The 57,069-nt window shown below is 74.3% G+C and carries 53 protein-coding genes, 2 tRNA genes and 1 pseudogene (1 of these 56 only partly in view); 23 read left to right on the forward strand and 33 right to left on the reverse strand.

Annotation, left to right across the window (positions count from 1 at the left end):
* Positions 1–36: 36 nt before the first annotated feature.
* The 3 genes and pseudogenes from ACI79K_RS07870 to ACI79K_RS07880 form a co-directional block, all read right to left on the reverse strand.
* Positions 37–606, reverse strand: coding sequence for a hypothetical protein (locus ACI79K_RS07870; protein ID WP_456599417.1), 570 nt, complete (start codon positions 604–606; stop codon positions 37–39).
* A 106-nt stretch (positions 607–712) separates the two neighbouring features.
* Positions 713–1,615, reverse strand: a pseudogene (locus ACI79K_RS07875) (MFS transporter); the annotation flags it as partial.
* Positions 1,616–1,687: 72 nt separating this feature from the next.
* Positions 1,688–3,448, reverse strand: a complete 1,761-nt coding sequence (locus ACI79K_RS07880) for an ABC transporter ATP-binding protein (RefSeq protein ID WP_456599418.1) — start codon at positions 3,446–3,448, stop codon at positions 1,688–1,690.
* Between the two features lie 250 nt (positions 3,449–3,698).
* Between ACI79K_RS07880 and ACI79K_RS07885 the strand changes: the two genes are divergently transcribed.
* Positions 3,699–5,039, forward strand: coding sequence for a TrkH family potassium uptake protein (locus tag ACI79K_RS07885; RefSeq protein WP_456587734.1), 1,341 nt, complete (start codon positions 3,699–3,701; stop codon positions 5,037–5,039).
* The gene (locus ACI79K_RS07890) at positions 5,032–5,694 is read left to right on the forward strand and encodes a potassium channel family protein (protein WP_456587733.1); all 663 of its coding nucleotides are present in this window, start codon (positions 5,032–5,034) and stop codon (positions 5,692–5,694) included. The genes ACI79K_RS07885 and ACI79K_RS07890 overlap by 8 nt, the downstream gene beginning before the upstream one ends.
* 255 nt (positions 5,695–5,949) lie before the next feature.
* On the opposite strand, the gene ACI79K_RS07895 is transcribed toward ACI79K_RS07890, so the two are convergent.
* Positions 5,950–6,025, reverse strand: a tRNA-His gene (locus tag ACI79K_RS07895).
* An 87-nt stretch (positions 6,026–6,112) separates the two neighbouring features.
* The gene (gene orn, locus ACI79K_RS07900) at positions 6,113–6,760 is read right to left on the reverse strand and encodes an oligoribonuclease (RefSeq protein WP_456599419.1); all 648 of its coding nucleotides are present in this window, start codon (positions 6,758–6,760) and stop codon (positions 6,113–6,115) included.
* A gap of 187 nt (positions 6,761–6,947) precedes the next feature.
* Here orn and ACI79K_RS07905 point away from each other — a divergent pair, with 187 nt between their 5' ends.
* On the forward strand, positions 6,948–8,096 hold the full coding sequence (locus ACI79K_RS07905; protein ID WP_456587731.1) for a hypothetical protein: 1,149 nt from the start codon (positions 6,948–6,950) through the stop codon (positions 8,094–8,096).
* A gap of 151 nt (positions 8,097–8,247) precedes the next feature.
* On the forward strand, positions 8,248–10,053 hold the full coding sequence (locus ACI79K_RS07910; protein ID WP_456599420.1) for a hypothetical protein: 1,806 nt from the start codon (positions 8,248–8,250) through the stop codon (positions 10,051–10,053).
* Positions 10,054–10,075: 22 nt separating this feature from the next.
* Here ACI79K_RS07910 and ACI79K_RS07915 read toward each other — a convergent pair whose 3' ends face one another.
* Positions 10,076–10,702, reverse strand: coding sequence for an SACE_7040 family transcriptional regulator (locus ACI79K_RS07915; RefSeq protein WP_456599421.1), 627 nt, complete (start codon positions 10,700–10,702; stop codon positions 10,076–10,078).
* A 90-nt stretch (positions 10,703–10,792) separates the two neighbouring features.
* Here ACI79K_RS07915 and ACI79K_RS07920 point away from each other — a divergent pair, with 90 nt between their 5' ends.
* The 3 genes from ACI79K_RS07920 (at position 10,793) to ACI79K_RS07930 (ending at position 15,664) form a co-directional block, all read left to right on the forward strand.
* Positions 10,793–12,406 (forward strand): carboxyl transferase domain-containing protein, encoded by a 1,614-nt coding sequence (locus ACI79K_RS07920; RefSeq protein WP_456599422.1) that lies wholly within the window; start codon positions 10,793–10,795, stop codon positions 12,404–12,406.
* 106 nt (positions 12,407–12,512) lie between these two features.
* Positions 12,513–14,510 carry an ATP-binding protein gene (locus ACI79K_RS07925; RefSeq protein WP_456599423.1) on the forward strand — a complete coding sequence of 666 codons (1,998 nt, stop codon included), beginning with the start codon at positions 12,513–12,515 and terminating at the stop codon, positions 14,508–14,510.
* A complete protein-coding gene (locus ACI79K_RS07930) occupies positions 14,510–15,664 on the forward strand; it encodes an acyl-CoA dehydrogenase family protein (RefSeq protein WP_456587726.1) in 1,155 nt (384 codons plus the stop codon). Before ACI79K_RS07925 ends, ACI79K_RS07930 begins: the two co-directional genes overlap by 1 nt.
* 94 nt (positions 15,665–15,758) lie before the next feature.
* Here ACI79K_RS07930 and ACI79K_RS07935 read toward each other — a convergent pair whose 3' ends face one another.
* The 3 genes from ACI79K_RS07935 to ACI79K_RS07945 form a co-directional block, all read right to left on the reverse strand.
* Positions 15,759–17,447: a DUF885 domain-containing protein gene (locus tag ACI79K_RS07935; RefSeq protein WP_456599424.1), complete on the reverse strand. Its 1,689-nt coding sequence runs from the start codon at positions 17,445–17,447 to the stop codon at positions 15,759–15,761.
* A 44-nt stretch (positions 17,448–17,491) separates the two neighbouring features.
* A complete protein-coding gene (locus ACI79K_RS07940; protein ID WP_456599425.1) occupies positions 17,492–18,505 on the reverse strand; it encodes an NADPH:quinone reductase in 1,014 nt (337 codons plus the stop codon).
* Between the two features lie 64 nt (positions 18,506–18,569).
* Positions 18,570–18,986 carry a hypothetical protein gene (locus ACI79K_RS07945; protein WP_456587723.1) on the reverse strand — a complete coding sequence of 139 codons (417 nt, stop codon included), beginning with the start codon at positions 18,984–18,986 and terminating at the stop codon, positions 18,570–18,572.
* Between the two features lie 115 nt (positions 18,987–19,101).
* Here ACI79K_RS07945 and ACI79K_RS07950 point away from each other — a divergent pair, with 115 nt between their 5' ends.
* Positions 19,102–19,893, forward strand: a complete 792-nt coding sequence (locus ACI79K_RS07950) for an SRPBCC family protein (RefSeq protein WP_456599426.1) — start codon at positions 19,102–19,104, stop codon at positions 19,891–19,893.
* 34 nt (positions 19,894–19,927) lie between these two features.
* On the opposite strand, the gene ACI79K_RS07955 is transcribed toward ACI79K_RS07950, so the two are convergent.
* Both ACI79K_RS07955 and ACI79K_RS07960 read right to left on the reverse strand, forming a co-directional pair.
* Complete coding sequence (locus tag ACI79K_RS07955; protein ID WP_456599427.1) at positions 19,928–20,434, reverse strand: hypothetical protein; 507 nt, start codon at positions 20,432–20,434, stop codon at positions 19,928–19,930.
* Between the two features lie 125 nt (positions 20,435–20,559).
* Positions 20,560–21,297, reverse strand: coding sequence for a metallophosphoesterase family protein (locus tag ACI79K_RS07960; protein WP_456599428.1), 738 nt, complete (start codon positions 21,295–21,297; stop codon positions 20,560–20,562).
* A 188-nt stretch (positions 21,298–21,485) separates the two neighbouring features.
* Between ACI79K_RS07960 and ACI79K_RS07965 the strand changes: the two genes are divergently transcribed.
* A complete protein-coding gene (locus ACI79K_RS07965; protein ID WP_456599429.1) occupies positions 21,486–22,133 on the forward strand; it encodes a DUF981 family protein in 648 nt (215 codons plus the stop codon).
* Between the two features lie 42 nt (positions 22,134–22,175).
* On the opposite strand, the gene ACI79K_RS07970 is transcribed toward ACI79K_RS07965, so the two are convergent.
* From ACI79K_RS07970 to ACI79K_RS07995, 6 genes are all read right to left on the reverse strand, one after another.
* A complete protein-coding gene (locus ACI79K_RS07970) occupies positions 22,176–24,779 on the reverse strand; it encodes a bifunctional FO biosynthesis protein CofGH (protein WP_456599430.1) in 2,604 nt (867 codons plus the stop codon).
* Positions 24,780–24,924: 145 nt separating this feature from the next.
* On the reverse strand, positions 24,925–25,770 hold the full coding sequence (locus ACI79K_RS07975) for an ABC transporter permease (protein ID WP_456587717.1): 846 nt from the start codon (positions 25,768–25,770) through the stop codon (positions 24,925–24,927).
* Positions 25,767–26,741: an ABC transporter ATP-binding protein gene (locus ACI79K_RS07980; RefSeq protein ID WP_456599431.1), complete on the reverse strand. Its 975-nt coding sequence runs from the start codon at positions 26,739–26,741 to the stop codon at positions 25,767–25,769. Before ACI79K_RS07980 ends, ACI79K_RS07975 begins: the two co-directional genes overlap by 4 nt.
* A gap of 19 nt (positions 26,742–26,760) precedes the next feature.
* A complete protein-coding gene (locus ACI79K_RS07985) occupies positions 26,761–27,858 on the reverse strand; it encodes a hypothetical protein (protein WP_456599432.1) in 1,098 nt (365 codons plus the stop codon).
* Positions 27,842–28,363, reverse strand: coding sequence for a sigma-70 family RNA polymerase sigma factor (locus tag ACI79K_RS07990; RefSeq protein WP_456599433.1), 522 nt, complete (start codon positions 28,361–28,363; stop codon positions 27,842–27,844). The genes ACI79K_RS07985 and ACI79K_RS07990 overlap by 17 nt, the downstream gene beginning before the upstream one ends.
* A gap of 151 nt (positions 28,364–28,514) precedes the next feature.
* Positions 28,515–29,027 (reverse strand): flavin reductase family protein, encoded by a 513-nt coding sequence (locus ACI79K_RS07995; RefSeq protein ID WP_456599434.1) that lies wholly within the window; start codon positions 29,025–29,027, stop codon positions 28,515–28,517.
* Positions 29,028–29,061: 34 nt separating this feature from the next.
* On the opposite strand from ACI79K_RS07995, the gene ACI79K_RS08000 reads away from it, so the two are divergent.
* The 4 genes from ACI79K_RS08000 (at position 29,062) to ACI79K_RS08015 (ending at position 32,182) form a co-directional block, all read left to right on the forward strand.
* A complete protein-coding gene (locus tag ACI79K_RS08000; RefSeq protein WP_456599435.1) occupies positions 29,062–30,486 on the forward strand; it encodes a dihydrolipoyl dehydrogenase family protein in 1,425 nt (474 codons plus the stop codon).
* Between the two features lie 136 nt (positions 30,487–30,622).
* Positions 30,623–31,429, forward strand: coding sequence for an SGNH/GDSL hydrolase family protein (locus ACI79K_RS08005; RefSeq protein WP_456599436.1), 807 nt, complete (start codon positions 30,623–30,625; stop codon positions 31,427–31,429).
* 67 nt (positions 31,430–31,496) lie between these two features.
* Positions 31,497–31,793, forward strand: coding sequence for an ArsR/SmtB family transcription factor (locus ACI79K_RS08010; protein ID WP_456587710.1), 297 nt, complete (start codon positions 31,497–31,499; stop codon positions 31,791–31,793).
* On the forward strand, positions 31,793–32,182 hold the full coding sequence (locus ACI79K_RS08015; protein ID WP_456599437.1) for a VOC family protein: 390 nt from the start codon (positions 31,793–31,795) through the stop codon (positions 32,180–32,182). The genes ACI79K_RS08010 and ACI79K_RS08015 overlap by 1 nt, the downstream gene beginning before the upstream one ends.
* A 4-nt stretch (positions 32,183–32,186) precedes the next feature.
* On the opposite strand, the gene ACI79K_RS08020 is transcribed toward ACI79K_RS08015, so the two are convergent.
* Complete coding sequence (locus tag ACI79K_RS08020; RefSeq protein WP_456599438.1) at positions 32,187–34,118, reverse strand: putative bifunctional diguanylate cyclase/phosphodiesterase; 1,932 nt, start codon at positions 34,116–34,118, stop codon at positions 32,187–32,189.
* Positions 34,119–34,315: 197 nt separating this feature from the next.
* Here ACI79K_RS08020 and ACI79K_RS08025 point away from each other — a divergent pair, with 197 nt between their 5' ends.
* Together ACI79K_RS08025 and ACI79K_RS08030 are read left to right on the forward strand one after the other, a co-directional pair.
* Positions 34,316–35,350, forward strand: coding sequence for an LLM class flavin-dependent oxidoreductase (locus ACI79K_RS08025; RefSeq protein ID WP_456599439.1), 1,035 nt, complete (start codon positions 34,316–34,318; stop codon positions 35,348–35,350).
* Between the two features lie 162 nt (positions 35,351–35,512).
* Positions 35,513–36,145, forward strand: coding sequence for a hypothetical protein (locus ACI79K_RS08030; RefSeq protein ID WP_456599440.1), 633 nt, complete (start codon positions 35,513–35,515; stop codon positions 36,143–36,145).
* Positions 36,146–36,226: 81 nt separating this feature from the next.
* Here ACI79K_RS08030 and nadC read toward each other — a convergent pair whose 3' ends face one another.
* From nadC to nadA, 3 genes are read right to left on the reverse strand one after another with little or no spacing between them, the layout of a single operon-like run.
* Positions 36,227–37,126: a carboxylating nicotinate-nucleotide diphosphorylase gene (gene nadC, locus ACI79K_RS08035; RefSeq protein WP_456599441.1), complete on the reverse strand. Its 900-nt coding sequence runs from the start codon at positions 37,124–37,126 to the stop codon at positions 36,227–36,229.
* Positions 37,123–38,823: an L-aspartate oxidase gene (locus tag ACI79K_RS08040; protein WP_456599442.1), complete on the reverse strand. Its 1,701-nt coding sequence runs from the start codon at positions 38,821–38,823 to the stop codon at positions 37,123–37,125. The genes nadC and ACI79K_RS08040 overlap by 4 nt, the downstream gene beginning before the upstream one ends.
* A complete protein-coding gene (gene nadA / locus ACI79K_RS08045; RefSeq protein ID WP_456599443.1) occupies positions 38,820–39,833 on the reverse strand; it encodes a quinolinate synthase NadA in 1,014 nt (337 codons plus the stop codon). Before nadA ends, ACI79K_RS08040 begins: the two co-directional genes overlap by 4 nt.
* Positions 39,834–39,906: 73 nt before the next feature.
* Between nadA and ACI79K_RS08050 the strand changes: the two genes are divergently transcribed.
* Entirely contained in the window at positions 39,907–40,611 is a 705-nt protein-coding gene (locus ACI79K_RS08050; RefSeq protein WP_456599444.1) for an NUDIX hydrolase, read from the forward strand.
* Between the two features lie 9 nt (positions 40,612–40,620).
* Here the strand turns inward: ACI79K_RS08050 and ACI79K_RS08055 are convergent, their stop codons facing one another.
* From ACI79K_RS08055 to ACI79K_RS08065, 3 genes are all read right to left on the reverse strand, one after another.
* Positions 40,621–40,863 (reverse strand): hypothetical protein, encoded by a 243-nt coding sequence (locus tag ACI79K_RS08055; RefSeq protein ID WP_456596134.1) that lies wholly within the window; start codon positions 40,861–40,863, stop codon positions 40,621–40,623.
* An 80-nt stretch (positions 40,864–40,943) separates the two neighbouring features.
* Complete coding sequence (locus ACI79K_RS08060; protein ID WP_456599445.1) at positions 40,944–41,492, reverse strand: DinB family protein; 549 nt, start codon at positions 41,490–41,492, stop codon at positions 40,944–40,946.
* Between the two features lie 63 nt (positions 41,493–41,555).
* Positions 41,556–41,628, reverse strand: a tRNA-Arg gene (locus ACI79K_RS08065).
* 188 nt (positions 41,629–41,816) lie between these two features.
* On the opposite strand from ACI79K_RS08065, the gene ACI79K_RS08070 reads away from it, so the two are divergent.
* The 3 genes from ACI79K_RS08070 (at position 41,817) to ACI79K_RS08080 (ending at position 45,044) form a co-directional block, all read left to right on the forward strand.
* Positions 41,817–42,362, forward strand: coding sequence for a single-stranded DNA-binding protein (locus ACI79K_RS08070; protein ID WP_456599446.1), 546 nt, complete (start codon positions 41,817–41,819; stop codon positions 42,360–42,362).
* Between the two features lie 100 nt (positions 42,363–42,462).
* Entirely contained in the window at positions 42,463–44,133 is a 1,671-nt protein-coding gene (ettA, locus tag ACI79K_RS08075; protein ID WP_456587693.1) for an energy-dependent translational throttle protein EttA, read from the forward strand.
* 287 nt (positions 44,134–44,420) lie between these two features.
* Complete coding sequence (locus tag ACI79K_RS08080) at positions 44,421–45,044, forward strand: maleylpyruvate isomerase family mycothiol-dependent enzyme (protein ID WP_456599447.1); 624 nt, start codon at positions 44,421–44,423, stop codon at positions 45,042–45,044.
* Positions 45,045–45,075: 31 nt separating this feature from the next.
* Here ACI79K_RS08080 and ACI79K_RS08085 read toward each other — a convergent pair whose 3' ends face one another.
* Entirely contained in the window at positions 45,076–45,414 is a 339-nt protein-coding gene (locus ACI79K_RS08085; protein ID WP_456599448.1) for a protein-tyrosine phosphatase family protein, read from the reverse strand.
* Between the two features lie 163 nt (positions 45,415–45,577).
* Here ACI79K_RS08085 and ACI79K_RS08090 point away from each other — a divergent pair, with 163 nt between their 5' ends.
* A complete protein-coding gene (locus ACI79K_RS08090; protein WP_456587690.1) occupies positions 45,578–45,994 on the forward strand; it encodes an acyl-CoA thioesterase in 417 nt (138 codons plus the stop codon).
* Positions 45,995–46,104: 110 nt separating this feature from the next.
* On the opposite strand, the gene ACI79K_RS08095 is transcribed toward ACI79K_RS08090, so the two are convergent.
* The 8 genes from ACI79K_RS08095 to ACI79K_RS08130 all read right to left on the reverse strand — a co-directional run bounded on the left by ACI79K_RS08095 (position 46,105) and on the right by ACI79K_RS08130 (position 54,403).
* On the reverse strand, positions 46,105–46,641 hold the full coding sequence (locus ACI79K_RS08095) for an MOSC domain-containing protein (protein WP_456599449.1): 537 nt from the start codon (positions 46,639–46,641) through the stop codon (positions 46,105–46,107).
* A 16-nt stretch (positions 46,642–46,657) separates the two neighbouring features.
* A complete protein-coding gene (locus ACI79K_RS08100; protein WP_456599450.1) occupies positions 46,658–47,314 on the reverse strand; it encodes an energy-coupling factor transporter transmembrane component T family protein in 657 nt (218 codons plus the stop codon).
* A complete protein-coding gene (locus ACI79K_RS08105; RefSeq protein ID WP_456587687.1) occupies positions 47,311–48,045 on the reverse strand; it encodes an energy-coupling factor ABC transporter ATP-binding protein in 735 nt (244 codons plus the stop codon). Before ACI79K_RS08105 ends, ACI79K_RS08100 begins: the two co-directional genes overlap by 4 nt.
* On the reverse strand, positions 48,042–48,605 hold the full coding sequence (locus ACI79K_RS08110) for a biotin transporter BioY (RefSeq protein ID WP_456599451.1): 564 nt from the start codon (positions 48,603–48,605) through the stop codon (positions 48,042–48,044). The genes ACI79K_RS08105 and ACI79K_RS08110 overlap by 4 nt, the downstream gene beginning before the upstream one ends.
* A gap of 102 nt (positions 48,606–48,707) precedes the next feature.
* Positions 48,708–50,348, reverse strand: coding sequence for a glycoside hydrolase family 13 protein (locus ACI79K_RS08115; protein ID WP_456599452.1), 1,641 nt, complete (start codon positions 50,346–50,348; stop codon positions 48,708–48,710).
* Positions 50,349–50,424: 76 nt separating this feature from the next.
* The gene (locus ACI79K_RS08120; protein ID WP_456587684.1) at positions 50,425–50,844 is read right to left on the reverse strand and encodes a globin; all 420 of its coding nucleotides are present in this window, start codon (positions 50,842–50,844) and stop codon (positions 50,425–50,427) included.
* Positions 50,841–52,175, reverse strand: a complete 1,335-nt coding sequence (locus ACI79K_RS08125; RefSeq protein WP_456587683.1) for an MFS transporter — start codon at positions 52,173–52,175, stop codon at positions 50,841–50,843. Before ACI79K_RS08125 ends, ACI79K_RS08120 begins: the two co-directional genes overlap by 4 nt.
* Before the next feature lie 128 nt (positions 52,176–52,303).
* On the reverse strand, positions 52,304–54,403 hold the full coding sequence (locus ACI79K_RS08130; protein WP_456599453.1) for a prolyl oligopeptidase family serine peptidase: 2,100 nt from the start codon (positions 54,401–54,403) through the stop codon (positions 52,304–52,306).
* Between the two features lie 141 nt (positions 54,404–54,544).
* On the opposite strand from ACI79K_RS08130, the gene ACI79K_RS08135 reads away from it, so the two are divergent.
* The 3 genes in view from ACI79K_RS08135 to ACI79K_RS08145 are tightly spaced (at most 11 nt apart) and all read left to right on the forward strand, a layout consistent with a single transcriptional unit that may run on beyond the window.
* On the forward strand, positions 54,545–55,150 hold the full coding sequence (locus ACI79K_RS08135; protein WP_456587681.1) for an HNH endonuclease: 606 nt from the start codon (positions 54,545–54,547) through the stop codon (positions 55,148–55,150).
* Entirely contained in the window at positions 55,147–56,004 is an 858-nt protein-coding gene (locus ACI79K_RS08140; protein WP_456599454.1) for an SCO6745 family protein, read from the forward strand. The genes ACI79K_RS08135 and ACI79K_RS08140 overlap by 4 nt, the downstream gene beginning before the upstream one ends.
* Before the next feature lie 11 nt (positions 56,005–56,015).
* Positions 56,016–57,069: the 5' portion of an amidase gene (locus ACI79K_RS08145; protein WP_456599455.1), read on the forward strand. The gene runs 380 nt beyond the window's last position; 1,054 of the gene's 1,434 nt are visible here — the first part of the coding sequence; it begins with the start codon at positions 56,016–56,018; its stop codon lies beyond the right edge, outside the window.

Below are 57,069 nucleotides of genomic sequence, written 5' to 3' on the forward strand. Positions count from 1 at the left end.
CGTCCGTCATGCGGGTCGCATGACGGACGCCGACCCTCAGCTGTCGTCGGTGAGCTGGGTCTGCGACGCCGGCACCACCTTCCACGCCACCGCGCCGGCGACGACGAGCAGCACGGCTGCGATCACTGACGTGATCTGCATCGAGTGGCTGAAGGCGTCCTGGGCCGCGGTGAGCAGTCGGTTGTCGCCGCCATTCATGAGAGCGGAGGTGCCGAACGCCAGGGATTCGCTGACTGCGTCCCGTGCGGACGCGGTGAGGCCGGAGAGGTCCGGCAGGAAAGCGCGATACACGATGGTGTGCAGCGTGCCCAGCAGGGCGATGCCCAGGGCGATGCCCAACTCGTAGGACATTTCCGAGATGGCCGACGCCGCACCGGAGCGCTGCGGTGGGACGGCCCCGAGGACGGCGTCGGTCGCGGTGGTGAAGGTGACCCCGAAGCCCAGCCCGACGATGACCAGGCCGAGTGCCAGGCCTGCGTAGCTCGTTCCGCCCTCGGCCACGGCCAGCACAACCAGGCCGGAAGCGGCCACGAACAGGGACGCGCCCAGCGTGCGGCCCAAGCCCAGACGGCTCACCAGTGGCGCGATGATCACGATCACCACCACCGCTGCGATGGTGAGCGGGAGCTCGCGGATGCCGGCCTGGAGGGGGGGAGTAGCCCTTGACCAGCTGGAGGTACTGGGAGAAGAAGAACAGCAGGCCGCTGAACGCGAAGACGGCGAGGAGGCTCGCCACGACAGTGCCGGTGAATGCCGGACGGGCGAAGAGGCTGACGTCGACCAGTGGCGAGGGGTGTCGCCGCTGACGGCGGACGAACAGCGTGAGGACGACCGCTCCCAGGATCGCCGAGGCGATGCCGAGGACATCAATGCCGTCCTGAGCGGTGTGCTTGACCGCCCACACCAGTGACACGATCCCCACGAGCGACATCACGGCGCCGCCCAGATCGAAGGTTCCTGGGCGGGGGTTGCGGGACTCGGGGACGAAGAGCGCGACCACGACCAGCACGGCGGCCATCACCGGCAGGTTGATGAGGAAGACCGAGCCCCACCAGAAGTGCTCCAGCAGGACGCCGCCGACCAGCGGGCCCAGCGCGGCTCCGCCGGTGCCACCGGCCGCCCAGATGGCGATGGCACGGGTACGGAGACGGGGCTCGGGAAACAGGTTGCGGACCAGGGAAAGGGTCGAGGGCATCAGGGTGGCGCCGGCGACCCCGAGCAGGACGCGGGCGACGATCAGCCAGCCGGCGCCCGGGGCGAAGGCAGCGAGGAGTGAGGCCAGGCCGAAGCCGGTGGCCCCGATGAGCAGCAGCTTCTTGCGGCCGATGCGGTCGGCCAGTGTGCCCATGGTGATCAGCAGGCCGGCCAGCGCGAAGGAGTAGGCGTCGCCGATCCACAGCAGCTGCGTCGACGTCACGTTGAGATCGGCCGTGAGTGCGGGTGCGGCCAGGGCCAGAACGGTTCCGTCGACGGCCAGCAGGGTGACGGCCAGGGTCAGCCCGGCCAAGGCGGCCCAGCGCCGGGCCCCTCCGCCTGCGGTCGGATCGGCCGCCTGCCCGCTAGGGATGGAGGCGGGGGTCGAGGAAGGGGAGCTGCTCACGCTCCGACTGTACATACCAAACGGTACGCACAGCCAACCATGTGGACGGAGTCACACGCGAGTCAGGTCGCGGCGGACTGTCGTGGGTTAGCCGGCGATGCGGAGCGCCTCGACCAGGCCTCGGTACATCTCATCGGCGCCCAAGAGTTCTTGGTGCGTGCCGGTCGCGCGGATCCGACCGTCCTCCATGAGGTGGATCTGGTCGGCGTCGAGCACCGTGGAGAGCCGGTGCGCGATGGTGACGACAGCTCCGTGCCGGGCCACCTGACGGATGACCTCCTGGATCGCTGCCTCGGTCAACCCGTCCAGCTGAGCGGTGGCCTCGTCGAGGAGCAGGATCGCCGGTGGGCGGACGATGGCACGGGCCAGTGCGAGGCGCTGACGTTCCCCGCCGGACAGCGTGGTGTCGCTCACCGGGTGGTCGAGCCCGCGGTCCAGTCGCGCGACGGTGTCGCTGAGCTGGACCGCCGACAGCGCCGCCCAGGCTTCGTCGTCGGCGGCGTCGGGGTGGCGGAACAGCACGTTGTCCCGCACGGTCCCGGTCAGCAGCGGGGACTCCTGCTCCACGTAGGCGATCCGGGAACGGACGGCGCCGATGCTCAGCTGGTCGAACGGGACTCCCTCCATGGTCAAGGAGCCGCGGTCCGGTGCGATGAAGCGCAGCATCAGTGACATGACGGTGCTCTTGCCGGCGCCGGACGGTCCGACGAGAGCGATGTGCCCGGTCCGGGGCACGGTGAGGGAAAGGTCGTGGACGGCGGTGCGCGACCGGCCGGGGTAGGTCACGCTCGCGCCGTCGAGTGTCAGGATCGGCCCGTTGTCAGCGGTGGTGCCCGTTCGCGCCGGCACGTCGTCGCCCGCCGTCACGTCCTCGATCCGGATGTCCTCCACCTCGCGGATCCGCGCAGCGGCGGCCATTCCGGCCTGCAGCTGCGTGACGTTCATGGTGAGTTCGCTGATCGGGTCGACGGTCTGGAAGGCGTACAGGAGCAGGGCTACGAGGGTGGAGACGGCCAGCGCGCCGGTGCTCACCCGCCAGGCGCCGAGGGTGAGGATGCCGATGATCACCAACTGGATGCCGCTTCCGGCAATCGTCCAGGCGATGGCCGAAATGCGGACGCCTCGGATGCTGTGCTCCGCCGATGCGCGGGCCTCGGTGATGACCCGCTCGCTCTCCCGCGTCTCTGCACCGCTGGACTTGACGGTCCGCAACGCTCGGAGCCCGGTTTCCAGCACGCCGCCCAGGCGACCCACCGACGCCTGCGCGCTCCGCTCCGCCTCGGTGATGCGTGGCATGAGTAGCGCGACGACGATCCCGATGACCAGGACCCCGACGGCGACGGCCGACAGCAGCACGAGGTCCAGGACGCCCATGAGGACCACCGCACCGATCAGGGTGACGGCGCTGTTGGCGATGCCGACGAGGCTCCCCGAGGCAGCCTCGCGCAACAGGACCGTGTCACTGGTCACCCTGGTGACGAGCTCGCCGGCGGACCGTTCGCGCAAGGTTGGGACGACGGCGCTGAAGAAGCGGCGCACCAGCGACGTCCGGGCATCCAGCACGATCTGCTCGGCGACGCGTCCGAGGAGCATCCACTGGGACAGGCCGAGGAGTGAGCCGACGAGCAGAAGCCCGAGAAGGAGGGCGATGGGTGGGAGCAGGTCCTGCGGCGCGCCGAGGTTGTCCAGCACTTGCTTGGTGACCAGTGGCGTGGCGAGGGCGGCAGCCGAAGCGCCGAAACCCAGTACGAGGGCGCCGAGCAGCGTCCGTCGGTGAGGCCTGACGAACGTCCACAGGACGCGGGCATTCTCCCAGCGGTACGGCTGGTCGGTGGTGGGCGCAGACATCGAGCGGCTCTCAGTCGTGGTGCGGTCAGAGGGGCGGGCGGCGGGGCTCACAACCGGGAGGCCGCATGGCGGACGGGCCGGCCGAGGGCGGAGCGGGTGACATTCCGAACGATACTTAGAGCCTACCGATCGTACTGCTATCCTCTTCGTGGATCATTCGCGCTCGGGCAGAGGTGGGGGAGATGCGGGGCCGCGTCAGCGGGTCGGTCGGTCGGCGTAGCCGCCGGTTGCCGCTGCCGTGGTGTCGTTCGTGAGCGTGCGCACCGTCGGCCGACGCCATCCGGGCCGCATGATCGCCTTCGGATTCGCCGTGGCCGTCGCTGCCGGCACCGGGCTGCTCTCCTTGCCTGTCGCCACCGCCGGGCCGGGGCGGGCTGATGTCCTCGCCGCCCTCTTCCAGGCCACCTCGGCGGTGAGCCTCACCGGTCTGGTCACCGTGGACACCGGCACCTACTGGTCAGGCTTCGGTCAGGCAGTGCTCCTCCTCCTGATCCAGGCCGGTGGGCTCGGCATCATGACGGTGGCCAGCCTGCTCGTGCTGCTCCTGTCCCAGCGCCTGGGACTGCGGGCCCGATTGGTCGCCCAGGCCGAGACGAAATCGCTCTCCGCGTCCGAGGTCCGACGCGTCATCCGCAACGTGGTTCTCTTCAGCCTCGCCTCCGAGGTACTGGTGGCCGTCGTGCTGGCGGTCCGCTTCGCGACCGAGTACGCCGAACCACTCCCGTCCGCTGCCTACTCCGGCGTGTTCCACGCCATCTCGTCGTTCAACAACGCCGGATTCGCTCTCAACGCCGACAGCATCGTGCAGTACGTGGCCGACCCGTGGATCAGCCTGACCATGGCCGTCGCGGTCATCGTCGGCGGGCTGGGCTTCCCGGTGGTGTTCGAGCTGGCCCGCTCGTGGCGTCGGCCGGGCACGTGGTCGGTGCTGACCCGCGTCACCGTGGTCGTGACGGTCGCCCTGCTCGTGATCGGGACGCTCGGCTACCTGGCCGCCGAGGCGCGCAACCCCGCCACGCTGGGTCCGCTGTGCCCGGGCGCCACGGTGATGGCCGCATTCGTCGCCGCGGTGGTGCCGCGCAGTGCGGGGTTCAACAACGTCGACATCGCCGCGCTGCAGCCGGAGACGCTGCTCCTCACGGACACGCTGATGTTCATCGGCGGCGGGTCTGCCGGCACGGCGGGCGGGATCAAGGTGACCACGTTCGGGCTCCTGGCGTACGTGCTCTGGGCCGAACTGCGTGGTGACGCTGATGTCGAGGTCGGTCGACGCCGGGTCCCGGGCACCAACCAACGACAGGCTCTGGCCGTGGCTCTGCTCGGCATGGGGCTGGTGATCCTGGCTGCCCTGACGCTGGAGGCGCTCACGCACGTCGCCCTCGACCGGGCGCTGTTCGAGGCGGTGTCTGCGGTCGCCACCGTCGGCCTGTCGACCGGCATCACCGCCGACCTGCCACCTGCCGCGCAACTCGTGGTGGTGCTGCTCATGTTCATCGGCCGGATCGGCCCGCTCACCCTGGCCTCGGCCCTCGCCCTCCGCGAGCGCGGCCGCCGCTTCCAGCTGCCCGAGGAGAGGATCATCGTTGGCTAGTCGCAAGGACCCGGTCGCCGTCATCGGGCTGGGCCGCTTCGGCACCGCCATAGCGCTGGAGCTGACCCGCAGCGGCACCGAGGTGCTGGCCGTCGACAGCCGCCCGCACGTCGTGCAGCGACTGTCCGGGCAGCTGAGCCACGCCGTCGTCGCCGACGCCACCGATCTGGAGACCCTCAACGAGCTGGGCCTCGGCGAGTTCCGCCGCGTCGTGGTCGCCATCGGCACCGGCGTGGAGGCCAGCATCCTCGCCACCTCGCTGTTGGCGGAACTCGGCGTCCCGCACATCTGGGCCAAGGCGCTCAGCGCCCAGCACGGCAAGATCCTCGAGCGCATCGGTGCCCGCCACGTCGTCTTCCCGGAGCACGAGATGGGGGAACGGGTGGCCCACGTGGTCTCCGGTCGCCTGCTGGACTGGGTCTGGCTGGACGAGGAGTGGGCGCTCGCCACCACCAAACCGCCGCGCGAGCTGGTGGGAGTGCCGCTGGGGCAGTCCGGGTTGCGCAAGAAGCACCGCGTCACCGTTGTCTCGGTCAAGCCCGAGCTCGGCGGTGGTTACACCCACGCGGCCACCGACACCGTGCTCACCTACGGCTGCGAAATCGTCGTCGCCGGCCGTCCGACCGACGTCGAGCGGTTCGTGGACCTGCAGTGAGGTCGGCCCCGGCACGGGCACCGTCACGGCCGGTCCGCGGGGCCCGCCGGCGGCAGCGAGAAGGTCGACGCCGGCCCTGGCCGTGGCGGCTGCGGGCATCGATTCCTTCGATCGGGATCTGACCACCGGAACCCTGATCGTGGACGCGCGGCTGATCGACGTGTTCGGCTACGACGCGGCCACGCTCGACCGCAGCATCGAGGCGCCGGTACGGACGAAGGCCCTGGTCAGTCGCCTGACCAGGGCCTCCACCGCTGGGGTGAGTGACGGGGCTCGAACCCGCGACACCCAGGATCACAACCTGGTGCTCTACCAGCTGAGCTACACCCACCGTGCGTCCGTCCGGGCGCGACGGCCCGGGGGAACGCGCCAACGATACCGGAGCCCCCGCGGCGGCCCGCCGGGGGAGTCGCCGTCGTCAGGCGGCGCCGGCGTCTCCCGCCGACAGCAGCTCGGCGAACGAGTCGATGACCTCGTCGGCGGCCTGCTTGGCCTGCTCGCCGCTGGGCCCGGGTGCGGCCACGAACAGCGTCCGCCGGTAGTACGCCAGCTCCCGCACCGACTCGATGATGTCGGCCAGTGCCCGGTGGGCCAGCCCCTTGGGCGGCTGCGCGAAGTAGACGCGGGGGAACCAGCGGCGGGCCAGCTCCTTCACCGAGGAGACGTCGACCATCCGGTAGTGCAGGTGGTCGTCGAGCTCGGGCATGTCCCGGGCGAGGAAACCACGGTCGGTCCCGATCGAGTTGCCGCACAGCGGGGCGGTGCGCCGGTCGGGGACGAACCGCTTCACGTAGGTCAGGATCTGCTGCTCGGCCTCGGCGAGGGAGAGCGTGGCGGCGCGGACGGCGTCGGTCAGCCCCGACTTCGCATGCATCTCGGCCACGAAGTCGGTCATGCCGTCGAGGTCGGCGTCGTCGGCGGCGATGATGAGGTCCAGGCCCGGGTCGAGGACGTTCAGCTCGGAGTCGGTGATCAGCACCGCGACCTCGATCAGCTTGTCCTTGGTGAGGTCCAGCCCGGTCATCTCGCAGTCGATCCAGACCAGGTGCCCGCCGTTCTCCGCCACGTCGTCCGACAGTACGCACCGCGCGCCCCGGCCGCCCCGATCACCCCTCGTGTCCACGCGCATCCCAGCCGCCGCGGACGCGCGATCGGAAGGCTCGGAAACGGCGCTGATCACCGTTAGGGTCGCCCGAACGCCCGCCGTCAGAAAGATCCCCGTGTCCTCTGCACCCGCTCCCGTCGCCACGCCCGTGCCACAGGCGCCGGGCACGTTCCGCGCCGGCCTGGCCCACCCGATCGCCCTGCTCCGGTGGTTGTGGACGGCGTACGTGACCCCCGGTCGGCCCGGGCGGCCCACCACCCAGACCGAGCTGCGCTGGGTCTACACCGCGTGGCTGGCGGCCTTCCTGCTGAAGATGCTGGGGTCGTCCTGGGACGTCTCCTGGCACTTCATGTGGCTGCGTGACGACCTGGCTCCGCCGCACCTGCTCAACACGGTGGGCACCGTCGTCGTCGTCGTGCTGGTGCTGTTCCACAGCTACAGCGGGTACGGCGTGGACCGGCGTGCGCTGCGGCTGATGCAGGTGGGCACCGCCACGTTCCTCGTCGCTGTCCCGGTCGACATCGTCAACCACCGGATCAACGGGCTGGACATCACCAGCTGGAGCCCCAGCCACGCGCTCCTGTACCTGGGGACGGCGATCATGCTGGCCGGCGCGCTGCGCGGGTGGTGGCTGTACGCGGCGCCGGGGCGCACCCGCGACCTCGTCTCGCTGGGCCTGTGGCTGTTCTTCGTCGAGAACGTGGTCTTCCCCAACCAGCACCAGGAGTACGGGGTGCTGTCGCTGGAGGCCTACGACGCCGGCCGGACGACGGCCGAGCCGCAGCTGCTGGACTTCGCCGCCTCGCAGGGTCAGTCGCCGGCCATGTTCATGCTCCCGGTGCCGTCGTGGGTGCACCCGGCGTGGCTGATCTGCGCCGGCCTGCTGGCGCTCGTGGTGGCCCGCCGGGTCGTCGCGCTGCGCTGGACGGCGACGGTGATCGCCGTCGTCTACCTCGGCTACCGCGGCGTCATGTGGCTCGGGCTGGTGGCGACGGGCTTCCCGCCGTCGGTGCTCCCGGTGGTGCTCGTCGTGGGCGCGCTGCTCGTCGACGTCGCCGCCGATCGCCGGGTCCCCGGCTGGGTGGCGGGTCCGGCGGTCGCCGCGGCGGTCTACGCCGTCGCCTTCCCGCTGGAGTCGCTGGGCCTGCTCCCGCCCTGGAACTGGTGGTCGGCGCTGCCGGTGGCCGTCGCGTTCGGCGCGTTGTGGGCGGCGGTCGACGTGCTGGCCGCCAGCACCTGGCTGGCGCGGTGGCGCGTCCCGGACGAGCCGGCGGCCGCCGAACCCGTCCCCGCCTGAACCCGCCGGGCGACGCCGAGCGCGACGGGAGAGGTCGCGGCGATGACGTAGCGTCGGTGGCGGCTGCCCCGCGGGGTCGCCGTCGGTGCCCCGCGCCGGGACCCAGCCGACGGATCTCCTGACCGCAGAACCCGACCGCCCGGAGGACGACGTGCTGGTCCTGACCCCGGCGCCGCTGGAGACGGCGGGCGAGCGCGCGTTCTTCGGGGAGCTCGAGCGGTGGGGCACCGGTGGTTCCGTGCGGGCGGCCGTGGTGGCCTCCCTGCCGCTGGTGGACGAGCCGCTGGGCCGCCGGCAGTCCGACGCGGTGCTGCTGGTGCCCGAGGGTCTCGCCGTCATCCGCGTGGTCGAGGTCCCCCGGCAGTCCGGTGTGGTGACGGCGAAGCCCGAAGGCCCGTGGACGATCGCCGCCCCGGGGGACGGGCCCGAGCAGGTGCTGCACCAGGCCGGGGGCGGCTCGACGCCGCTCGACGGGCTCATGCGAGCGGGCATGGACACCGCGGTGAAGCTGCGGCGCGCCGGCCTGCAGCCCGGGCGGATCGCGCGTCTCACCGTCCTGGTCGGCGAGATCACCGGGCTGGTCCCGGCCGACGGCGACCTGGGCGAGGGCGACCTGGTGGCCACGCTGGACCCCCGCTCCCTCCTGCTCGCGTTCGCCCGCGCCGCACGGCACGCCGGGGTCGACAACCCCCGGCTGTGGACCACCGCCGACGTGCGGGCGGCCCTCGCGGCGCTGGAGCTGCCCGGCCGGGGGCCCACGGTCGAGGAGCTCAACGGCGAGGCCTTCCCGTACTCGCCGTACGTCCTCCGCCGCCCCGAGCTGCTGACCCCGGCCGCGATGGCCGCCTCCCCGGCGATCACCCCGCCGGGCACGCCCGACAGGGAGCCGCGCGACGGCGCCGCCGGCGCGGCGTACGACGGCGATCCGCTGAGCGCCACCGCCGTGGCCCGCGCGGTCGCCGCCTCGGTGGCCTCCGCGCACGCCGCCGCAGTGGCGGCGGCGGCGCCCACGGGCTCCGCGCCGGGCGTCGCCGTGCAGCGGGACACCGTCGAGGTGGGGGGCGCGCCGGCACCGCCGCGTGCCGCCGGGCTCGTCGGCGCCGCGGACGGCGACGCGGGACGCACCGAGCGCGAGGACGACGTCGCGGGACGCACCGTGCCCGAGGACGACGACGCGGCCACCCCGCCCGGGCCCCGCACGGCGGTGCTCCCGGCCGCGCCCCGGGCCGCGGAGCCGCCAGTGCCCCGGGCCGCGGAGCCGCCCGGGCGCCCGCCGCTGTCCCCGGCGTGGGGTGCCACCGCATCCGGTCGGGGCGAGGCGCGGGCGCCGGGCGACCGCCGGCGGGCCGCTGCGCTGATCGCGGCGGTGGTGGCCCTGGTGGCCGTCTGCGCGATCGCCGCCCTGCTGCTCGGCGGCGACGGCTCCGGGGGCGAGGGCGCCGCGGGCGACGACGGGTCGCCGTCCGACGCCGTCGCGGCGGGTCCCACGATCGGCGAGGTGCGGGAGGTGAACGGCACCGCCTACACGGTGGAGGCCGTGCAGGTGGACGACACCTGCGCCGGGCACGCCTACGGGGAGGTGGCCGGCTTCTTCGCCGCGACCGACTGCACCGGGCTCTCCCGGGCGCTCTACTCGGCCGAGGTCGGCGGCGCCCCGGTGGTGGTCTCGGTGTCGCGGGTCGCCATGTCCGACCCCGCCGCGGCCCGGGAGCTGCGTGCTCTCACCGACCGCGACGGCAGCGGCAACGTCAACGACCTGCTGCGCGAGGGGGTCACCTACGACGGCGGCCCGGTAGGGCTGCGGTCGGCGGAGTACGCCAGCGCGGTGTCGGGGTCGACCGTCACCGTGGTCGAGAGCGCGTGGGCCGGTGCGCCGGGGCCGGGTGGTGCGGCGGCGGTGGACAAGGTGGCCTCGGACGGGCTCGCGCTGCCGGTGCCACCTCTCCCGGAGGGCTGAGGTCCTTCCCGGCGCCCGCACCTCAGGTGGTGGCCGCCGCCCAGGCCATCGCGTTGAGGAGTTCGGCCATCGCGGGGCGGGTCAGCCGGCCGGCGCTGTGCGGGGTGGAGTTGATCAGCCCGAAGACGGCGTGCGCGCGGGCCCGGCAGGCGGCCGCCTCGGCGCCCGGGTGCACCCGCGCCAGCACGGCCACCCACACCTCGACGTACCGGCGCTGCAGCCGGCGCACCTGCGCGGCCTCGGCCTCGGGCAGGGAGCCGAGGTCCCGGTCGTGCACGACGATCAGCGCCGGGTTGTCCAGCGCGAAGTCGACCTGGAAGTCGATGAGCGCACGCAGCTGGGCGGCGGGGTCGCTGCCCGCGGCCGCCACCCGGTCGCGGCCGCCGTCGGCGAGGCGCGCGCTGATGCGCAGCAGCATCTCGGCGAGCATCGCGTCCTTGCTGGCGAAGTGCCGGTAGATCGCCGGCCCGGTCACCCCGACGGCCGCGCCGACGTCGTCCACCCCCACCGCGCGGGACCCGCGTTCGGCGAACAGCCGGGCGGCCGCCTGCAGGATCTGCTCCCGCCGGGACGGGCGGGCGGCATCGGCATGCATGGCGGCGTCCTGCGCGCGGGCGTCCGCGCCCAGATCCGTGCCGGCCGACGTCATGCGACGGATGCTAGCCCCGCCGGTGAACATCGGTTAACCCCACGACGAGTGGGGTGGACCTCACCGTGAACCGTGGTTAACCTCTGCCCCGTGGACGCACCGGTGCTCTCCCACGCCCTGTCGGCCGACCCGGCGGGCGCTGCCCGCAACGCCGCGGCGCACGCGGAGCTCGTCGCCGATCTGGCCGGCCAGCTGCGCGCGGTGGGTCTCGGCGGCGGCGAGCGGGCCCGCGAGCGGCACACCGCTCGCGGAAAGCTGCTGCCCCGCGAGCGGGTCGACGCGCTGCTCGACCCGGGGAGCCCCTTCCTCGAGCTGTCGCCGCTGGCCGCGCACGGCCTCTACGGCGGCGAGGCGCCGGCGGCGGGGATCATCACGGGTATCGGCCGCGTCTCCGGCCGCGAGTGCGTCGTCGTCGCCAACGACGCCACCGTCAAGGGCGGCACCTACTACCCGATGACGGTGAAGAAGCACCTGCGCGCCCAGGAGGTGGCGCTGCACAACCGGCTGCCGTGCATCTACCTGGTCGACTCCGGCGGCGCCTTCCTCCCGATGCAGGACGAGGTCTTCCCCGACCGCGAGCACTTCGGCCGGATCTTCTACAACCAGGCGAACCTCTCCAAGGCCGGCATCGCCCAGATCGCGGCGGTGATGGGCTCCTGCACCGCCGGGGGCGCGTACGTGCCCGCGATGAGCGACGAGGCGGTGATCGTCCGCGAGCAGGGCACGATCTTCCTGGGCGGCCCGCCGCTGGTGAAGGCCGCGACCGGCGAGGTGGTCACCGCCGAGGAGCTCGGCGGGGGAGACCTGCACAGCCGGGTCAGCGGGGTCACCGACCACCTGGCCGACGACGACGCGCACGCCCTGCAGATCGTCCGGCAGATCGTGTCCACCCTCGGGCCGCGGGAGCCCCGGCCGTGGGACCTGGAGCCGGTCGAGGAGCCGCAGCACCCGCCGGAGTCGATCTACGAGGTGGTGCCGCCGGATCCGCGCACCCCCTACGACGTCCGCGAGGTCATCGCCCGGCTGGTCGACGGCAGCCGGTTCGCCGAGTTCAAGCCGCTCTACGGGCAGACGCTGGTCACCGGCTTCGCCCGGCTGCACGGGCACCCCGTCGGGATCGTCGCCAACAACGGCGTGCTCTTCGCCGAGTCGGCACTCAAGGGCGCGCACTTCATCGAGCTGTGCGACCGCCGGAAGATCCCGCTGCTGTTCCTGCAGAACATCACCGGCTTCATGGTCGGCCGCGACTACGAGGCCGGCGGCATCGCCAAGCACGGCGCGAAGATGGTCACCGCCGTCGCCTGCGCCCGGGTGCCGAAGCTGACCGTGGTCATCGGCGGCTCGTTCGGAGCCGGCAACTACTCGATGTGCGGCCGGGCGTACTCGCCCCGCTTCCTGTTCACCTGGCCCAACGCCCGCATCTCGGTGATGGGCGGGGAGCAGGCGGCGTCGGTGCTGGCGACGGTCCGCCGGGACGGCATCGAGGCCCGCGGGGAGGAGTGGCCGGCCGAGGAGGAGGAGGCGTTCAAGGCGCCGATCCGCGACCAGTACGAGTCCCAGGGCCACCCCTACTACGCCACGGCGCGGCTCTGGGACGACGGCGTCATCGACCCCGCCCAGACCCGCACCGTGCTCGGCCTCGCCCTGTCCGCCTGCGCCAACGCGCCGCTCGAGGACGTCGGCTACGGCGTCTTCCGGATGTGACCGGCGTGAACCCCGGCACCGAGTTCCCCTGGTTCGGCGGCGCTCGTCCGCTGAGTGCACACGCACTCACTGTCAGAGCGTCGGCGAGGGAGCAGTGAGGCGAGGCATGTTCGACACCGTCCTGGTCGCGAACCGCGGCGAGATCGCCGTCCGGGTCATCCGCACCCTGCGGGAGATGGGCATCCGGTCGGTCGCCGTCTACAGCGACGCCGATGCCGGGGCGCTGCACACCCGCGTGGCCGACGTCGCCGTGCACATCGGGCCGGCTCCTGCGGCGCAGAGCTACCTGTCGGTCGCGCGGGTGCTGCAGGCCGCGGCCGCCACCGGCGCCCAGGCGATCCACCCCGGTTACGGCTTCCTGTCGGAGAACGTGGAGTTCGCCCGCGCGTGCGAGAAGGCGGGGATCGTCTTCATCGGCCCGCCGGTAGCCGCGATCGAGGCCATGGGCGACAAGATCCGCGCCAAGCAGACGGTCATGGCCGCCGGGGTCCCGGTCGTGCCGGGCCGCACGGAGCCCGGGATGACCGACGCCGAGGTCGCCGACGCCGCCGTCGCCGTCGGCTTCCCGGTGCTGCTCAAGCCGAGCGCGGGCGGTGGCGGCAAGGGCATGCGGGTCGTCCGCTCCGCCGACGAGCTGTCCGACGCGATCGCCGGGGCGCGCCGCGAGGCGAGGAGCTCCTTCGGCGACGACACCCTGCTCGTGGAGCGCTACGTCGGCAACTCGCGGCACATCGAGGTGCAGGTGCTGGGGGACGCCCACGGGAACGTCATCCACCTCGGCGAGCGCGAGTGCTCGCTCCAGCGCCGGCACCAGAAGGTGATCGAGGAGGCGCCGTCGCCGCTGCTGGACACCGGCATGCGCGCCACCATGGGCCGGGCGGCGGTCGAGGCGGCGAAGGCCGTCGGGTACACCGGCGCCGGCACGGTCGAGTTCATCGTCGACGCCGACCGGCCGCGCGATTTCTTCTTCCTCGAGATGAACACCCGGCTGCAGGTCGAGCACCCCGTCACCGAGTGCGTCACCGGCCTGGACCTCGTCGAGCTGCAGCTGCGGGTGGCGGCGGGCGAGCGGTTGCCCGTGGACCAGGACGACGTCTCCCTCGACGGGCACGCGATCGAGGGGCGGCTCTACGCCGAGGACCCGGCGCGCGGCTTCCTCCCGCAGGCCGGCACGGTGCTGGGGCTGGTGGAGCCCGACGGCGCCGGCATCCGGGTGGACAGCTCGCTGGCCGTGGGCACGGTCGTCGGCACCGACTACGACCCGATGCTGGCCAAGGTCGTCGCCTGGGGCCCGGACCGGGAGACCGCCCGGGCCCGGCTCGTCGGCGCGCTCGGCCGCACCGCCGTCCTCGGGGTGACGACCAACGCCGCCTTCCTGCGGGCGCTGCTCACCGATGACGACGTCGTCGCCGGGACGCTCGACACCGGGCTGATCGAGCGGCGGGGTGACGCGCTGACCACCCCCGACCCGGTGCCGTTCATCGCCTACGCGGCGGCAGCCCTGGCGCTGCTCGTCGAGAGCGAGCCGACCGGCCCCGTCGTCGACCGGTGGGACGTACCCGACGGCTGGCGGCTGGGCGAGCCCGCGTGGACCGTGCGCCGTCTGCAGGCCGCCGGCGGTGAGCCGGTCGAGGTGCGGCTGCGCGGCCGTTCGTCGGCCGCCGAGATCCAGGTGGCGGGGGGTGTGGTGCCGGCCCGGGCGATCCGGGACGGGGATCGGCTGACCGTGACCGTGGGCGACCAGACCGCCGGCTACGCCGTCGTGCACTCCGGCGGGACGGTGTGGCTGGCCGCCGACGGGCACGTGACGGCACTGCGGGAGCACGAGCGGCTGTCGTCGTCGGCCGGGTCGGCCGGGGGCGACGGCGTCGTCACCTCGCCCATGCCGGGCACGGTGACGGTGGTGCGGGCCGCGGTCGGCGACGAGGTGGAGGCGGGCACCCCGCTGCTCGTCGTCGAGGCGATGAAGATGGAGCACGTGCTCACCGCCCCCATCGCGGGGACGGTGGCCGAGCTCGGAGTGACGGCGGGCCAGACGGTCGCGCTGGACGAGCGGCTGGCGCTGGTGACCCCGGCGGCCGGGCCCGAGCAGCAGGAGAACTGATGTTGGACTACCGGCTCAGCGACGAGACCGAAGCCCTGCGGACGACCGTGCGGGAGTTCGCCCGCGAGGTCATCGCCCCGCAGATCGGGGAGTTCTACGAGCGGGACGAGTTCCCGACCGACATCGTGCGGCAGATGGGGGAGCTCGGGCTGTTCGGCCTGCCGTTCCCCGAGGAGTACGGCGGCGCGGGCGGCACCTACTTCGACCTCTGCGTGGCGCTGGAGGAGCTGGCCCGGGTGGACAGCTCCATGGCGATCACCGTGGAGGCGGGCGTCTCGCTGGGCGCCATGCCGATCTACCGGTTCGGCACCGAGGAGCAGAAGCGCGAGTGGCTGCCCCGGCTCTGCACCGGGGAGGCGCTGGGTGCGTTCGGCCTCACCGAGCCCGGCGGCGGCTCGGACGCCGGGGCCACCCGCACGACGGCTCGCCTGGAGGACGGGCACTGGGTGATCAACGGCTCGAAGGCCTTCATCACCAACTCCGGCACCGACCTGACGTCGCTGGTGACGGTGACCGCGGTGACCGGCACGAAGCCCGACGGCAAGAAGGAGATCTCGGCGATCATCGTGCCCTCGGGGACCCCGGGCTTCACCGTCGGCCAGCGGTACTCGAAGGTCGGCTGGAACGCCTCCGACACCCGGGAGCTCTCCTTCGACGACTGCCGGGTGCCCGAGGAGAACCTCGTCGGGCAGCGCGGCCGCGGCTACGCCCAGTTCCTCTCCATCCTCGACGAGGGCCGGATCGCGATCTCCGCGCTCTCGGTCGGGCTGGCCCAGGGGTGCGTGGACGAGTCGGTGAAGTACGCGGGGGAGCGGGAGGCGTTCGGGCAGCCGATCGGCCGCAACCAGGCGGTCCAGTTCATGATCGCCGACATGGAGGTGCGGGCCTCCACCGCGCGGCTGGCCTACTACCGGGCGGCGGAGAAGATGCTGCGCGGCGAGCCGTTCAAGCGCGAGGCCTCGATCGCGAAGCTGTACAGCTCCGAGGTGGCGATGGACAACGCCCGCTACGCGACCCAGGTGCACGGCGGGTACGGCTTCATGAACGAGTTCCCGGTCGGCCGCTTCTACCGCGACGCCAAGATCCTGGAGATCGGCGAGGGCACCAGCGAGGTGCAGCGGATGCTGATCGCCCGAGACCTCGGCGTCGGCTGATCCGACGCCGGACGCGCGGGTGTGCGCTTCCCGGGGTGATCGAGGTGCCCGTAGCCCCGACGAGCGCACACCCGCGGGAGTCGACCCGCCGGACTCAGCGGCGGGCGAGCTCGGCGGCCAGCGGGTCGAGCCCGAGCTGGCCGAGCGCCAGCACGTCGCGGTGCCACTGCGCCAGGTCGAAGGCGTCCCCGGCTCGCCGCCGGGCCTCCTCCCGGCAGGTGAGGAACACCCGCTCGCCCACCTTGTAGACCGGCGCCTGCCCGGGCCACCCGAGGTAGCGGTGCAGCTCGTCGACCCGCATCGCGTCCTCCATGCTGACGTGCCGGCGGAGGAACGCCAGCGCGACGTCGTAGTCCCACCGCGAGCCGGCGGCCGCCCCGGCGGGGATCGGCAGGTCGAGGTGCAGCCCGATGTCCAGCACGACCCGCGCCGCCCGCAGCTCCTGGGCGTCGAGCATCCCGAGCCGGTCGCCCGGGTCCTCGAGGAACCCGAGCTCGCCCATCAGCCGCTCGGCGTAGAGGGCCCACCCCTCGGCGTTCCCCGAGCAGGAGCAGAGCAGTCGCTGCCAGCGGTTGAGCCGCTGGGCGTCGTGGACCGTCTGCCCGATCTGCAGGTGGTGGCCGGGCACGCCCTCGTGGTAGACCGTCGTGGCCTCCCGCCAGGTCGTCATCTCCTCGACGCCCTCGGGCAGGGACCACCACATCCGGCCCGGCCGGCTGAAGTCCTCGCTGGGCGCGGTGTAGTACACGCCCTCGCCGGCGGTGGGGGTGAGCCGGCCCTCGATGCGGCGCACCGGCTCGGGGATGTCGAAGTGGACCCCGTCCAGCGCGGCCACCGCGCGGTCGGCGGTCTCCTGCAGCCAGGCCTGGAGCGCCTCCCGACCGCGGAGGATCCGCGCCGGGTCGGCGTCGAGCACCGCCATCGCGCCGGCCACCCCCTGCCCGGGGGCGATCTCCTCGGCGAGGCGCTCCTTCTCGGCGACGATGCGGGCCAGCTCCGCCCAGCCCCAGTCGTAGGTCTCGTCGAGGTCCAGCCGCGCGCCGGTGTGGTAGCGGGACTCGACCAGGTACCGGTCACGGCCCACGCCGTCGGCGTCCGGCGCCAGCGGCAGCAGCACCCGCTCGAGGTGCCCGGCGAACCCGAGCAGGGCGCCCGACGCCCGCTCGGCGCCGTCGGCCAGGTCGCGGCCCAGCGCGCTGCGGGGGTCGGCCGGGGCCTCGCGCGCCAGCCGGGTGAAGAAGCCGGGCCGCTCCGGCGTCCCGGCCCACTGCCGCGCCCGCTCCGCCGCCAGCCGGACCTGGCGAGCGGCCGAGACCCGGCCCCGGTCGGCGGCGTCGTCCAGCCCCCGCGCGTACCCCAGCAGGGCCTTGGGCATCGCGGCGAGCCGCACCGCGACCGCGGACCAGTCCTCGTCGGTCGCGGTGGGCATCAGGTCGAAGACCTCGCGGAAGCCCTGCAGAGGGCTGTCCACCGTGTTCAGGTCGGCCTGCGCGTAGCCGGCGTCGTAGCGGTCCAGTTCGGCGCCGAGCCGCTCCAGCATGGCGCTGCGGGCGATCTCGTCGCGCCGGTCGACCGGTTCCAGCGCGTCGGCCTGCGCGCGCGTGCGCCGCAGCAGCTCGGCGTGGGCGGCGTGCCCGTCGGTGCTCAGGTCCGGCCACCGGTCGTCGTGGCCGGGCACCCCGATGTAGGTGGCGACCACCGGCTGCGCCGCGGCGTAGCTCTCGACGAAGCCGTCGGCGAGCTGGTCCAGCGGGGACGGCGGGCGCGCGGGGGAGTCGGTCACCGGGGTCACGCTATCCGGGCGCCCGCCCGCCGCCCGCCACCCGCTCACGCCGTGACGTCGATCAGCACCTTGCCGACGGCGCCGTCCTGCACCGCCTGGTGGGCGCCTGCGGTCTCGGCCAGCGGGAAGAGGTGCAGCGGCAGCCCGGCGTCGTCCCCGACCCGGATGGCGCCGTCGGCGACGGCGGTGGAGACATCCTCGATGCCGAGCACCTTGGCCCGCTCGGGTTCGGTGTAGACGAGCACGAACTGCCAGCGGGCGTTCGGTCCCATCTGCGCGCGCACCGGCACGGTCACCTCCGCGCCTCCGTCGTCGGCGTACATGGCGACCGCGCCGTGCATCCCGATCACCTGGGCGTCGACCGGCGCGTTCACCGCGGCCGACACCTCCACGATCGCGTCGACGCCCTTCGGCGCGATCTTCCGCACCTCGGCGACGACGTCCTGGTCCCTGTAGTTCACGACGTGGTCGGCGCCGGCGGCCGCGGCCAGCTGCGCCTTGCGGGGGCTGCTGACCGTGGCGATCACGGTGGCGTCGGACCAGCGGGCCAGCTGGATCGCCGCGTTGCCGACGGCGCCCGCGCCGCCCTGCACCAGCACGGTGTGCCCGGTGAGCGAGCCGGGGCCCAGCCGGTCGGGCAGCGACTCGGCGACGGTCAGGCAGCGGTGGGCGGTGAGGAAGGGGATGCCCAGGGCCGCACCCAGCTCGAAGGACGGGTCCGCGCCGAGCAGGACGACGTGCCGGGCCGGGACGACGGTGAACTCGGCGGCGGTGCCCCACGGCCGCTGCCACGCCGCCTCCCAGATCCACACCCGCTGGCCGAGCATGGCCGGGTCCACGCCCTGGCCGACGGCGTCGACGGTGCCCGAGCCGTCCTGGTTCGGCACCTGGCCGTCCGGGCCGGGCTGCGCCGCGCTGCGGGACTTCCAGTCGGTGGGGTTGACGCCGGAGAACGCGACGCGGACGCGCACCTCGCCCGGGCCGGGGTCGGGCACCGGCCGGTCGATCAACTGGAGGACGTCGGGGCCACCGGGTTCGCTGTAGGAGATCGCTCGCACGCCGCGGCTCCTACCCGACGAGGGGCGGCTCACTCGGCACGGCGCCGGGAGGTGGTGCGCGGGCTCAGCCGGGCGGCGCGTCGTCGTCGGTGGGCCACTCGGGGATCGGCAGGCCCGAGACGGCCAGCAGCCGCTCGACGGTCTGCTCGACCACCTCGTCTGTCGGGGGCACGCCGCCGGGGGAGGCCATCAGCCGACGCACCTCGGCCGGCTCGACCTCGGTGCCGACGGCGTCGCGCACCCACCGGGCGAAGCCCTCGGCCTCGGCGTCGACGTCCACGGGGGCGGAGGCATCCGGCTCGTCGAAGTACACGCGCGGCTCGTAGCCGAGGAAGAAGCGGCCACCGGTCGCGTCGGCCGCCCGGTAGTCGACGGTCGCGATGTCGCTGTCGTGCACGTCGACCATCAGGAACGGCACCGCGGTCGGCCGTCCCGTGCGCCAGCGCCCCTCGCTGTACACCAGCGTGCCGAAGTAGCCCATGGCCCGAGGCTAGCCGTCGGCGCCGGGTCCGCCGGGGGCGGCGACAGGTGCATCGACCACGTGACGGGGTAGGTGGTGGGCCGGAGCAGGTCCCACGACGGAGGAGCAACCGACGATGAGCACCAAGGTCGAGCAGTCGATCCAGGTCGACGTCCCAGTACGCACGGCGTACGACCAGTGGACGCAGTTCGAGGACTTCCCGCACTTCATGAGTGGCGTCAAGGAGGTCCAGCAGCGCGGTGACCGGCGGCTGCACTGGGTGGCCGAGATCGCCGGGGTGCGGCGGGAGTGGGATGCGGCGATCCTCGAGCAGGTCCCCGACCAGAAGATCGCCTGGGCGGCGACGGACGGCGCGACCAACGCCGGCGCCGTCCGGTTCGAACCCGCCGGTCCCGGCTCCACGATCGTCCACCTGAGCCTGGAGTACGAGCCGGAGGGGCTGGTGGAGCAGGCCGGCGACAAGCTCGGCATCGTGGGCCACCAGGTGAAGTCGGACCTGCAGCGGTTCAAGTCCCTCATCGAGGACGAGGGCTACGCGAGCGGTGCGTGGCGCGGGTCGATCGAGCACGGCGTCCGCGCCGGCACCCCCGGCGTCGAGGACGCGGCCCTGTCGCGCGGCGACAGCGGCAAGGCCGGGCTCTCGGCGAAGGGCGTCGCCGCCGGCGCAGCCGCGGTGGCCGGGGTCGCCGCTGCCGGTGCGGCCGTGGCCGGTTCGAGGACCTCGACGAGCGATTCGGAGACCGAGCAGTCGCGTCAGGTGCCTGCCTCGCCGCCGGTGACCGTCGTCGAGGAGGTACCGGCGGCCGACGCGCGGCTCGAGGGATCCGAGGTCGGGGACACCACCCAGGGCGCCACGGCCGCCGGACGCCGGGACGACGACCCGACCACCGGTGGTGCCAGGCGCTGACCCCAGGCGATGCGGGGAGGGGTGAGGCCACCGGCTACCGGCTGCCGGTGGCCCGCTCCTTCGCCCGGTCGATCGCCGCGAGCAGCACGACGGTCAGCACCAGGACGGCGAGCGAGGCGATCCACCACCACGGCGCCGGCAGGCGGAGGGTGAAGGCGAGGAACAGCTCGCCGTCGAAGAGCAGGCGGCTGACGAACGGCGCGAGGCCGTTGTAGATGCCGGCGAGCAGCACCAGAGCGCTCAGGGCGTCGTAGCCCTCGGTGCCCGTCTCCTCCCGAGGCTCCTCCGGCTGCGCGGCCGCCGGCGGGGGCTCCTCGCCCCGGTGCAGCAGGGCCAGCAGACCCACCCCGAGGACGATGATCCCCACGCAGGCCAGCCACCACCACGGCGACGGCAGGGCGAGCGCGACGGCGAAGCGCTGGTCGGCCTCGAACAGCGGCCGCACGATCAGCGGCACCACGCCCTGGTAGAGCGTCAGGAACCCGACGAGCCAGGACAGGACGGGGCGCCAGCGGGCGCGGGGGCGGTCGGTGCTGCTCACGCCGGACAGCCAACCGCCGCAGGGACCGCCGGCACATCGGCCATAGGTCGATCGGGCCACCGACCGAAGACCAGTCGAGGTGCTCGGTGCTGCGGGCGCCGGCGCCCCCCCGGGTCCGCCGGTCCTCAGCCGCGGCCGGTGCGCAGCTGCCTGGCGACGTCCGGTCGGCCGTTGGCCGCGGCGAGCGCCGCTGCCTGATCCCAGTCGTACTCGACGGCGTGGAACTCGGTCGACCACTGCCCGCCCGAGTCGTCGGCGATGGCGTACCGGGCGTGCGGGGTCCCGGACTCCATGACATGCGGGTAGGGGTGGTCGTCGGCGTAGGCGGGCCAGCCGACGCTGCCCGGGTTCACGACGACGGCACCGGTCGGCAGCCGCACCACCCGCTGCAGGTGGGTGTGACCGCACAGCAGCAGCGGGGTCGCGGCGGAGCCGCCGAGCCGGTCGAGGACCTCGGCCTCCGTGGCCGGGCGCGCCCCTTCCGCGGTCACGGTGTCCAGCAGGTGGACCAGGTCGTCGGTGGGGGAGCCGTGGAAGGCCAGGACACCCGGCGCCGGAGCGAGGGTGAGCAGCAGACCGGCCATCCACCGCCGGTGGGCGTCGGTGATGGTGTCGTGCGCCAGCCGGTCGGAGGCGCCCATGCGGGCACGGGGGAACGTCAGCAGCTGGCGCTCGTGGTTCCCGCGGACGGTGGGCAGGCCGAGCTCCACCAGCCGGTCGGCGGTCTCGCGTGGCTGCACGGCGCCCGACAGCAGGTCGCCGAGGTTGACCACGACGTCCACCGATCGCTGCGCGAGGTCGGCGCGCACCGCCTCCAGCGCAAGGAGGTTGCCGTGGATATCCGAGACCGCGGCGAGGCGCACGGGCGAGACCCTAGCGATCTTGTTCAGCGGAGATCGTTTCCCGGTGTCCTCGCTGGTTAGGGAGGTGGACGGTTGCCTGGTGCACCCATCGCCCACGGCCGGCCCCCAGCAGCCGGGGCCGGCCTCCCCGACCGGGAGGAAGAACGCTGACCATCGACTGGGAACAGCTGCCCACCTACAACACGATCATGTCCGTGGCGGCGGGAGCAGGGCTGCTGCTGGTGGTGCTGCTCGGCCGCCAGCTGCTCAAGGACCCGCGCGAGGCCCCCACCGAGGGGTACGCGCTCGCCTTCGCGGTGCTGGGGCTGATCCTCACGCTCACCGGCGCCCACATGACGCTGACCTGGCCGCTGGCGCCCGACTTCCCCTTCGACAACATCATCTTCGGGGAGCCGGCCCTCGCGTTCGGGGTCCTCATGCTGGTCGCTGCGGTGCACCTGTGGCGCCGGGGGACGGCGCTCCGCGAGGCGCCGGACGCGCTCGCGGCCTTCAGCCGGGCCTACCTGCCCGTGTCGGTCTTCGTGGTCGGCATCGGCCTGGCCTCCTTCGGCATCGCCGCCGCCGGGGTCCGCTACACGCTGTTCGCCGCGCCGCCGGAGGAGCCCATCTCCGGTCAGTTCGCCGACCACCCGATGGTCGAGGCGGTCTTCATCTCCGGGCTCTACGTCCTCGTGGGGGTGGGTGCGGTGCTCTTCCCGCTCGCGCTCCGCGCCCGCCGCGTCGGGGCGGTGGCGACCGTCGTCAGCGCCGCGTGGGGCCTCGCTGGCCTGGCCTTCCTGCTCTTCGGCGCGCTCAACTACTTCACCCACATCGGGCTGATCGTCAACACGATGTAGCCCCGGAGCAGGCGGGTGGCGGGGAACCCCGCCGCCCGCCGCTCAGCTCGGGCTGATCGACAGGGTGAGCCGGGCGCGGCCTTCCTCGGAGCGGGCGGTGGCGATCCGCTCGGCCGAGGGCGTGCCGTACTCGGTCGTGCGCTGGCGGGCGGGCCGGCCGATCGCGGCGGCCATCGCCTCCAGCTCGGCGATGGTCTTCAGCGAGCCGTTCTCGCTGCCGGCCATCCGGCTGATCGTCTCCTCCATCAGCGTGCCGCCGAGGTCGTTCGCCCCGCCCTGCAGCACCGCCTGCGTGCCGGTGTCGCCGAGCTTCACCCACGAGGTCTGGATGTTGCCGACCCGGCCGTGCAGCAGCAGCCGGGCGACGGCGTGCACCGCCCGGTTCTCGCGCACCGTCGGCCCCGGGCGGGCCACACCCGCCAGGTAGATGGGGGAGTTGTGGTGCACGAACGGCAGCAGCACGAACTCGGTGAAGCCGCCGGTCCGGTCCTGCAGCGCGGCGAGCGTGCGCAGGTGCCCGACCCAGTGGGCGGGGGTGTCGACGTGGCCGTACATCATCGTCGACGTCGTCGGGATGCCGACCTCGTGCGCGGTGCCGATGATCTCCAGCCAGGTCGCCGTCGGCAGCTTGCCCTTGGTCAGCACCCAGCGGACGTCGTCGTCGAGGATCTCCGCCGCCGTGCCGGGGATCGAGTCCAGGCCGGCGGCCTTCAGCCCGGTGAGGAAGTCGCGGAACGACAGCCCGGTGCGCGCCGCCCCGTTGACGATCTCCATGGGTGAGAACGCGTGCAGGTGGATGCCCGGCTGCCGCCGCTTCACCTCGCGCGCCAGGTCGAAGTAGGCGGTGCCCGGCAGGTCGGGGTGGATGCCGCCCTGCATGCAGATCTCGGTCGCCCCGGCCGCCCACGCCTCGTCCACGCGGTCGCCGACCTGCTCCATCGACAGCGTGTAGGCGTCGGCGTCGGTGCGCCGCTGGGCGAAGGCGCAGAAGCGGCAGCCGGTGTAGCAGACGTTGGTGAAGTTGATGTTCCGGTTCACGACGTAGGTGACGTCGTCGCCGTTGACGTCGGCGCGGACGGCGTCGGCGAGCGCGCAGAGGTTCTCGAGGTCGCTGCCGTCGGCGCCCAGCAGCGCAAGGTACTCGGCGTCGGTGAGTCCAGCCGGGTCCTGCTCGGCGTGCAGCAGCGCGGCGAGCACCTCCCGGTCGCCCGCGGCCAGCGCGGTGGAGCGGCCGTCCCGGGCGGCCGTCGTGCGGTCGCGCAGCTCCGACCAGTCGCCGTAGACGGCGTCGAAGTCGCTGCGCCGGTCCGTCGTCCGCCCGACGGTGTCCACCTCGACGTGCAGGTCCACCCGGCCGGAGGAGGTCCACGACTCGTCGGGCTCCTGCCACGGCAGGCCCGCCGGCAGGCGCCCCTCGACGGCCAGCCCGTCCGGCCCGGCCAGCGCGGCGACGTGCGGGCGCACCCGCGGGTCCAGCCACGGCTCGGGCTGCAGCACGTAGCCCGGCTGGGCGGCCAGCCGCTCGCGCAGCTCGAACCCCGCCTCGGCGGTGAGCGCCGCCAGCTTGTCGATGTTCGGCCACGGCCGCTCGGGGTTCACGTGGTCCGGGGTCAGCGGGGAGACGCCGCCCCAGTCGTCGACGCCGGCGCGCAGCAGCAGCCCGAGCTCGGTGGAGTCGCTGAGGTTCGGCGGTGCCTGCACGCGGGCCTTCGGGCCGAGCAGCAGCCGGGTGACGGCGACCGCGGCGACGTACTCCTGCAGCTCCAGGTCGTCGTGCGCGGCCATCGCGGTGCGCGGCTTGGCGCGGAAGTTCTGGACGATCACCTCCTGCACGTGCCCGTGCCGCGCCGCCGCGGCCCGGATCGCGCCGATGGCATCGACCCGCTCGGCGTAGTCCTCGCCGATGCCCAGCAGCACGCCGGTGGTGAAGGGGACGGCGGAGCGCCCGGCGTCCTCCAGCACCCGCAGCCGGACGGCGGGCTCCTTGTCGGGGCTGCCGTAGTGCGGGCCGCCCTTCTCGGACCAGAGCCGGGTCGCCGTCGTCTCCAGCATCATGCCCATCGACGCCGACACGGGCTTGAGCCGCTGGATCTCCTCCCACGACAGCACGCCGGGGTTGAGGTGGGGGAGCAGCCCGGTCTCCTCGAGCACCCGGATCGCCATGGCGCGCAGGTAGCCCAGCGTCGAGTCGAAGCCGTGCGCCTCCAGCCACTCGCGCGCGACCGGCCAGCGGTCCTCCGGGCGGTCGCCGAGGGTGAACAGCGCCTCCTTGCAGCCCAGGGCAGCACCCGCGCGGGCGATGTCGAGCACCTCGTCGGGGGAGAGGTAGGGCGCTTTGCCCTCCTTGCGCAGCTGCCCCGGCGTCGTCACGAACGTGCAGTAGTGGCAGCGGTCGCGGCACAGGTGGGTGAGCGGGATGAACACCTTGCGGCTGTACGTGACGACGCCGGGCCGCCCGGCGCTGGTCAGCCCCGCGTCGCGCACCCGGCCGGCAGCGGTGAGCAGCCGGTCCAGCGGCTCGCCCTCGCCCAGGCCGCGGGCGTGCAGGAGGGTCTCCGCCTCGGTCGCGTCCAGGGTCACGCCCCGTTCGGCGCGGACCAGGGCGCGGCGGACGGCGGACTCGGTGGGTGCAGGCACAGCGCTCATAGCGCGTCCGACGCTAGCCCCGCCGGCCACGAGGTGTCGGGCCGCCCCGGCCGGGGGGCCTTCCGCGCGAGCTAGTGCCCTGCCCACAGGCGTGGGCAAGGCACTGGCTTGCGCGGGTGATCCGGTGGTCCCGTCGTGGGACTGCTCAGACGTCGCGGCGCTGGAAGGACATCGCGGTCAGCCCGAGGATCACCGCGGTCCACACCGCGGCCCACGCCAGGTAGACCGGCGTGAGGGGCGCATCGGCCAGGAACGGGAAACCGCCCTCGGGGCCCAGCTGGACGAGCGCCGACGGGTCCTGGAAGGCGTTCATGGCGCCGCGCCACAGGCCGTCGGTGGGCAGCAGCACCCGCGAGACGCTGCCGACCCGCTCCACACCCTCGTTGCCCAGCGCGCCGCCGATGCCGCCGACGACGCCCGCGACCCAGGTGGCGCCGAAGAGCCCGACGGCGATGATGCCGGAGGCCATCGGCGAGACGACGCTGGAGAGCAGCAGCGCCAGCGTCAGCAGCACGATCGTCTCGGCCGCCAGCAGCGCGAGCCCTGCCGCGGGTGACGGCGGCCAGTAGCCGACCACCCCGCGCACGATGAGCAGCTGCGCCAGGCCGGCCAGCACCACGTACCCGCAGCCGAAGGTGAGCAGGCCGAGCCACTTCCCGAGCAGGATCGACGAGCGGCGGACCGGCCGGGCGAGCATCGCCAGCGCCTGGCCCGACTCGACCTCGCCGGCGAGCGTGGGCCCGGCGAGGAACGCGGTGCCGATCGCCGCGATCAGGCTGAAGCCGAACATGATCAGGTTGATCAGCATGGAGGCGACCAGTCGGGCCTCGCCGCTGGTGAGCGTGCCGAGCTCGGTGTCCAGGCCGATGAGCCTGGAGAAGCCCCAGCCGCTGAGCGCGAGCAGCGCCACGGTCAGGATCAGCAGCGCCCAGACGACCTTGCGCCGGAACGCCTCGCGCAGGGTGAGCCCGGCGATCGTCAGCACGGTCACGGGGCCGGCTCCTGGTGCATGGGTTCGTCGTGCCGGAGGACGGCGAGCAGCCGCTCCTCGAGGCTGATCCGCACCGGTTCGACCGCGTGCACCCGGACCCCGAGCCCGACGAGGTCGCGCACCAGGTCGGGCACGGTGACGCCGTCGTCCTCGGACACCAGGGCGACGGTGAACCAGTCACCGCTGCGGGTCAGCGAGCCGGCCGCCCGGAGCCGCTGCTCGACCCGCTCGTCGACGTCGGCCAGCCGCAGCCGGACCTCGCGCTGGCCGAGCAGCTCGGCGAGCGTGCCCGACGCCGCCACCTGGCCCTTGTCGAGGATCACCACCCGGTCGCACACCCGCTCGACCTCGCCGATCAGGTGCGAGTTGAGCAGGACCGCGACGCCGCGGGACTTCAGCGCCAGCACGAGGTCGCGGACGTCCACCCGGCCCAGCGGGTCCAGCGCGCTGGTCGGCTCGTCGAGGACGACCAGCTGCGGCCGGGCGACCAGGGCGACCGCCAGCCCCAGCCGCTGCTGCATGCCCTTGGAGAAGCTCCCCACGCGGTCGCCGCTCCGCTCGGCCAGCCCGACCGCCGCCAGGCACGCGCGGCGCTCCTCGGCGGGGACGTCGAGGCGGGCCAGCTTCACGTGCAGGTCGAGCACCTCCGCCGCGGTCAGCCACGGCTGGTAGCGGAACAGCTCGGGGAGGTACCCGACGGCGCTGCGGCTGCGCGGGTCCGACGCGGGCCGGCCGAGCAGCAGCACCTCACCGGCGTCCGGTCGCACGAGGCCGAGCAGCATCTTGATGACGCTGGTCTTCCCGGCGCCGTTGGGCCCGAGCAGGCCGACGACCTCGCCGCGGCCGACGGTGAAGGAGACGTCGTCGACGGCGGTCCGGCGTCCGTACCGCTTGCGCAGCCCGGAGCACCAGACCGCCGGCGACGGCGGCAGGTCGTCGAGCCCGCCCGCCGCGGGAGCGTTCGAGGTCACCCCGCGGACGGTAGCGGCGTCAGCGGAGGTCACGGGCGACGTCGAGGAGCTCGTCGGCGCTGAGCGTTCCGGCGACGCCGGTCATCACGCCGTCCTCCACCCAGACGACGCCGGCGAAGAGCCCGTTGCGGGAGGTGAGCACCGTCGCCTCCGCCCCGTCGACGTCGGCCGTCGAGCTGGTCACCATCTCCGCGGGAACCGGCAGCGGCAGCGTCGCGGCGTCGGTGGAGAGGTCGCGCAGCTGGTCGGCCAGGCCGTCGGGGAGGCCGGGCAGCGACAGCAGGTAGTCGCGGACCGTCTCGAACGGCACCCCCGAGGAGAGCACCGTCGGCGCGTTCGCCCGGGCGACGACGAGGCTGGGCACGCCGGTCGGCTGCGACCACACCGCCGCGACCCCGGGGCCGGCCTCCAGCCGCAGCTGGGCGCCGTCGAGCCCGGGCGGCGGGGGAGGCAGGACCTCGCCCTCGGCGGCCGCGGCCTGCGCGGCCTTGGCGGCGGAGAAGGTGAACGTCGCGCGGGCCACGTCGGCCGCCAGGTAGGCAGGCTCGCCGGTCACGCCCGCGGGCAGCTCGGCGACCTCCGGGACGGTGAGGCCGGTGCGCTCCCGCGCCGCCTCGGCGTCGGTCACCGGCTCCGGCTCGGGCTCCTCGGCGAACTCGAGGTCGCCGTAGGCGGAGAGGTCCGGGATCTGCACCAGGTCGGCGGCGGTGACCTCGACCGGGTCGACGCGCTCGGTCTGGAAGATCGGCAGCCAGTCGTTCGCGGCCGCGACCCCGGCGCCGGTCAGCAGGACCACCGCGCCGAGCGCCGCCACGGCGGGACGGCGGACGGCCGTGCCCCAGCGGTTGCGGCCGGCGGTGCGCGCCGGGCGGAAGGCGGTCACGGTCGACGGGGCCGAGGCGGCCGAGAACCGGGCCCACGCGGCGTCGGTGTCGACGGCGCCGGAGGCGGGGTCGGACCCGCCGAGCGCCGCACCGACCAGCTGCGCGTCCGCGCGGGCGTCGTCGAGGGCGCGCAGGCAGACCGGGCAGCCGGCGACGTGCGCGCGGTCGGCGTCGGAGACCCCGGCCGGCTCGTCGATCAGCCGGCGGAGGACGCCCTCATTCGGATGACGCATGGCGGTTCAGCTCCTTGCGAAGTGCGGCTTCGGCGCGGCGGACGGTGGTGCCGACGCTGCCGGGGGACAGATCGAGTGCGGTGGCGACCTCGGCGTAGCTCAGGCCGCTGTGGCGCAGCACGAGCGCGGTCGCCTGCGTGCGGGGGAGCCGGGCGAGGGCCGCCCGGACGCGGCTGCGGTCCTCGAGGGTGAGGACCGCGTCGGCCACGTCGGGGGTGGTGGGGTCGGCGGCCGAGGCCACCGTCTCCTCCCGGGCGGCGCGGCGGCGACCCGAGCGGATCAGGTTCAGCGCGGTGTGCGCGGCGGCGACCGACAGCCAGCCGGCGGCCTCGGCCGCGGGCACGGACGAGCGGCCGAAGGACAGGAACACCTCCTGCGCCACGTCCTCCGCCTGGTCGCGGGAACCGAGCACCCTCGCGGCGACCCCGACGACCCGCTGGTAGTCGCGGCGGAAGACCTCCTCGAGGTCGGGCCGCACCGCACCGCGGGTCGCTGCTGCCGGCACGCTGCCCGCCCCTCCGACCCGGCCGAGCGCGCCGGGAAAAGTCAGGACGGCTGCCGGTGCCGGCCGTCCGTGCCGTACGAGGTCCATGTACGGATAGCACCGCCGGGCCCGCGGATGTGACAACCGGCCCCGGAGACCTCCGACCAGTCGCTCAACCGCGCCCGGCGGCGGCCCCCGTCTCGTCGACGAACCGCCCGCGCAGTCGCAGCAGCGGGCGGGCGTCAGGGTTGAGCACCGGCACGTCGTCCACGGTCAGCAGCGCCAGCACGTGGTCGCCGGCCTCGACCAGCCGTTCCAGGCGGCAGTCCAGGGCGGCCGGCGCCTCGCTCAGGATGATGGCGCCGCTGCCGGCGGCCCGGGTCCAGGGCACGGTCTCCAGCAGGTGCCGCGCGCTGGGCCGCCCCGCCGAGGCGAACCGGGAGGCCACGATGGCGTGCGGCGCGGCCAGCACGGTCAGCGCGCAGCGGCCGACCGCCTCCAGCACCTCGGCGGGGTAGCCGCCCGCGGTCAGGCCGACGGCGACCAGCGGGGGGGCGGCCGAGACGCTCATGACCGAGCTGACCGTCGTCCCGACGTCGTCGATGTCGTCCTGCACGGTCAGCAGGCACACCCCGGCGGCGTACTGGGCCAGGGCGGCGGTGAACTCGCGGGCGTCGACCGGCATGGCGGCCAGTCGACCACATGACCAGGATGAGCCGGTGAGCGATGCAGCGGAGCGGACCTACGACGTCGTCGTCCTGGGGGCCGGGTCCACCGGGGAGAACGTCGCCGACATCGTCGTCCGGGGCGGCCTGTCGGCCGTCCTGGTGGAACCGGAGCTGGTGGGCGGCGAGTGCTCGTACTGGGCGTGCATGCCGAGCAAGGCGCTGCTGCGCGGCACCGAGGTGCTGGTCGAGGCGCGCGCCGTCGACGGCGCCCGCCAGGCGGTCACCGGTGACCAGGACGTGGCGGCCACCCTCGCCCGCCGCGACTCCTTCACCTCGCACTGGGACGACTCGGGCCAGGTCGAGTGGGTGCAGGGCGCCGGCATCGACCTGCTGCGGGGCGCCGGCCGGCTCGACGGCGAGCGGACTGTCGTCGTCACCGCCGAGGACGGGACCGCGATCCGACTGACGGCCCGCCACGCGGTCGCCGTGTGCACCGGGTCGGCGGCGGCGACCCCGCCGATCGAGGGGCTGGCCGACGTCGACCCGTGGGGCCCGCGCGAGGCCACCAGCGCCAAGGAGGCGCCGGGCCGGCTGCTCGTGCTCGGTGGCGGCTACGTCGGCTGCGAGATGGCCACGGCCTGGCAGGCGCTGGGCTCGCAGGTCACCGTCCTGCAGCGCGGCGACCGCCTGCTGCCGCGGCTGGAGCCGCAGGCGGGGGTCGCCGTCGCCGGCGCGCTGCGGGAAGCCGGCGTGGACGTGCGGCTGGGCACGGAGGTCACCGCCGCCCGCCGCGACGGCACCGAGGTCGTGCTGACGACGGCGGACGGCGAGGTCCGCGGGGACGAGGTGCTGGTCGCGATCGGCCGGGCCGCGCGCACCACCGACCTCGGGGTGGAGACCGTCGGGCTGGAGCCGGGGGAGTACCTGCCCGTCGACGCCACGCTGCAGGTCGAGGGGGTGCCCTGGCTCTACGGCGTCGGCGACGTCAACGGCCGGCAGCTGCTCACCCACATGGGCAAGTACCAGGCCCGCCAGGCAGGGGCGGCGATCGTCGCACGGGCCCGCGGCGAGCAGGTGGACACCGCACCGTGGTCGCCGTTCGTGGCCACCGCAGACGACGTCGCGACGCCGTCGGTGGTGTTCACCTCGCCGCAGGTCGCCAGCGTCGGGCGCACCGCGGCCGAGGCGCGGGACGCCGGCCTGCCGCACCGCGTCGTCGAGTACCCGATCGGCAGCGTCGCGGGCGCCTCGGTGTTCGCCGACGGCTACACCGGGACGGCGATCGCGGTCGTCGAGACCGAGCGCGAGGTGCTGCTGGGCGTGACCTTCGTCGGCCCGGCGGTCGCCGAGCTGCTGCACGCGGCGACGATCGCCGTCGTCGGCGAGGTGCCGATCGCCCGGCTCTGGCACGCCGTTCCGGCCTACCCGACGATCAGCGAGATCTGGCTGCGGCTGCTGGAGACCTACCGCGGCTGAGCGGCCCGTCACCCCAGCCCCGTGGCCACCGCCCCGTGCGCGTACGGCTGGGCTCGCGACCGCGGTGCAGGGGCGGGAGGTCGCGGCGGCCGCACCCCCGCGACGGCGGCGCCGGCGCCCGTGCTGGAGTTGCGTCGTGCAGTTCGACCGTTCGTCGCGTTCCCCGTGGCACCGCTACATCGCTCTCGGCGACTCGTTCACCGAGGGGTTGAGCGATCCCGACCCCGAGCGCCCGGGAGAGTTCCGCGGCTGGGCCGACCGGCTGGCCGAGCACCTCGTGGCCGCGGCGCCGCACGCCGACGTCGAGTACGCGAACCTGGCGATCCGTGGCCGGCTGCTGCACCAGGTCGTCGACGAGCAGGTGCCGGTGGCGCTCGAGGCCGAGCCGGACCTGGTCAGCCTGGTCGCCGGCGGGAACGACCTGATGCGCCCCGGCGCCGACCCGGACCAGCTCGCCGCCACGCTGGAGGCGGCCGTCGTCCGCCTCCGCGCCGCGGGCGCCGACGTGCTGCTGGCCACCGCGGTCGACACCCGCAACACCCCGATCCTGCGGCGGGTCCGCGGCAAGATCGCCGTCTTCAACGCCAACATCTGGTCGATCGCCACCCGCCAGGGCGCCGTCGTCCTGGACCAGTGGGGGGCGCAGTGGCTCCAGGACTTCCGGCTCTGGGACACCGACCGCATCCACCTGACGGACGAGGGGCACCGCCGGATGGCGCTGGCCGCCGCTGCGGCGCTGGGCCTTCCCGGGGCCGACGGCGAGGACTGGCGCACCCCGCTCCCGCCGCAGCCGCCGCGCGAGCTGCGGGCGGCCCTGGCCGAGGAGGCGGCCTGGGTGCGCGGCTTCGTGGCCCCCTGGATCGGCCGGCGGCTGCGCGGCCGGTCCTCCGGTGACGGCCGGGCGCCCAAGCGTCCCGTGCCCCTGGCGCTCCCGCGTCCCTGACGCCCCGTACCGGCACGGACGACGAAACCTCTTGACAGGCAAGTGCGCACTTGCCTGATACTGAGCCGTGGACACGGACCCGGAGCTGTTCAAGGCGCTCGGTGACGCGACCCGACGCACGATCCTCGACGAGCTGCACGACCGGGACGGTCAGACGCTGTTCGAGATCTGCGGCCGGCTGGCCATGAAGCACGGGCTGGCCTCCTCGCGCCAGGCCATCTCCCAGCACCTCGCGGTGCTGGAGCAGGCCGGTCTGGTGCGCACCCGGCGGCAGGGCCGGTACAAGTTCCACCACCTCGACACGGGCCCGCTGCGCTCGATCGTCGAGCGGTGGCCGATCCAGCGAGAGGAACCGACACCGTGATGCGCATCCACCTCACCAGCGTGTGGGTCGACGACCAGGAGAAGGCGCTCGCCTTCTACACCGAGAAGCTGGGGTTCGTGACGAAGACCGACGTGCCCGCCGGCGAGGCGCGCTGGCTCACCGTGGTCTCGCCAGCCGACCCGGACGGCGTCGAGCTGCTGCTGGAGCCCGACGGCCACCCCGCGGCACGCCCGCTCAAGGAGGCGCTGGTCGCCGACGGCATCCCGTTCACCCAGTTCGCCGTCGACGACGTGCACGCCGAGGTCGAGCGGCTGAAGGGCCTGGGTGTGGAGTTCACCCAGGACGCCACCGACCTCGGGCCGGTGGTCACCGCCGTCCTCGACGACACCTGCGGCAACCTGATCCAGCTCGCCGCCATGAAGCAGTGAGGACCTAGTCCTCGTCGGGGTCGGCGAGCTCGTCGAAGAGCGTGCGGGCCGACAACCGGCCGGTGTCGGTGACGTCGTGCCCCTGCGGGGTGGAGGGCGGCCGTTGCCGGGGGAGCGGGAGCGGCGCCGGCGGCTCGGGCAGCAGCTCGCCGGCGACGTCCTCGGCGGGGGCCTCGGTGACCTCGCCGATGAGCACCTCCGCCGGGCTGGGCAGCGGGGCGGGGCGGCCGAAGGCGTAGCCCTGGGCCATGGCGCAGCCGTGGTCGAGCAGCCAGGCTGCCTGGTCGAGGTCCTCGATGCCCTCGGCGATGACCTGCAGGCCCATGCCGCGGCCGAGCTGCAGCAGCCCGTGCACGAGCGCCGCCGTCGAGGGCTCGGTGACGACGTCGGCCACGAACGACCGGTCGATCTTCACCGTGTGGATGGGCAGCCGGTGCAGGGCGGTGATCGCCGAGTACCCGGTGCCGAAGTCGTCCAGGGCGAGCGTCACGCCCTGGTCGGTGACGACGGCGACGGAGTGCAGCGTGGCCTCCGCGGCGAAGAGCGCCGTCGACTCGGTGATCTCCAGCTCCAGCCGCTGCGGTGACAGCCCCGACTCCTCGAGGGCCGCGGCGACGAGTTCGCTGAAACCGTCCTCGGCGAGGTGGCGGGCGGAGATGTTGACGTGCACCCGCAGGTCGTCGGCCCAGGTGGCGGCGTCCAGGCAGGCGCGGCGCAGCACCCACGCGCCGAGCTTCGAGGTCAGCCGGTTGTTCTCCGCGACGTCCAGGAAGACGCCGGGCGGCAGCAGGCCGCGGGTGGGGTGCTGCCAGCGGATCAGCGCCTCGTAGCCGAGCAGCGTCTCGTCGGCCAGGTGCACGATCGGCTGGTAGAACAGCCGCAGCTCGTCGTTGTCGAGGGCGTGCCGCAGCTCGGTCTCCAGCTGCAGCGCGTCGACGTCGCTGCGGCTGAGCGCCCCCTCGTGTACCTCGATGCGGGCACGCTGGCCGTCGGCCTTGGCCTTCGTCAGCGCGCTCTGCGCCTGGCGCAGCAGGTCGTCGGGGGTCATGTCGGCGCCGAGGGTGAGGCCCACGCTGGCCGAGAGGGTGATCTCCCGGCCGCTCACCACGAACGGCTCGTCGAGCACGCTCAGCAGGCGGTCGGCCAGGGCGCGCAGCCCGTCGAGGTCCTCGACGTCCTCGGCGACCACCAGGAACTCGTCGGCGCCCAGGCGCACGGCGGTGTCCTCGACGCGGGTACTCCACCGCAGCCGGTCGGCGAACTGGCTGAGCAGCAGGTCGCCGGCCTCGTGGCCGAGGGCGTCGTTGACCGCCTGGAACCGGTCGATGTTGAGGTGCACCAGGCCGACCTGCAGGCCCCGGCGCCGGGAGAGCGCCACGGCGTGCCGCAGCCGGTCGGTGAGGGCGCGGCGGTTGGGCAGGCCGGTGAGCGGGTCCATGAACGCGCGGCGGACGGCGTCCTCCTCCGCGCGGCGGCGGTCGGTGACGTCGACCAGCGAGAGGACGACGAACTGCGCCGTGCCGTTGTTCTGCCGCACCACCTCGTGGGACTGGACCACCCACAGCTCCGTGCCGTCGGAGCGGCGCAGCCGGCGCTCGCCGTCGAGCAGCAGGTTCGGGTCGAGCGCGGGCTCACCCGGGCCGGGCTCCAGGCCGAGGTCGCCCACCGGCGGGTCGTCGGGGTGGGCCAGCAGGTCGATGTGCCGGCCGGCCAGGTTCTCGGCTGTGCGGCCGGTGAGGGCGCACATCCGCGGGTTGGCGACCAGCACGTGCCCGTCGAGGTCGACGAGGGCCTTGGCGATCGGAGCGCCGAGGAACAGGGCCTGGAACAGCTGGCCCCGGTCGGCGAGCAGCGTGTCGATCGCCCGCAAGCGCTGCCCGGCGCCACCGCCGGGCGTGCCCGGGGAACGGGGCATCTCGGGTGCGGGGAGGCTCACCCGGACAGCGTCACGCATCGCAGGCGAGAAGTGACGGAACCGGTTCACGGAGAGTCGTGATCGTCCCGTCACACTCCGTCGCAGGAGACCTCACCCGTCCCACCCATCGCGTCCGCTGCGGTGATCTGCCACAGGGCACGGGAATCCGGGCCGGTCCCCGGGTGCTGCTGGAGCAGACATCGACGAAAGGACCAGTCGTGGACAAGCGGATCGGCTTCCTGTCCTTCGGGCACTGGCAGCCCATCCCGGGCTCGCAGGTGCGCACCGGGCGGGACGCCCTCGTGCAGAGCGTGGAGCTCGCGGTGGCCGCCGAGGAGCTGGGGCTCGACGGCGCCTACGTGCGGGTGCACCACTTCGCCCGCCAGCTCGCCTCCCCCTTCCCGCTGCTGGCCGCGATGGCGGCCCGCACCAGCCGGATCGAGCTCGGCACCGGCGTCATCGACATGCGCTACGAGAACCCGCTCTACATGGCCGAGGAGGCGGCGGCGACCGACCTGCTCGCCGACGGCCGGCTGCAGCTGGGCGTCAGCCGGGGATCACCGGAGACGGCGCTGCGCGGGTCCGAGGCGTTCGGGTACGTGCCCGACGAGGGCAGCACCGACGCCGAGCTGGCCCGGCAGAAGACCGCCCTCTTCCTCGCGGCGATCAACGGGCAGCCGGTGGTGGACGCCGACCCGCGGATGACCGGTGGCGCGACGGGGAAGCTCGCGATCCAGCCGCAGTCGCCGGGGCTGGCCGACCGCATCTGGTGGGGTTCGGGCACCCGCGCGACGGCGGAGTGGACGGCGCGGCAGGGGTTGAACCTGATGAGCTCCACCCTGCTGGTCGAGGACACCGGCGTCCCCTTCGACGAGCTGCAGGCCGAGCAGATCGCCCGCTACCGCGCCGCCTGGGCCGAGGCGGGGTGGCAGCGCGAGCCGCGGGTCTCGGTGAGCCGCAGCGTGCTGCCGATCACCAGCGACCTGGACCGGCAGTACTTCGGCGGCGGCCGCGAGGGTGAGGACCAGGTCGGCATCCTCGAGGGCGTGCGGGCCCGCTTCGGCAAGAGCTACACCGGCGAGCCCGACGTGCTCGCCGAGGAGCTGGCCAAGGACGCCGCCGTCCGCGAGGCCGACAGCCTTCTGCTCACCGTGCCGAACATGCTGGGCGTCGAGTACAACGCCCACCTGCTGCGGATCATCGTCGAGCACGTCGCGCCCGCGATCGGCTGGGTGCACCCGGACTCGCGGTAGCGCCGCGGGCCCGCCCCGACGGCCTCCGTGTCGACTCCGTCGTCTTCCGGTCCGGCGACACCACCACGTGTCGACAACGGCTGACGTCGGGCGGCGTCACCCGCCCGGTGGAATCCGCTGGAGGCGGGCGCGTCGGTGCCGGTTCCACATCAGACTCTGCGGGTGCCCACCACCGATGCCGAGCGCTGGGCTGAAGCCCGGCGGATTCTCGACGGGCTGCCGTCCGAGGCGCTCGAGGCGCGCGTCCGCCGGGGACGCCGGCTCGTCGTCCTGCTGGTGGCGGGCCTGCTCGTGCTGTGCGTGGCCATCGCCTTCGCGGTGGCTGCGTGGGCGGGCGACGAGCCGTCCGCGACGGAGGACGAACCGCTCGGGCAGGAGATCGCAGCGGTCGTCGCCGCCACGTCCGCGTGGGTGCTCGTGGCGGTCGGCGCGATCGGGCAGTGGCGTGCCACCCGTCGGCTCGGCGGCCTGCGCAGCCCCCTGACGGTGCTGGACCGTCGACAGCAGAAGCTGCTCCTGCAGGAGTTGCGCGGCAGCGTGCCGGTCGATCCGACGCACGTGCCCCTGGTACGCCACCTGGCCGAGCGGCTGACCGCTCAGCGGTGGCTGCTGATCCTCCAGCTCGGCCTGCTGCTCATGTTCGTCGGGCAGTTCGTCGGCTCGCCGTCGCCCTGGCGCCTGGGCCTGGTCGTGGTGATGGCCCTCGGCATGGCCGTGCTCCTCCCGCTGGTGCTCCGCAACGAGCGGCGGGCCCGCCGATTCCTCGTTGAGCACCCCGCCCGCGAGCCGCTCTAGGGGTGCTGCCCGCGCTCTGGGGGTGCTGCAGGACTCCCGAGGCGCGAGGAACACCCCCAGAGCGGCGGCCGGGGCAGCGGGTCAGCGCAGGTCGAAGCCGAGGTCGAGTACCGGGGCGCTGTGCGTGAGTGCGCCGACGGCGAGGTAGTCGACGCCGGTCGCCGCGACCTCGGGAGCCCGCTCCAGCGACAGCCCGCCGCTGGCCTCCAGCCGAACGCCGGTGCCGCCCACCAGCTCCACCGCCGCGCGGGTGTCGGCGAGCGAGAAGTTGTCGAGCAGCACCAGCTGCACGCCGGCGTCGATCGCCTCGCGCACCTGGTCGAGGGTGTCGCACTCCACCTCGAGCGGGATCTGCGGGGAGTGCGCTCGCACCGCCTCCACCGCCGCTGCGATGCCGCCTGCTGCCGCCACGTGGTTGTCCTTGACCAGGGCGGCGTCGCCCAGGGCCATGCGGTGGTTGACCCCGCCGCCGCAGCGGACGGCGTACTTCTCGAGCACGCGCAACCCGGGCAGCGTCTTGCGGGTGTCGCGGATGGCGGCGCCTGTGCCCTCGACGGCGTCGACCCAGCGCCGGGTCAACGTGGCGATGCCGGAGAGGTGACCTACCAGGTTGAGCGCGGTGCGCTCCGCCGTCAGCAGGGACCGCGTCGGCCCCGTCGCGGTGAGCACGGGGGCGTTCGTGCGGGCCGCCATCCCGTCGGCGGCCTGCACCGTCACGGCGACGTCGTCCCCGCCGACGATGGCGAACACCGCCGCGGCGACCGGGACACCGGCCAGCACGCCGGGCGAACGCGGCACCACGTCACCGGAGGCGCGGGCGTGGTCGGGCACCGTGGCGGCCGTCGTGACGTCGGGGCCGAGCGCCAGGTCCTCGTCCAGCGCCCGGCGGATCACCCGCTCGACGCCCGCCGGGTCCAGGCCGCCGTCGCGGAGGACATCGGCCAGCTCCGGTCGCAGCGGGTGCCACTCGGTGCCGGTCATGCCACTCCCTGGGCCTGGTCGGCCGCGGTCAGCGGCACGGTGCGGGTGTGCAGGTGGCCGGAGGCGTCGACGCGGTGCGCCAGCCGCAGCTGCCACTCGGGCCGGGTGCCGGGGGCGTCGGCGCGCCGGTGGCAGCCGCGGCTCTCCGGGCGGCCGAGCGCCGCGGTGGCGAGCAGGGTGGCGACCGTGTGCACGGCGGTCGCCTCGACGGCGGCCAGGTCGAGCGGCCGGCCGGCGGGCAGGCGGGGCGCGGCGGCCAGCGTGCCGGTGAGCTCGGTCAGGCCGTCGGCGGTGCGGACCACCCCGGCGTGCCGGCTGGTGGCCGCACCGATGGCCGCACGCGACGCGGGGTCCACCGCACCGGTCGCCAGGGCGCGGGGGGAGGCGGGGGTGGCGGGTGTGCCCGCGGGGAGCGTGGCGTCCAGCAGGTCGGCGCAGCGGCGGGCGGCGACCAGCCCCTCGGTGATCGAGTTCGACGCCAGCCGGTTCGCACCGTGCACACCGGTGCAGGCGACCTCGCCCACGGCGAAGAGCCCCGGGACGCTGGTGCGGCCGTCGAGGTCGGCGAGCACGCCGCCGCAGGTGTAGTGGGCGCCCGGGGCCACCGGCACCGGCTCGGTGGCCGGGTCGAACCCGGCCGCGCGGCAGGCGCGGAGGATGCCGGGGAACCGGCGCTCCAGGAAGCCGGCCCCCAGGTCCGTCGCGTCGAGGAAGACGCAGTCCTCGCCAGTGGCGGCCAGGTGGGCGGCGATGGTGGCCGAGACGACGTCGCGGGGCGCGAGGTCGGCCAGCGGGTGCGCGCCGGCCATGATCCGTCGTCCCTCGGCGTCGACGAGTACCGCGCCCTCGCCGCGCACCGCCTCGGAGATCAGCACCTGCTGCCCGGCGGCGCCCGGCCCCTGCCAGAGCACGGTCGGGTGGAACTGCACCATCTCGACGTCGGCGACCTCGGCGCCGGCGCGCAGCGCGAGCGCCAGCCCGTCGCCGGTCGTGCCCGCGGGGCTGGTGGCGGCGGCGTAGGCCTGCCCGTAGCCGCCGGTCGCGAGGACGACGGCGTGCGAGCGCAGGTCCCCGGCGTCGGCGAGGGTGCCGTCGGCGGCGACCCGGGCGACCCGCAGTCCGACCACCGTGCCGTCGGCGGCGCGCAGCGCCTCGAGCGCGACCGTGTGCTCGAGCACCTCCACGCCCGCCGCGCCCAGCGCCTCGACGAGCGTGCGGGTGACCTCGGCGCCGCTGGCGTCACCACCGGCGTGCACGATCCGGTCACGGCTGTGCCCGCCCTCCCGGGTCAGCGCCGGGGCGCCGTGCGCATCCACGTCGAGCCGCGCCCCGAGGTGCTGCAGCCGCCGCACCGCGGCCGGGGCCTCGGCGACGAGCGCGGCCACCGCCGCCTCGTCGCACAGCCCCGCCCCGGCGGTGAGCGTGTCCTGCACGTGCAGTGCGGCGTCGTCGTCGGCACCGAGCACCGCCGCCAGGCCGCCCTGCGCCCAGCGGGTGCTGCCGGCGCCGAGCGGGCCCTTGGTGACGACGGCGACCCGGCGTCCTGCCTCGGCCAGGGCGAGCGCGGTCATCAGCCCGGCGGCGCCGCTGCCGACCACCGCGACCTCCGTGGTGCGGGACCAGCCCGGTGCCGGCAGGGCGAGGGCCGGGACGACGGCGGGGGCGACCGGCGCGGTGCGGCGGGGCCCCACCGTCACTCGCCGACCAGCGACGGGGTGCCGAGGGCGATCATCGCCTCGACGGCCGACCGCGCGCGGGCGGCGATCTCCGGGTCGACGGTGACCTCGTCGCGGCCCTCGCGCAGCGCGCGCAGCAGCTTCTCCGGCGTCGACATCTTCATGTAGGGGCACTCGGCGCGCGGGTTGACCGCCTCGAAGGCGGCGGCCGGGTTGGCCTGGCGCAGCTGGTGGAGCATGCCGATCTCGGTGGCGACCAGCACGCGCTTCGCCGTCGTCCGCTTCGCCTGGTCGAGCATCGCGCCGGTGGAGAGGACGTGCACCCGGTCCGACGGCAGGTCGCCCTGGCCGACCATCCAGAGCGCGCTCGTGGCGCAGCCGCACTCGGGGTGCACGAGCACCTCGGCGTCGGGCGCGTCCTCGATGCTCTGCCGCAGGTCGGTGGGGGAGATGCCGGCGTGCACGTGGCACTCGCCCATCCAGATGCGCATGTTCTGCCGGCCGGTGACCCGCTGGACGTGCGCGCCGAGGAACTGGTCGGGGAGGAAGAGCACCTCGCGGTCGGCGGGGATCGAGTCCACGACCTCGACGGCGTTGGAGGAGGTGCAGCAGATGTCGGTCTCCGCCTTCACCTCGGCGGTGGTGTTCACGTACGAGACGACGGCGGCGCCCGGGTGCTCGGCCTTCCACGCGCGGAGCTGGTCGGCGGTGATCGTGTCGGCCAGCGAGCAGCCGGCGGCGGCGTCGGGCACCAGCACGGTCTTCTCGGGGCTGAGGATCTTCGCCGTCTCGGCCATGAAGTGGACGCCGGCGAAGACGATCGTGCTCGCGGTGCTGGCCGCCGCGATGCGGGACAGGGCGAGGGAGTCGCCCACGTGGTCGGCGACGTCCTGGATCGGGGCGGCCTGGTAGTTGTGCGCGAGGACGACGGCGTCGCGCTCGGCGGCCAGCCGGCGGACCTCGTCGCGCCAGTCCTGCCACTGCTCCGGCGTCCACTGCGCGGTGGTGGGAGCGGGGAGCGTTGCGGTCACCGGGACCTCCGGAGGAGTGGGGGTTTCGGACTATCAGGCGAAAACCTCTGCCGAGAAACCTAGCATGGAATCCGTGACGTCCGTCTGGTCCTCGCCCGAGCGGCCGGCCTATCCGCACCAGGCGCTCGCGGTGGTGCTGCAGGTCCGGAGCGCGCGCCTGCACGTGATGCTCTGGCACCGGGCCAAGGAGCCGTTCGCCGGTTCCTGGGCGTTGCCAGGCGGGCCGCTGCTGCCGGAGGAGACGCTCGGCGCATCGGTCGGTCGGCAGCTCGCGTCGAAGGTGGAGGTCGCCCAGCTCGCGCACCTGGAACAGCTGGAGACCCGCAGCGACCCGCACCGCGACCCGCGCAGCCGCACCGTGGCGACCGCCTACCTCGGCCTGATCCCGGGCGACCTGGACCCGGTGCTGCCCGAGGACACCGCCTGGCACCCGGTCGACGCGCTGCCGGGGACGGCCTTCGACCACGGCTCGATCGTCGGATCGGCCCTGGAGCGGCTGCGGGCGAAGCTCTCGTACACCAACGTCGGTTTCGCGCTCGCCCCGCCGACGTTCACCGTCGCCGAGCTGCGCGAGATCTACGTCGCCGCGCTCGGCTACGAGGTGACCGCGACCAACCTGCAGCGGGTGCTGCTGCGCCGCGGCGTGCTGGAGCCGACCGGCGAGCTCGCGGCGCCCGGCCGGGCGGGGGGCCGCCCCGCGGCGCTCTACCGCTTCGTCACGTCGGGGCTGGAGGTCACCGATCCGTTCGCCGTCCTGAAGCCGCCCGCGCCCCGCTGACCGGCCGGCTCAGGCCGGGTCGGTCACGCCGACGTGGGCCAGCAGCTGTCCGGCCACCCCGGTGTCCCCGCCGATGGCGCGCTCGACCAGCCGGGTCAGCTCGGGGTCCCGGTCGGCGGGCACGTCCTTGACCACGGCGGCCCCGTCCTGCGGGCGGGTCCCGGTCACCCGGACGGTGCCGTGCTCGATGGTCACGGTCCCGTCGAACCCGGCCTCGTGGACCTCCAGCGTCGTCGTCCCGTTCGTCGCCATGCCCGCCCCCCTACCCGGCCGCCCGGCGCTCCAACAGCCCGCCGCACGGGGTGCCCGTTCCTCGGAGCCCCGCGGTCGGGTCACTCGCCGGTGGCGCCGTCCAGGGCCTCGCGGATCAGGTCGGCGTGGCCGTTGTGCCGGGCGTACTCCTCGATCAGGTGGAGGAGGATCCAGCGGAGCGAGAACGCGTCCTCGCGGCCCCACGGTCGGTCCTCGGTGTCCAGCGGCAGCCGGCGGGCCACCCCGCCGACCGCGTCGGCCGCCGCCCGCCAGGTCGCCCACGCCCGGGTCGCGTCGTCCGCGGTGACGATGCCGGGGTCGACCCGCCACTGCTCGTCGCGGTCGCGGACGACGTCGGGCCACAGGTCGTGGGGGAGGCCGCCGAAGCCGACGAGCCAGCCGGTCTCCACCGCCGCGAGGTGGCGCACCATGCCCAGCAGCGTGAGCTCGGAGGTCGGGACGGCCCGCGTGGCCAGCTGCTCGGGGGTCAGGCCGGCGCACTTCCACTCCAGCGTCTGCCGGTGGAACTCCAGGAAGCCGGTCAGCAGCGTCGCCTCCCCGCCCGTCAGCGGCGGTTCGGTGCGGTGGTCGGGAGGCGCCATGGTCACCATCTCCTGCGGGTCGGGCACCCGGTGGGGGTGCCGGCAGCGCGCATCCTGCAGCAGGGGAGTGACGAGAAGGCCGACCGGCGGCGCGCCCGGCAGGGATCGAACCTGCGACCAAGTGCTTAGAAGGCACCTGCTCTATCCGCTGAGCTACGGGCGCTCGGGACCGATCATCGCACCGCCCCGCTCGCGGGGGACCGCGCCCGGGTGCGGGGTCGTCCACAAGGGGCAGGCGTGTCCACAGTTCCGGGAAAGGCCTGCTCCGGTCCCCGGCGGGCGGTGAGGGTCGACGGCACACCGGCACCGCGCCGGTCGCGCCACCCGGCGCAGCACCCTCCGAGGAGCACCGTGAACGACACCATCGTCACCGTCGTCGGCAACGTCGCCGACGACCCGCGCCGCAAGACCACGCAGAACGGCGCGGTGACCAACTTCCGCATGGCCTCCACCGCCCGCCGCTACGACTCCGGCAGCGGGCAGTACGTCGACTCCGGCACGTTCTGGATCGACGTGGAGTGCTGGAACACGCTGAGCGGCAACGTGTCCGCCTCGGTGAGCAAGGGCGACCCGGTCATCGTCCGGGGCGCGATCACCACGCACAGCTGGGACTCCGACACGGGTCGCCGGAGCAAGCCGCAGATCAAGGCCTTCGAGGTCGGCCACGACCTCACCCGGGGCAGGGCCGTGTTCCGGCGCGACCGGTCGGAGCGAGCCCTGGAGGGCAGGGATGGCGTCGACACCGCGACCGGTGAGCTGCACCCGGAGGCCGACGAACCGGCCGAGGCGTACCCGACGACCGAGGAGTTGCGGGCGGGACGGGACTACGTGGGGGACGACGAGACGTTGTCCTCGGTGGACGACCTCGATCCCTCGGAGGAGCCCGCGCACATCTAGTTGCCCGGGCTGGGAGGATCGGAGGCGAGAACGTACGGGGTGGGGTCGCGACCCGCGGCCCCGCCCCCGCTCGCGAGACGACGGAAGGCTCGGCAAGCCAGTGGCTCAGTACATCTACACGATGGTCCGCGCGCGCAAGGCGCACGGCGACAAGGTGATCCTCGACAACGTCACCCTGTCCTTCCTGCCCGGCGCGAAGATCGGCGTGGTCGGTCCCAACGGGGCCGGCAAGTCGACCGTGCTCCAGATCATGGCCGGCCTGCAGCAGCCCTCCAACGGTGACGCGACGCTCGCCCCCGACGCCACCGTCGGCATCCTGCTGCAGGAGCCGCCGCTGAACGAGGAGCTCGACGTCCGCGGCAACGTCGAGGAGGCGGTCAAGCCGCTCCGCGACGCCCTGCGCCGCTTCGAGGAGGTCAGCGCGGCGATGGGCGAGCCCGACGCCGACTTCGACGCGCTGATGGCCGAGCAGGGCGAGCTCATGGAGGTCATCGAGAACTCCGACGGTTGGGAGCTCGACGCCCGCATCGAGCAGGCGATGGACGCGCTGCGCTGCCCGCCGGGCGACGCCGACGTCACCGTGCTCTCCGGTGGTGAGCGCCGCCGCGTCGCGCTGTGCAAGCTGCTGCTCGAGGCGCCCGACCTGCTGCTGCTGGACGAGCCGACCAACCACCTCGACGCCGAGAGCGTGGCCTGGCTGGAGCAGCACCTGGAGAAGTACGCCGGCACCGTCGTCGCGGTCACCCACGACCGGTACTTCCTGGACAACGTGGCCCAGTGGATCCTCGAGCTCGACCGGGGCCGGGCGTACCCCTACGAGGGCAACTACTCCACCTACCTGGAGACCAAGGCCGCGCGCCTGCAGGTCGAAGGAGCCAAGGACGCCAAGCGGCAGAAGCGCCTCAAGGAGGAGCTGGAGTGGGTCCGCTCCGGCGCCAAGGCCCGCCAGGCCAAGAGCAAGGCGCGTCTGGCCCGCTACGAGGAGATGGCCGCCGAGGCCGAGAAGTTCCGCAAGCTGGACTTCGAGGAGATCCAGATCCCGCCGGGCCCGCGGCTGGGCAGCGTCGTGGTCGAGACGAAGAACCTCACCAAGGGCTTCGGCGACCGCGTCCTCATCGACGACCTGACCTTCACCCTCCCGCGCAACGGCATCGTCGGTGTCGTCGGCCCGAACGGCGTCGGCAAGACCACGCTGTTCAAGATGCTGGTCGGCGAGGAGAAGCCGGACGACGGCGAGATCAAGGTCGGCGAGACGGTGCAGCTCTCCTACGTGGAGCAGAACCGCAGCGGCATCGACCCGAAGAAGACCCTGTGGGAGGTCGTCTCCGACGGCCTCGACCACATCAAGGTCGGCAACGTCGAGATGCCCTCGCGCGCCTACGTCGCCGCGTTCGGGTTCAAGGGCCCGGACCAGCAGAAGCCGGCCGGGGTGCTCTCCGGCGGTGAGCGCAACCGGCTGAACCTGGCGCTGACCCTCAAGCAGGGCGGCAACCTGCTGCTGCTCGACGAGCCCACCAACGACCTCGACACGGAGACGCTGACCAGCCTCGAGGGGGCGCTGCTGGAGTTCCCCGGCTGCGCCGTCGTCGTCAGCCACGACCGGTGGTTCCTCGACCGCGTGGCGACGCACATCCTCGCCTACGAGGGCGACTCGAAGTGGTTCTGGTTCGAGGGCAACTTCGCCGACTACGAGAAGAACAAGGTCGAGCGGCTCGGCCCGGACGCGGCCCGTCCGCACCGCGCCACCTACCGCAAGCTCACCCGCGACTGAGGCCCTCTTCGGAGGCTCGGCCCGAGCTTGCGGCGGCCGAGGGGAAGAGGGTCCTTCCGCCCGCTGCCCCCCACGCCTCGCACGTTCGGTGCGGGTCCCCGCAGCGGGGCCGTTCCATCGCCGCACCCTCGGCCGGTCCGGAGCATCTGCTCCGGGCCGGCCGTCGGCGTTCCGGGGCGGGAACCGGGGACGTCCGGCTCCGTGCCCCCTGGTCCACCGCGCTCCGGCCTCCTAGCCTCGCGTCGTCCTCGTCGTGCACCGGCACGACCGCGATCCGCGGGGTGCGCATGGACTTGTTGGACCTGGCCCGGGCCGAACGCGAGGACCTCCGCGCGCTCCTGGTGGGTCTCGCCCCCGAGCAGTGGGCTGCCCCGTCGTTGTGCGAGGGCTGGTCGGTCCGCGACGTGGTGGCGCACGTGCTGAGCTACGAGGAGCTCGGCGCACGGCAGCTGGCCGAGCGGTTCCTCCGCGGCCGCTTCACGGTGGACCGCACGAACGCCGTGGGGCTGCGCGAGTACGGCACCCGGACACCTGCTGAGCTGGTCCGGCTCCTGGACGACCACCTCACGCCCTCCGGGCTGACCGCCGGGATGGGCGGAGCCATCGCGCTGACCGACGGGATGATCCACCAGCAGGACATCCGGCGTCCCCTCGGTGTGCCCCGGTCCATCCCGGCCGAGCGGGTGGTGCCGGCGCTGCGGACCGCGCTGTTCGCCCCGACGCTGCTGGGGGTGCTCCGCGTGCGCGGCGTGCGGCTGGTGGCCACGGACGTCGACTGGACGTTCGGGCGCGGCCCCGAGGTCACGGGCACGGCTGAGGCGCTCCTCATGACCGTGGCCGGGCGCCGCGGTGTGGTCGGGGAACTGTCCGGACCCGGCCAGGAGCGGCTGGCCGGGCGCCTCCGCGGATGACCCCCGGCATCGGTTGCCGGCCACCGGCGTGTCAGCCGAACCGCTCGACGAAGCGGCGCTGCCACGGCGTCTCCACCGCGCGACGTCGGTAGCCGCGACGGACGAACGCCACGGCCCGGTCGGACGGGACGCCGTCCAGCACCGCGAGACAAGCCAGCGCCGTACCGGTGCGCCCGGTCCCGCCCCGGCAGGCGACCTCGACCCGACCATCGACGGTGCGTTCCAGCGCGGCCCGCAGTTCATCCCGCAGCGCCGCCGGGTCGGCCGGCAGCGAGAAGTCGCGCCAGCGCACCCAGCGGCTCTCCCACGGGACGCGGGGCCGGCGACCGCCCAGGTAGACCCCGAACGTCGGCTGCGGCCCCGGTGCCACCTGCCGGAGCGACCTCCCGCGGACGCGCCGCCCCGAGGGGAGCGTCAGCACGCCCGGCGCATCCGCCGCCCACGGCTCCACATCGACGACGCTAGATCCCCGGTGCCCCCCGATGCAGCCGCCCCGGCACGGCTCGCCCGTCGGCGTAGGGCAGGGTGGCGGCGTGAGGCACACGGTGCACGTCCCCATGCGCTGGTCGGACATGGACGCCTACCAGCACATCAACAACGTCGCCTTCCTCGGCTACTTCGAGATGGCGCGGGTCAACCTCTTCTTCGAGCAGCCGACGCACGACGAGAGCACCGGCATGCGCCGCGGGCTCGTCGTCGCATCGCACGAGATCGCCTACAAGCGGTCGGTCGTCTACGACGCCGAGCCCCTCGAGGTGCAGGTCTGGGTGTCCGGCATCCGCGCCGCAGCGTTCACCTGCCACTACGAGCTCTTCGACCACGGGGCGCTCGCCGTCACGGGCAGCACGCTGCTCGTGCCGTTCGACTTCGCCCTGAACCGGCCCCGCCGGATCACCGCGGAGGAGAAGGAGTTCCTCGCCCGCTGGACCGACGAGCCCGCCGGCACCTGAGCTCCCACGCACCCGGGAGCCCGGCGAGGAGCAGGTCGACGGACGCTCTGCTCTGCTCCCCGTGGCACTCAGAGGCAGAGCGCACGCGAAGACCCGTGGCGGTCGGCGGGTCAGCCGTCGACGACCCGCGGCACGGGGCGGTCGGTACCTGTCGGCGCACCGCGGCGGGCGGCCTCCTCCTCCGGGACCGGCCGCACGACGGCGCCCTCGGCGATCACCGCGCCCCCGAACACGGCCGCGTTGATGCCGCCGCGGTGCACCATCGCCTTCACCAGCTTGAGCCCGGTCAGCCGCTCCAGGTGCGTGCACGGCGGGCAGCGCTTCATCCCGAACAGCAGTGCGTCGCCCACCGCGAACCACCGGCCCACCAGCGAGGACAGGTCCACGCCGGTGGTCACCAGGTTCCGCCGGGTGTCCGCGGTCGAGAACGCGCCGCCCACCTCGGCGGCCACGGCGGCGACGTCGTCCCGGTCGATCAGCGTCAGCTGCTTCTCCAGGTCCGGGTACTGCGCCCACGTGCCGCCGCCCAGGGCGTAGCGGTCGCCGTCCAGCCCCATCCCCGGCACCAGCCGCGCCGACGGCCTCCGGCTCATGGGTCCCGCGGCCGCGGGCGTCGTCCAGATCTCCAGCAGCGAACCGGTGTGCACGGGGGCCTCCACGGGGTCAGGCGGAGGCAGCGGGGGAGCGGCGTCCCCGGGCCGGGGGGACGTCGTCCGCGCCGCGGGCGTCCAGCGCCTCGCTCACGGTGTGCGCCATCTGCAGCAGCTGCACCAGCAGCGGGGCCACCGTCGTCCGCACGCCCCGGATCCCGCGCGCCGACCCGCCGCGTGCCGCTTGCGCCTCCCGGATGCGCGCGGCGCGCTCGGCCAGCACCGGGATGAACCGCAGCGCCATCGACACGACCAGCCCGATCCGCGCGGGACGCACGCCGACCACCCGCAGCGGGGCGCACAGCCGCTCGATCACGGCCACCATCTCGGTCACCCGCGTCGTCGCCGTCACCACGCCGGCGGCCAGCACCAGGGTCAGCAACCGCAGGACGGTGACCGCGGCGGTGGTCGGGTCGCTGAACACGGTGTGGAAGACCAGCAGGCCGACCAGCCACCACAGCACCGTGCGCGCCTGCCGGGCCAGCGCCGCCGCCGGCACGCGCGCGAGTCCGATGCCGACGGCGAGCACGCCCAGCAGAGCGCCGGCGACCACGGGCACCGTCGGCACGACGAACAGGGCGACCGCGAGGGCCGCCAGCGTGAGCAGCTTCGCGCCCGCGGGCAGCCGGTGCACCGGGCTGCGGCGGGGCACGTACAGGGCGAGGGTCATCGGTGCTCCATCAGCGCCCGGTAGGCCGCGATCGCCACCCGCGGGGCGGCGTCCTCCACGATCCGGCCGCCGTCGACGACGAGCACCCGGTCGAAGCCGTCGAGCAGGTCCAGCTGGTGGGTGACCACGACCACCTGCTGCTCCAGCTCGTCGATCACGCGGGCGACGCGCCGGGCGTTGACCAGGTCCAGCAGCGTCGTCGGCTCGTCGAACACCACGCGGGCGGGCCGCATGACCAGCACCCCGGCGATCGCCAGCAGCTGCTTCTGCCCGCCGGAGAGCAGGTGCGCGGGGTGGTCGGCGTGCCCGGCCAGCCCGTACCGCGCCAGCACCTCGGCGACCCGCGCCGCCCGCTCGGCGGCCGGCACGCCCTGGTTCTCCAGCCCGTAGGCGGCGTCCTCGGCGACGGTGGGATGGACGATCTGCGCGTCGGGGTCCTGGAAGACGAAACCCACGCGGCGGCGGACCTCGCGCACGGAGCTGCGGGTGTCCAGGCCGTCGACCAGCACCTGCCCGGACGTCGGCACGACCAGCCCGTTGAGCAACCGGGCGAAGGTGCTCTTGCCCGAGCCGTTGGCGCCGACGACGCCGATGCGCGCCTCGGTCAGGTGCAGGTCGACGTCGCTCAGCACGGCGCGGTCGCCGTAGCGGTGCGAGACGCCCCGCAGCTCGATCCCGCGGGCCGGGTCGGCGACGGCGTCGGCCCGCGGCTCCGACCTGCGGAACCTCACCGGCCGGCGAGCGCCCGCTGCGGTCGGTCGATCACCGGGTAGCTGCGGCGCACCTGGACGGCGATCGCCGCGGCGATGAACGCCTTGGCCGCGTCGCCGGGCAGGAACGGCAGGGCGCCGGAGACGATCGCCGCGCCCAGCGAGAGGTTGCCGACGGCGGCGAGCACCGGCACGCCGATCAGGTAGATGACGACCATGCCGCCGAGGATGTTGAACAGCACGCCCCAGGCGACGTTGTAGCGGGCCCAGAACCGCTCGGTCAGCCAGCCGGTGGCGAACGCGGCGAACGGCCAGCTGATCAGGTAGCCGGCGGTCGGGCCGGCGAAGACGCCGAGGCCGCCGCTGCCGCTGGCCAGCAGCGGCAGGCCGATCGCGACCAGCACCAGGAACAGCAGCACGGCCAGGAAGCCGCGGCGGGCACCGAGCACGCTGCCGGCGAGCATCACGCCGAGCGTCTGCGCGGTGATCGGGACCGGGCCGATGTTCACGGCGGGCAGGGTGCCCAGCACGGCGATGATCGCCGCGAAGAGAGCGATGTAGGCCAGGTCCCGGGTCTTCATGTCAGCTCCTGCATCGGACCGGTAGGTGGGCGCCGCCGGCCCGGCGTCGCCTGCGGCAAGGTACCCGAGCGCCGCGGGGCGCCCGGGCACCGGCCGGTCGGCTCAGGGCTGCAGCCACACCGCGGCGTCGTCGGGCAGCTTGCCGTCGTCGACCGGCGCGCTGCTCAGCAGCACCCGGCCCTCGGGCAGCGGCACGGGGGCGCCGGACAGGTTGACCAGGCAGACCAGCCCGCCGGGACGCCGGAAGGCGACACAACGCTCGGGTGACTGCAACCACTGCAGATCCTCGCCGTGGAACAGCGGGGACGAGGCGCGCAGGGCGAGCGCGCTTCGGTACAGCGACAGCATCGAACCGTCGTCCGTGCGCTGGGCCTCGGCCGTCAGGGACGCCCAGCCGTCGGGCATGGGCAGCCAGGTGTCGGCCGCGGACGAGAAGCCGTAGGGCGGCTCGGTACCCGACCACGGCACCGGGATGCGGCAGGCGTCGCGCCCGCGCTCGGTGCCGCCCGAGCGGAACCACATGGGGTCCTGCAGCACCTCGTCGGGCAGGTCGACGTCGGGCATGCCGAGCTCGTCGCCGTTGTACAGGTAGGCCGCTCCCGGCAGGGCCAGCTGCAGCAGCGCGGCCGCGCGGGCTCGCCGGGTGCCGAGCTCCCCGCCGCCGTACCGCGTCACGTGCCGCGGGCGGTCGTGGTTGGACAGCACCCAGCACGCGGGCGCCGGTGTGCCCTCGACCGCGGCGAGGGAGTGGGTGATCGCGTCGCGCAGCCCGTCCGGCGTCCACTCGGCGGTGAGCAGCTTGAAGTTGAACGCCAGCTGCAGCTCGTCCTCGCGCAGGTACTGGGCCAGCCGGTCGTCGTCGGAGACCCACACCTCACCGACGGCCATGGTGCCCGGGTACTGGTCGAGCACCGCCCGGATGCGGCGGTGCACCACGTGCACGCCGTCCTGGTCGAACCGGTGGTCGCCGGGGCCGTGGTCGTCGAGCAGCCCGGTGTCGTCCATGGGGACCATGTCGGGCAGCCCGTCCGGCTTGGCCATGCCGTGGGCGACGTCGATCCGGAAGCCGTCGACCCCGCGGTCGAGCCAGAAGCGCATCGTCTCCTCGAGGTCGGCCACGACCTCGGGGTTCGCGAAGTTCAGGTCCGGCTGCTCGGGGGCGAAGATGTGCAGGTACCACTGCCCGTCGGGCACCCGGGTCCACGCCGGGCCACCGAACACCGACGGCCAGTTGTTCGGCGGCTCGCTGCCGTCGGGCCCGCGCCCGTCGCGGAACAGGTAGCGCGCCCGCTCCGGGGACCCGGGGCCGGCGGCCAGCGCCGCCTGGAACCACTCGCGCTCGTGGGAGCTGTGGTTGGGCACCAGGTCGATGGTGACCCGCAGGCCGAGGGCGTGGGCCTCGCCGAGCATCGCGTCGAACTCCGGCAGGTCCCCGAAGACGGGCTCGACGTCCCGGGGGTGGGCGACGTCGTAGCCGTGGTCGGCCATCGGCGAGGGGAAGAAGGGCGTGATCCACAGGGCGTCGACGCCCAGGTCGCGCAGGTACGGCAGGCGCGACCGCAGGCCGGCCAGGTCGCCGACGCCGTCGCCGTTCCCGTCGGCGAAGCTGCGGATGTAGACCTGGTAGAAGACCGCTTCGCGCCACCAGTCGGCGCCGGGGCGCAGGGTGCGTGCGGCCCCCTGCAGGGGCCCGCCGCGAGCGGGCGAGTGGTGGGGGGCAGGGGGTCCTTCAGCCGGGCTCACCGGGCTCCTCGATGTCGGTACGTGCAGTGTCGGTGCGCGCTCGCGTCCCCGGACGGGGACCGGCGGGAGCCGGGGATCAGCCCTCGGCGTCGGCGGGGAAGCGGTTCTGCATGCTGCGGGCGGCCATCTCCAGGTAACCCCACAGCGTCGCGTCCTGCTCGGGCGGGAGCCCGAGGGAGTCGACGGCGTCGCGCATGTGGGTGAGCCAGGCGTCCCGCTCCACCGGGCCGATGGCGAAGGGCGCGTGCCGCATCCGCAGCCGCGGGTGCCCGCGCTGCTCGGAGTAGGTCGTCGGCCCGCCCCAGTACTGCTCGAGAAAGCCACGCAGCCGCGTCTCGGCGCCCTCCCAGTCGTCCTGGGGGTACAGCGGCTGCAGCACGGGGTCGGTGCGGACGGCGGCGTAGAAGCGCTGCACCAGCCGGCGGAAGGTCTCCTCGCCCCCGACCTCGTCGTAGAAGGTCCGCCCCGACGGCAGGGACCGCCTCGACTCGCTCATGCTCCGGTAGCCCCCTCGGCCTCGACCACGACGTCCGCCCGGTTCCGCGTCCGCCGATAGGCCCTCAGCGCCGGGGCGACCGCGATCATTCCGAGGGCGCCCGAGAGGGCCACGACGACAGCCGGGCTGAGCCCCTCGGCGGCCAGGCCGGCGGCGAGCGCGCCGATGCCCTGCACCCCGGCCAGCCCGCTGGCCGCGACCCCGAACGCGCGCCCGCGGTAGGCGCTGGGCACCGCCTGCACGAAGGCGACGTTGAGCGGGATGGACCAGGCGGCGCCGAGCCCCGAGAGGAAGAGCATCCCGACCAGGATCCAGAACGGCACCGCCCCCGGGCCGGCCACCGCCGCGACCACGCCGCCGACCAGCACCGGGGCGAGGGAGACCAGTACCAGCGGGGCGACGAGCCGCTCCCGTCGCGCCGGCGGGACCAGGCGCGCGATGACCAGCCCGCCGATGGTGACCCCCAGCGGGTTGGCCGCGAGCAGGATGCCGACCGCCGTCGCGCCCTGGCCGAGCGAGTCCACCAGTGGCGCGGCGATCCCCTCGGAGGCGTAGACGAAGCCCGTGGTGACCCAGAGGACGGCGACGATCGCCAGCAGGCGGGGGCTGCGCCGGATGAACCGCAGGCCGTCCGAGGCGTCGCGCCACAGCGATCCGGGCGCGCCGGCGCCGTCGGTCGCCGGCGCCGGCCGGGGCTTCAGCCGGGCCCACAACCAGACGGCGGAGACGACGAACGTGGCCGCGTCGATCAGCAGCGCGGCGGAGGGGTTGAGCACCGCCACGAGCGCGCCGCCGGCGAGGAAGCCGGCCACCTGGGCCAGCTGCAGCGTGATCCCGGTGAGCGAGGTGGCGACGGCGTACCGGTCGCCGTCGAGCACGTCGGCCATGAGCGCCGACCGCGCCGACTCGAACGGGGGCGCGCACAGGCCGACCACGAACAGGAGGCCGAGCAGGAGCGGCAGAGGCATGCCCGGGATCGCCATCAGGGCCACCAGCCCGGCTCGGGCGAGGTCCGTGGCGATGAGCACCCGGTGGCGCGGCAGCCGGTCGGCGAACGCCGACAGCAGCGGCCCGCCGAGCAGCCAGGGCAGGTGGCTGATGGCGAAGGTGAGGGCGGCCAGCAGCGGGGAGTCGGTGCGCGCGTAGACCAGCACGGTCAGCGCCACCCGGGCCAGCTCGTCGCCGGCCGCGGACAGCAGGTAGGTGCCGAACAACGGCCGGAACTCGCGGACGGCGAAGACCTCGCGGAACGTGGCCTGCCGGACGGTGGCGTCGTCGCCGGGGTCGTCCGGTGCCTCGGCGCTCAGCTGAGCCCCGTTCCCGCAGCCCACGAGCCGCCGCGGTCGGCGGCGGCCGGTCCGGCGTCAGCGCCGAGCACGGTCGGTGATCCGGTCATTACCGGAATCATTTCAGGCGCAACGCGTGCCGTCAGCATCGTCGAATGGGCGTGTCCATCCCGTTACCGATCGCCTGGTGATCCGGGAAGTCCCGTGTGCGCCGCCAGGAACGCCAGCTGGTCGGCCGCGAGCCCCACGGTCCGGCTGACCGCACGCGCGCCGTGGCCGACGGAGGTCTCCCGCCGCAGCACGATCGGGGCGTCCGCCGAGGTGGCGTGCTGCAGCGCGGCGGCCAGCTTCCGGCCGTGCAGCGGGTCGACGCGGGTGTCGGACTCGAACGTCGTCACGAGCACCGCCGGGTACGCCGTGCCCGGGCGCACCGCGTGGTACGGGGAGTAGCTCAGCAACCACCCCAGCTGCACCGGGTCGTCGGCGGTGCCGTACTCGTCGTTCCAGGTGCGGCCGAGGCCGAAGCGCTCGTACCGCACCATGTCCAGCAGGGGGGCGCTGCAGACGACGGCGGCGGCGAGCTCGGGCCGCTGGGTCAGCGTGGCGCCCACGAGCAGGCCGCCGTTCGACCCGCCCATGACCGCCAGCTGCGGGTGCGTCGTCCACCCCTCGGCCACCAGGTGCTCCGCGGCGGCGGCGAAGTCGTCGAACACGTTCTGCTTGCGCTCCCGCATCCCGGCGCGGTGCCACTCCTCGCCGTGCTCCGACCCGCCGCGCAGGTTGGCCACCACCCAGACGCCGCCCGCGGCGACCCAGGCGAGGGCCTGTGCCGTGTAGGCCGGGGTGAGCGAGACGTTGAACCCGCCGTAGCCGTAGAGGACCGTGGGGCGGGGGCGGTCGGGTGCACCGGTGCCCGAGAGCACGAACAGGTGCACGGGCGTGCCGTCCTTCGACCGCGCGTGCGTCTCGACGACGGTCAGCGGTGGCACGTCGCCGGCGACATCCGCCTGCTCCCAGGCCTCGAGCCCACCGGGGGCGGTGGCGTCCCAGCGCAGCACCGACGGCGGCGTCGCGTAGTCGGTGTAGCCGACCCACGCGGTGGTGCCGCCCTCGGGCGGTGCACTCAGCCCCGAGATGCTGCCGGGGCCCGGCGGCGCCACCTCGGTGATCCGGCCGCCGCCGTCCCCCGCCCAGAGCGAGAGCCGGTCGGTGGCGTCCACGGCGTGCACCGCCAGCACCTGCAGGTCGCCGTCGGGCGCATCGACGAGCGCGACGTCGGAGAGCACCGCGCCCTCCTGCTGCGGGACGACGTCGGTCCACGCCGCCGGCGCCCAGGTGGCCGGGTCCTCGGGGTCGGCGACCGCGAGCCGCCAGCGCGGGGCGTCGCGGTCGGAGAGCAGGTACAGCCGGCCGTCGCGCGCGACCCACGCGGCGGTCTGGGCGTCGACGCCGCGCTGCAGCTCGCGTAGGTCGCCGGACCCGCCCAGGTCGGCCAGCCAGACGTCGTCGCGCGGGGCGGTGCCCGCCGACGCCGAGACGACCAGCCAGCGCCCGTCCGCGCTGGTGCGGACCCCGTAGTAGTTGGTGGGGTCCAGGGTGGGTGGGTCGAAGGTGTCGCCGTGCACGAGCAGGTCGCCGGACGGGTCGGCGCCGACGCGGTGGCGCCACACCCGGCGGTGGTGCTGCTCCTCGCCCGCCGGCACCTGGTCCGGCGGGAGCCGGCGGACGTAGAACAGCTCCTCGCCACCGGGCAGCCAGCCGACGGGGGAGTAGCGGCACCGGTCGATCGGGCCGTCCAGCAGCTCACCGGTGTTCACGTCGAGCACGTACAGCCGCGACTCCTCGTCGCCACCGGTGGAGAGCTGGTAGGCCAGCCGGTCGCCCTCCCAGGAGGGCGACCACGCGTCGAGCGTCGTCGTCCCCTCCGGGTCGAGCTCCATCGGGTCGACGAGCACCCGCACGGTGCCGTCGGCCTCCCGCACCCGGAGCACGCCGTGCTCCTGGCCCGGGTCGCGGCGGGTCGAGAAGGCCCGCCCGCCGCGCCACACCGGCACGCCGACGGCGCCCGCCCGCACCAGCTCCCCGAGCCGCGCGGCGAACCGATCACGGGCCGGGAGCGCACCGAGCACCTCGGCGGCCAGCCCGTCCTGCGCCGCCGACCACTCCCGCGTGCGCGGGTCGGCGGGGTCCTCGAGCCAGCGGTAGGGGTCGGCGATGCGGTGGCCGTGCAGCTCCTCGACCAGGTCCAGGCGCGGGGCCTCCGGGTAACGCATGGCCGGAACGCTAGTGGCGGGCACCGACATCCGCCGGGGCCGCGGGGATTTCCAGTGCGCCGAGCGGCGGTCCTCGGGTCAGAATGGGGCTGCCCGCGGGTCGCGCAGCACCCGACGGTCCGGGGCGTCCGGAGGTGATCCGTGCCGCGTTCCGCGCCCGGGTCGACGTCGGCGGGTCACCCAGGCCCGCGTCGCGACCCCGTCCCGCCGCTCGTCCCCCTGCCCGCGCCCGCCACCACGGGGGCCACTCTGCTGCTGAACGCGACCTACGAGCCGTTGTGCGTCGTCTCCAGCCGGCGGGCGATCGTGCTGGTGCTCACCGGGAAGGCCGAGCCGGTCGACGTCACCGCCGACGTCGTCCACGCCGAGCGCCTGAGCCTGCCCGTGCCCGTGGTCGTGCGGCTCACCCGCTACGTCCGGGTGCCCTATCCCGCGTCGGTCCCGCTGTCGCGCCGGGCCGTGTTCACCCGCGACGGGCAGACCTGCGTGTACTGCGGCGGCTCGGCCACCAGCATCGACCACGTGGTGCCGCGCAGCCGCGGCGGCACTCACACGTGGGACAACGTGGTGGCCGCCTGCCGCCGGTGCAACCACACCAAGGCCGATCGCTCGCTGGCCGAGCTCGGCTGGAAGCTGCCGCGCCCGCCCAGCACGCCGAGCGGCGCGGCCTGGCGGCTGCTCGGGCACCGCACCGTCGACCCCCGGTGGCGGGAGTGGCTCGGCGTCCCGGAGAGCGTCAGCGCGTGAACGACGCTCGCCGGCTGTGGGCGCTCGCCGAGCCGCTGCACGCGCTCACGTACTTCGCCCCGGAGTCGCAGGCCGCGGCGGCCGAGGTCGGCCTGCGCGGGTTCTGGAACGGCTACTTCGCCTTCCGCGCGGCGCCCCTGGGCCCGGTCGGCGCCGAGGTGGTGACGGCGACGTTCGTCAACTTCGAGCCGTCCTTCGTCGCCCGCCGGGTCCCCGGCGTGTGGACGACGGTCACCCCGGCCGCCGCGCTGGCGGCGCGGCTGAGCGGGGTCGACGCCGCCGTCCGCCGCGTGCTGGGGCAGGAGTGGGTCGGTTCGTCCGCGGCGATCGAGGCGATGGAGCTGGCCGCCACCGCGGCCGCCGCCGTCGACCCGCCCGGGCGTCCGCTCGCCGCGGCGAACGCCGGGCTGACCGTGCCCCCGGAGCCGCATCTGGTGCTCTGGCAGGCGCTCACCACGCTGCGGGAGCACCGCGGGGACGGCCACACCGCCGTCCTGCTGGCCCACGAGGTCGACGGCCTGGGCAGCCACGTGCTGGCCGCCGCGGCCGGTCGCGCCGACCGGGCGTGGCTGCAGAAGGCGCGCGGCTGGGACGACCCGGCGTGGGAGGGAGCGGCGGCAGCGCTGGCCGACCGCGGGTGGCTGGCCGGCGACCGGCTCACCGCTGCCGGGCAGGACGCGGTCGCCGGGATCGAGGCCGGCACCGACCGCCTGGCCGCCGGTCCCTGGCGGGCGCTCGGGGAGTCCGGGTGCCGGCGACTGGCCGAGCTGCTCGACCCGCTGCGCCGTGCCGTCGTGGACGCCGGGGACTGGCCGGCGGGCAACCCGATCGGCGTCCCCGAACCGGGGGACTAGCGTCCGGGAGCGTGACCCAGCTGCACGACCTCACCGCACTGGAGCAGGCCGCCGCCGTCCGCGCGAAGGAGGTCAGCCCGACCGAGCTCGTGCAGCACGCGCTCGCCCGCATCGACGCGCACGACAGCGGGCTCGGCGCGTTCATCACCGTGACCCCCGAGCGGGCGCTGGCCGGTGCGGCGGCCGCCGAGGCCCGGCTGCGCGAGGGTGGGGAGCTGCCGCCCCTGCTCGGCGTGCCCACCGCGATCAAGGACCTGAACAACACCGCGGGTGTCCGGACGACGTTCGGCTCCGCGGCGCTGGCCGACTTCGTGCCCGCCGTCGACGACGCGGTGGTCACCCGGCTGGCCGCCGCGGGCGCCATCAGCGTGGGCAAGACGAACACGCCCGAGTTCGGCTTCCCCTGCTACACCGACAACGACCTGGTCGGGCCGGCCCGGTGCCCCTGGGACACCTCCCGGCTCGCCGGCGGCTCCAGCGGGGGAGCGGCGGTCGCCGTCGCCGCCGGCTTCCTGCCCTTCGCGCAGGGCAGCGACGGCGGTGGTTCCATCCGCATCCCCGCCAGCATCAACGGCCTGGTCGGCATCAAGCCGACCCGCGGCCGGATCAGCAACGCCCCCTACGGCAGCGAGGTGACCGGGCTGGGCACCAGCGGTCCGCTGGCCCGCACCGTGCGCGATGCGGCCGCGATGCTCGACGCGATGGCCGGGCCCGAGATCGGTGATCCGTTCTGGGCCCCGCCGCTGCCGGCCGGTGAGACCTTCCTCGGCTGGGCCGACCGGGAGCCGGGCCGGCTGCGCATCGGGCGATACACCGAGTCGGCCATGCCCGGGGCAGAGCTGGAACCGGAGGTGGCCGGGGCCTTCGACGACGCCGCGCGGCTGCTGGCGGACCTGGGCCACGACGTCGAGGACGTGCCCACCGGCCTGCTCGACGCCGCGGTGCTGCCGTCCTTCGAGCGGGTCTGGGCGCTGAGCGCGACCACCCTGCCGGTCCCACCCGGGCGCGAGGAGCTGCTGAAGCCGCTGACCCGCTGGATGCAGGACCGGGGCCTCGCGCTGTCGG

Source organism: Blastococcus sp. SYSU DS0616, from assembly GCF_054051015.1.

Bases quoted from the DNA above. Each gene is read 5' to 3' on its own strand.
- ACI79K_RS08120 (WP_456587684.1), bottom strand. From the start codon at position 50,844: ATGAGCGAGTCGAGGCGGTCCCTGCCGTCGGGGCGGACCTTCTACGAC.
- ACI79K_RS07945 (WP_456587723.1), bottom strand. From the start codon at position 18,986: ATGGGCTACTTCGGCACGCTGGTGTACAGCGAGGGGCGCTGGCGCACG.
- ACI79K_RS07930 (WP_456587726.1), top strand. From the start codon at position 14,510: ATGTTGGACTACCGGCTCAGCGACGAGACCGAAGCCCTGCGGACGACC.
- ACI79K_RS07995 (WP_456599434.1), bottom strand. From the start codon at position 29,027: ATGCCGGTCGACGCCCGCGAGTTCACCGCCGCCCTGGCCCAGTACGCC.
- ACI79K_RS07965 (WP_456599429.1), top strand. From the start codon at position 21,486: ATGTCCGTGGCGGCGGGAGCAGGGCTGCTGCTGGTGGTGCTGCTCGGC.
- ACI79K_RS07880 (WP_456599418.1), bottom strand. From the start codon at position 3,448: ATGTCTGCGCCCACCACCGACCAGCCGTACCGCTGGGAGAATGCCCGC.
- ACI79K_RS07950 (WP_456599426.1), top strand. From the start codon at position 19,102: ATGAGCACCAAGGTCGAGCAGTCGATCCAGGTCGACGTCCCAGTACGC.
- ACI79K_RS08080 (WP_456599447.1), top strand. From the start codon at position 44,421: ATGGACTTGTTGGACCTGGCCCGGGCCGAACGCGAGGACCTCCGCGCG.
- ACI79K_RS07915 (WP_456599421.1), bottom strand. From the start codon at position 10,702: ATGACGTCGGCCGGCACGGATCTGGGCGCGGACGCCCGCGCGCAGGAC.
- nadC (WP_456599441.1), bottom strand. From the start codon at position 37,126: ATGACCGGCACCGAGTGGCACCCGCTGCGACCGGAGCTGGCCGATGTC.
- ACI79K_RS07970 (WP_456599430.1), bottom strand. From the start codon at position 24,779: ATGAGCGCTGTGCCTGCACCCACCGAGTCCGCCGTCCGCCGCGCCCTG.
- ACI79K_RS08130 (WP_456599453.1), bottom strand. From the start codon at position 54,403: ATGCGTTACCCGGAGGCCCCGCGCCTGGACCTGGTCGAGGAGCTGCAC.
- ACI79K_RS08100 (WP_456599450.1), bottom strand. From the start codon at position 47,314: ATGACCCTCGCCCTGTACGTGCCCCGCCGCAGCCCGGTGCACCGGCTG.
- ACI79K_RS08110 (WP_456599451.1), bottom strand. From the start codon at position 48,605: ATGAAGACCCGGGACCTGGCCTACATCGCTCTCTTCGCGGCGATCATC.
- ACI79K_RS07985 (WP_456599432.1), bottom strand. From the start codon at position 27,858: ATGCGTCATCCGAATGAGGGCGTCCTCCGCCGGCTGATCGACGAGCCG.
- ACI79K_RS07925 (WP_456599423.1), top strand. From the start codon at position 12,513: ATGTTCGACACCGTCCTGGTCGCGAACCGCGGCGAGATCGCCGTCCGG.
- ACI79K_RS08015 (WP_456599437.1), top strand. From the start codon at position 31,793: ATGCGCATCCACCTCACCAGCGTGTGGGTCGACGACCAGGAGAAGGCG.
- ACI79K_RS08055 (WP_456596134.1), bottom strand. From the start codon at position 40,863: ATGGCGACGAACGGGACGACGACGCTGGAGGTCCACGAGGCCGGGTTC.